This window comes from Pseudobacteriovorax antillogorgiicola, from assembly GCF_900177345.1.
In the GTDB taxonomy this organism is placed as follows: Bacteria; Bdellovibrionota_B; Oligoflexia; order Oligoflexales; family Oligoflexaceae; genus Pseudobacteriovorax; species Pseudobacteriovorax antillogorgiicola.
In genome coordinates this window covers 1-57,671 of record NZ_FWZT01000006.1, presented here as the reverse complement: position 1 = coordinate 57,671, position 57,671 = coordinate 1, and the positions used below count along the sequence as shown (strand labels likewise).

General features: G+C 44.8%; 56 protein-coding genes and 1 pseudogene (1 of these 57 running past the window's edge). 31 read left to right on the top strand and 26 right to left on the bottom strand.

Annotation, left to right across the window (positions count from 1 at the left end):
- Positions 1 to 1,475 carry the 5' end (the start) of an efflux RND transporter permease subunit gene (locus B9N89_RS09630; protein ID WP_132318024.1) on the bottom strand. The gene continues 1,609 nt to the left of window position 1, outside the view, so the window shows 1,475 of its 3,084 coding nt (coding positions 1–1,475); it begins with the start codon at positions 1,473 to 1,475; its stop codon lies beyond the left edge, outside the window.
- A complete protein-coding gene (locus tag B9N89_RS09625; protein ID WP_132318026.1) occupies positions 1,472 to 2,716 on the bottom strand; it encodes a TolC family protein in 1,245 nt (414 codons plus the stop codon). The genes B9N89_RS09630 and B9N89_RS09625 overlap by 4 nt, the downstream gene beginning before the upstream one ends.
- 377 nt (positions 2,717 to 3,093) lie before the next feature.
- Here B9N89_RS09625 and B9N89_RS09620 point away from each other — a divergent pair, with 377 nt between their 5' ends.
- Positions 3,094 to 3,510: a response regulator gene (locus B9N89_RS09620; RefSeq protein ID WP_132318028.1), complete on the top strand. Its 417-nt coding sequence runs from the start codon at positions 3,094 to 3,096 to the stop codon at positions 3,508 to 3,510.
- 46 nt (positions 3,511 to 3,556) lie between these two features.
- Here B9N89_RS09620 and B9N89_RS09615 read toward each other — a convergent pair whose 3' ends face one another.
- Positions 3,557 to 4,012 (bottom strand): response regulator, encoded by a 456-nt coding sequence (locus B9N89_RS09615; RefSeq protein WP_159455269.1) that lies wholly within the window; start codon positions 4,010 to 4,012, stop codon positions 3,557 to 3,559.
- Between the two features lie 466 nt (positions 4,013 to 4,478).
- On the opposite strand from B9N89_RS09615, the gene B9N89_RS09610 reads away from it, so the two are divergent.
- The 4 genes from B9N89_RS09610 to B9N89_RS09595 all read left to right on the top strand — a co-directional run bounded on the left by B9N89_RS09610 (position 4,479) and on the right by B9N89_RS09595 (position 8,687).
- On the top strand, positions 4,479 to 4,922 hold the full coding sequence (locus B9N89_RS09610; protein WP_132318032.1) for a DNA-binding transcriptional response regulator: 444 nt from the start codon (positions 4,479 to 4,481) through the stop codon (positions 4,920 to 4,922).
- A 595-nt stretch (positions 4,923 to 5,517) separates the two neighbouring features.
- Positions 5,518 to 6,768, top strand: a complete 1,251-nt coding sequence (locus B9N89_RS09605) for a CCA tRNA nucleotidyltransferase (RefSeq protein ID WP_132318034.1) — start codon at positions 5,518 to 5,520, stop codon at positions 6,766 to 6,768.
- On the top strand, positions 6,765 to 8,132 hold the full coding sequence (locus B9N89_RS09600; protein WP_132318036.1) for an FAD-binding oxidoreductase: 1,368 nt from the start codon (positions 6,765 to 6,767) through the stop codon (positions 8,130 to 8,132). The genes B9N89_RS09605 and B9N89_RS09600 overlap by 4 nt, the downstream gene beginning before the upstream one ends.
- A gap of 162 nt (positions 8,133 to 8,294) precedes the next feature.
- Positions 8,295 to 8,687, top strand: a complete 393-nt coding sequence (locus tag B9N89_RS09595) for an acyl-CoA thioesterase (RefSeq protein WP_132318038.1) — start codon at positions 8,295 to 8,297, stop codon at positions 8,685 to 8,687.
- 48 nt (positions 8,688 to 8,735) lie between these two features.
- Here the strand turns inward: B9N89_RS09595 and metE are convergent, their stop codons facing one another.
- Entirely contained in the window at positions 8,736 to 11,069 is a 2,334-nt protein-coding gene (metE, locus tag B9N89_RS09590) for a 5-methyltetrahydropteroyltriglutamate--homocysteine S-methyltransferase (protein WP_132318040.1), read from the bottom strand.
- A gap of 117 nt (positions 11,070 to 11,186) precedes the next feature.
- Here metE and B9N89_RS09585 point away from each other — a divergent pair, with 117 nt between their 5' ends.
- Entirely contained in the window at positions 11,187 to 12,080 is an 894-nt protein-coding gene (locus B9N89_RS09585) for a LysR family transcriptional regulator (RefSeq protein WP_132318144.1), read from the top strand.
- 35 nt (positions 12,081 to 12,115) lie between these two features.
- Here the strand turns inward: B9N89_RS09585 and B9N89_RS09580 are convergent, their stop codons facing one another.
- From B9N89_RS09580 to B9N89_RS09565, 4 genes are all read right to left on the bottom strand, one after another.
- Positions 12,116 to 13,111 carry an alkaline phosphatase D family protein gene (locus B9N89_RS09580; RefSeq protein ID WP_132318042.1) on the bottom strand — a complete coding sequence of 332 codons (996 nt, stop codon included), beginning with the start codon at positions 13,109 to 13,111 and terminating at the stop codon, positions 12,116 to 12,118.
- Positions 13,112 to 13,333: 222 nt separating this feature from the next.
- Positions 13,334 to 14,611, bottom strand: coding sequence for a DCC1-like thiol-disulfide oxidoreductase family protein (locus B9N89_RS09575; RefSeq protein WP_132318045.1), 1,278 nt, complete (start codon positions 14,609 to 14,611; stop codon positions 13,334 to 13,336).
- A complete protein-coding gene (locus B9N89_RS09570; protein ID WP_132318056.1) occupies positions 14,608 to 15,240 on the bottom strand; it encodes a DUF5819 family protein in 633 nt (210 codons plus the stop codon). The genes B9N89_RS09575 and B9N89_RS09570 overlap by 4 nt, the downstream gene beginning before the upstream one ends.
- Positions 15,241 to 15,299: 59 nt before the next feature.
- The gene (locus tag B9N89_RS09565; protein ID WP_132318058.1) at positions 15,300 to 15,689 is read right to left on the bottom strand and encodes a hypothetical protein; all 390 of its coding nucleotides are present in this window, start codon (positions 15,687 to 15,689) and stop codon (positions 15,300 to 15,302) included.
- 354 nt (positions 15,690 to 16,043) lie between these two features.
- Here B9N89_RS09565 and B9N89_RS09560 point away from each other — a divergent pair, with 354 nt between their 5' ends.
- Positions 16,044 to 16,961 carry a hypothetical protein gene (locus tag B9N89_RS09560; RefSeq protein ID WP_132318060.1) on the top strand — a complete coding sequence of 306 codons (918 nt, stop codon included), beginning with the start codon at positions 16,044 to 16,046 and terminating at the stop codon, positions 16,959 to 16,961.
- Between the two features lie 9 nt (positions 16,962 to 16,970).
- Here the strand turns inward: B9N89_RS09560 and B9N89_RS09555 are convergent, their stop codons facing one another.
- On the bottom strand, positions 16,971 to 17,198 hold the full coding sequence (locus B9N89_RS09555; RefSeq protein ID WP_132318062.1) for a hypothetical protein: 228 nt from the start codon (positions 17,196 to 17,198) through the stop codon (positions 16,971 to 16,973).
- A 249-nt stretch (positions 17,199 to 17,447) separates the two neighbouring features.
- On the opposite strand from B9N89_RS09555, the gene B9N89_RS09550 reads away from it, so the two are divergent.
- The 9 genes from B9N89_RS09550 to B9N89_RS09515 all read left to right on the top strand — a co-directional run bounded on the left by B9N89_RS09550 (position 17,448) and on the right by B9N89_RS09515 (position 26,966).
- A complete protein-coding gene (locus tag B9N89_RS09550) occupies positions 17,448 to 18,881 on the top strand; it encodes a TldD/PmbA family protein (RefSeq protein ID WP_132318064.1) in 1,434 nt (477 codons plus the stop codon).
- Entirely contained in the window at positions 18,881 to 20,203 is a 1,323-nt protein-coding gene (locus B9N89_RS09545; protein WP_132318066.1) for a metallopeptidase TldD-related protein, read from the top strand. Before B9N89_RS09550 ends, B9N89_RS09545 begins: the two co-directional genes overlap by 1 nt.
- Before the next feature lie 26 nt (positions 20,204 to 20,229).
- On the top strand, positions 20,230 to 20,391 hold the full coding sequence (locus tag B9N89_RS31305; RefSeq protein ID WP_159455268.1) for a hypothetical protein: 162 nt from the start codon (positions 20,230 to 20,232) through the stop codon (positions 20,389 to 20,391).
- A 625-nt stretch (positions 20,392 to 21,016) separates the two neighbouring features.
- Complete coding sequence (locus tag B9N89_RS09540; RefSeq protein WP_132318068.1) at positions 21,017 to 21,679, top strand: c-type cytochrome; 663 nt, start codon at positions 21,017 to 21,019, stop codon at positions 21,677 to 21,679.
- Entirely contained in the window at positions 21,676 to 23,541 is a 1,866-nt protein-coding gene (locus B9N89_RS09535; RefSeq protein WP_132318070.1) for a DUF1588 domain-containing protein, read from the top strand. The genes B9N89_RS09540 and B9N89_RS09535 overlap by 4 nt, the downstream gene beginning before the upstream one ends.
- 3 nt (positions 23,542 to 23,544) lie before the next feature.
- Positions 23,545 to 24,840, top strand: a complete 1,296-nt coding sequence (locus B9N89_RS09530; RefSeq protein ID WP_132318072.1) for a DUF1552 domain-containing protein — start codon at positions 23,545 to 23,547, stop codon at positions 24,838 to 24,840.
- Between the two features lie 148 nt (positions 24,841 to 24,988).
- Positions 24,989 to 25,771 carry a transporter substrate-binding domain-containing protein gene (locus tag B9N89_RS09525; RefSeq protein ID WP_159455267.1) on the top strand — a complete coding sequence of 261 codons (783 nt, stop codon included), beginning with the start codon at positions 24,989 to 24,991 and terminating at the stop codon, positions 25,769 to 25,771.
- 174 nt (positions 25,772 to 25,945) lie between these two features.
- Positions 25,946 to 26,269, top strand: a complete 324-nt coding sequence (locus tag B9N89_RS09520) for a hypothetical protein (RefSeq protein WP_132318076.1) — start codon at positions 25,946 to 25,948, stop codon at positions 26,267 to 26,269.
- 190 nt (positions 26,270 to 26,459) lie between these two features.
- A complete protein-coding gene (locus tag B9N89_RS09515) occupies positions 26,460 to 26,966 on the top strand; it encodes a mechanosensitive ion channel family protein (protein WP_132318078.1) in 507 nt (168 codons plus the stop codon).
- On the opposite strand, the gene B9N89_RS09510 is transcribed toward B9N89_RS09515, so the two are convergent.
- Positions 26,956 to 27,495: an acyl-CoA thioesterase gene (locus B9N89_RS09510; RefSeq protein ID WP_159455266.1), complete on the bottom strand. Its 540-nt coding sequence runs from the start codon at positions 27,493 to 27,495 to the stop codon at positions 26,956 to 26,958. The two genes, B9N89_RS09515 and B9N89_RS09510, sit on opposite strands and share 11 nt — an antisense overlap.
- Positions 27,496 to 27,836: 341 nt before the next feature.
- Here B9N89_RS09510 and B9N89_RS09505 point away from each other — a divergent pair, with 341 nt between their 5' ends.
- Positions 27,837 to 28,565, top strand: coding sequence for a response regulator (locus B9N89_RS09505; protein ID WP_132318082.1), 729 nt, complete (start codon positions 27,837 to 27,839; stop codon positions 28,563 to 28,565).
- A gap of 31 nt (positions 28,566 to 28,596) precedes the next feature.
- On the opposite strand, the gene B9N89_RS09500 is transcribed toward B9N89_RS09505, so the two are convergent.
- A complete protein-coding gene (locus B9N89_RS09500; protein ID WP_159455265.1) occupies positions 28,597 to 29,058 on the bottom strand; it encodes a response regulator in 462 nt (153 codons plus the stop codon).
- A 183-nt stretch (positions 29,059 to 29,241) separates the two neighbouring features.
- Between B9N89_RS09500 and B9N89_RS09495 the strand changes: the two genes are divergently transcribed.
- From B9N89_RS09495 to B9N89_RS09480, 4 genes are all read left to right on the top strand, one after another.
- On the top strand, positions 29,242 to 30,150 hold the full coding sequence (locus tag B9N89_RS09495; RefSeq protein WP_132318086.1) for a hypothetical protein: 909 nt from the start codon (positions 29,242 to 29,244) through the stop codon (positions 30,148 to 30,150).
- Between the two features lie 262 nt (positions 30,151 to 30,412).
- Positions 30,413 to 31,060 carry a hypothetical protein gene (locus B9N89_RS09490; protein WP_132318088.1) on the top strand — a complete coding sequence of 216 codons (648 nt, stop codon included), beginning with the start codon at positions 30,413 to 30,415 and terminating at the stop codon, positions 31,058 to 31,060.
- 303 nt (positions 31,061 to 31,363) lie between these two features.
- Positions 31,364 to 31,843, top strand: a complete 480-nt coding sequence (locus tag B9N89_RS09485) for a sterol desaturase family protein (protein ID WP_200820687.1) — start codon at positions 31,364 to 31,366, stop codon at positions 31,841 to 31,843.
- 115 nt (positions 31,844 to 31,958) lie between these two features.
- Positions 31,959 to 32,381 (top strand): CBS domain-containing protein, encoded by a 423-nt coding sequence (locus tag B9N89_RS09480; protein WP_159455263.1) that lies wholly within the window; start codon positions 31,959 to 31,961, stop codon positions 32,379 to 32,381.
- A gap of 73 nt (positions 32,382 to 32,454) precedes the next feature.
- On the opposite strand, the gene B9N89_RS09475 is transcribed toward B9N89_RS09480, so the two are convergent.
- Positions 32,455 to 32,646, bottom strand: coding sequence for a hypothetical protein (locus B9N89_RS09475; RefSeq protein WP_132318092.1), 192 nt, complete (start codon positions 32,644 to 32,646; stop codon positions 32,455 to 32,457).
- A gap of 244 nt (positions 32,647 to 32,890) precedes the next feature.
- On the opposite strand from B9N89_RS09475, the gene B9N89_RS09470 reads away from it, so the two are divergent.
- On the top strand, positions 32,891 to 34,237 hold the full coding sequence (locus tag B9N89_RS09470) for a hypothetical protein (RefSeq protein ID WP_132318094.1): 1,347 nt from the start codon (positions 32,891 to 32,893) through the stop codon (positions 34,235 to 34,237).
- A gap of 56 nt (positions 34,238 to 34,293) precedes the next feature.
- On the opposite strand, the gene B9N89_RS09465 is transcribed toward B9N89_RS09470, so the two are convergent.
- From B9N89_RS09465 to B9N89_RS09455, 3 genes are read right to left on the bottom strand one after another with little or no spacing between them, the layout of a single operon-like run.
- Positions 34,294 to 35,157, bottom strand: a complete 864-nt coding sequence (locus B9N89_RS09465) for an MBL fold metallo-hydrolase (RefSeq protein WP_132318096.1) — start codon at positions 35,155 to 35,157, stop codon at positions 34,294 to 34,296.
- The gene (locus B9N89_RS09460; RefSeq protein WP_132318098.1) at positions 35,154 to 35,585 is read right to left on the bottom strand and encodes a DUF6691 family protein; all 432 of its coding nucleotides are present in this window, start codon (positions 35,583 to 35,585) and stop codon (positions 35,154 to 35,156) included. The genes B9N89_RS09465 and B9N89_RS09460 overlap by 4 nt, the downstream gene beginning before the upstream one ends.
- 12 nt (positions 35,586 to 35,597) lie before the next feature.
- Positions 35,598 to 36,008 (bottom strand): YeeE/YedE family protein, encoded by a 411-nt coding sequence (locus B9N89_RS09455; RefSeq protein WP_132318100.1) that lies wholly within the window; start codon positions 36,006 to 36,008, stop codon positions 35,598 to 35,600.
- Positions 36,009 to 36,274: 266 nt separating this feature from the next.
- Between B9N89_RS09455 and B9N89_RS09450 the strand changes: the two genes are divergently transcribed.
- The 5 genes from B9N89_RS09450 to B9N89_RS09430 all read left to right on the top strand — a co-directional run bounded on the left by B9N89_RS09450 (position 36,275) and on the right by B9N89_RS09430 (position 41,410).
- A complete protein-coding gene (locus B9N89_RS09450; protein WP_132318102.1) occupies positions 36,275 to 37,069 on the top strand; it encodes a sulfite exporter TauE/SafE family protein in 795 nt (264 codons plus the stop codon).
- Positions 37,070 to 37,078: 9 nt separating this feature from the next.
- A complete protein-coding gene (locus B9N89_RS09445; RefSeq protein ID WP_132318104.1) occupies positions 37,079 to 37,435 on the top strand; it encodes a rhodanese-like domain-containing protein in 357 nt (118 codons plus the stop codon).
- Entirely contained in the window at positions 37,419 to 38,357 is a 939-nt protein-coding gene (locus tag B9N89_RS09440; protein ID WP_132318106.1) for a sigma-54 interaction domain-containing protein, read from the top strand. The genes B9N89_RS09445 and B9N89_RS09440 overlap by 17 nt, the downstream gene beginning before the upstream one ends.
- Before the next feature lie 99 nt (positions 38,358 to 38,456).
- Positions 38,457 to 39,254, top strand: coding sequence for a ChbG/HpnK family deacetylase (locus B9N89_RS09435; RefSeq protein ID WP_132318108.1), 798 nt, complete (start codon positions 38,457 to 38,459; stop codon positions 39,252 to 39,254).
- A 350-nt stretch (positions 39,255 to 39,604) separates the two neighbouring features.
- Positions 39,605 to 41,410 carry a hypothetical protein gene (locus B9N89_RS09430; protein WP_132318110.1) on the top strand — a complete coding sequence of 602 codons (1,806 nt, stop codon included), beginning with the start codon at positions 39,605 to 39,607 and terminating at the stop codon, positions 41,408 to 41,410.
- An 85-nt stretch (positions 41,411 to 41,495) separates the two neighbouring features.
- Here B9N89_RS09430 and B9N89_RS09425 read toward each other — a convergent pair whose 3' ends face one another.
- From B9N89_RS09425 to B9N89_RS09410, 4 genes are all read right to left on the bottom strand, one after another.
- Entirely contained in the window at positions 41,496 to 42,074 is a 579-nt protein-coding gene (locus B9N89_RS09425) for a hypothetical protein (RefSeq protein ID WP_132318112.1), read from the bottom strand.
- A complete protein-coding gene (locus B9N89_RS09420) occupies positions 42,071 to 42,583 on the bottom strand; it encodes an RNA polymerase sigma factor (RefSeq protein WP_132318114.1) in 513 nt (170 codons plus the stop codon). The genes B9N89_RS09425 and B9N89_RS09420 overlap by 4 nt, the downstream gene beginning before the upstream one ends.
- A 241-nt stretch (positions 42,584 to 42,824) precedes the next feature.
- Positions 42,825 to 43,370, bottom strand: a complete 546-nt coding sequence (locus tag B9N89_RS09415; protein ID WP_132318116.1) for a hypothetical protein — start codon at positions 43,368 to 43,370, stop codon at positions 42,825 to 42,827.
- Between the two features lie 87 nt (positions 43,371 to 43,457).
- Positions 43,458 to 45,098 (bottom strand): caspase family protein, encoded by a 1,641-nt coding sequence (locus B9N89_RS09410; RefSeq protein ID WP_132318118.1) that lies wholly within the window; start codon positions 45,096 to 45,098, stop codon positions 43,458 to 43,460.
- A 313-nt stretch (positions 45,099 to 45,411) separates the two neighbouring features.
- On the opposite strand from B9N89_RS09410, the gene B9N89_RS09405 reads away from it, so the two are divergent.
- Positions 45,412 to 48,429 carry a hypothetical protein gene (locus B9N89_RS09405; RefSeq protein WP_132318120.1) on the top strand — a complete coding sequence of 1,006 codons (3,018 nt, stop codon included), beginning with the start codon at positions 45,412 to 45,414 and terminating at the stop codon, positions 48,427 to 48,429.
- 18 nt (positions 48,430 to 48,447) lie between these two features.
- Here B9N89_RS09405 and B9N89_RS09400 read toward each other — a convergent pair whose 3' ends face one another.
- Genes B9N89_RS09400 through B9N89_RS09380 form a run of 5 tightly spaced genes read right to left on the bottom strand, consistent with a single transcriptional unit; the run spans position 48,448 to position 52,624 of the window.
- A complete protein-coding gene (locus B9N89_RS09400; RefSeq protein ID WP_132318122.1) occupies positions 48,448 to 49,194 on the bottom strand; it encodes a hypothetical protein in 747 nt (248 codons plus the stop codon).
- A 31-nt stretch (positions 49,195 to 49,225) separates the two neighbouring features.
- Positions 49,226 to 50,122 (bottom strand): hypothetical protein, encoded by an 897-nt coding sequence (locus B9N89_RS09395; protein WP_132318124.1) that lies wholly within the window; start codon positions 50,120 to 50,122, stop codon positions 49,226 to 49,228.
- On the bottom strand, positions 50,119 to 51,408 hold the full coding sequence (locus B9N89_RS09390; protein ID WP_132318126.1) for a hypothetical protein: 1,290 nt from the start codon (positions 51,406 to 51,408) through the stop codon (positions 50,119 to 50,121). Before B9N89_RS09390 ends, B9N89_RS09395 begins: the two co-directional genes overlap by 4 nt.
- On the bottom strand, positions 51,401 to 51,970 hold the full coding sequence (locus tag B9N89_RS09385; protein ID WP_132318128.1) for a hypothetical protein: 570 nt from the start codon (positions 51,968 to 51,970) through the stop codon (positions 51,401 to 51,403). The genes B9N89_RS09390 and B9N89_RS09385 overlap by 8 nt, the downstream gene beginning before the upstream one ends.
- Positions 51,971 to 52,021: 51 nt before the next feature.
- Positions 52,022 to 52,624, bottom strand: a complete 603-nt coding sequence (locus B9N89_RS09380; RefSeq protein ID WP_132318130.1) for a hypothetical protein — start codon at positions 52,622 to 52,624, stop codon at positions 52,022 to 52,024.
- On the opposite strand from B9N89_RS09380, the pseudogene B9N89_RS09375 reads away from it, so the two are divergent.
- Positions 52,623 to 53,138, top strand: a pseudogene (locus B9N89_RS09375) (integrase core domain-containing protein); the annotation flags it as partial. The gene B9N89_RS09380 and the pseudogene B9N89_RS09375 sit on opposite strands and share 2 nt — an antisense overlap.
- Before the next feature lie 80 nt (positions 53,139 to 53,218).
- On the opposite strand, the gene B9N89_RS09370 reads toward B9N89_RS09375, so the two are convergent.
- Positions 53,219 to 53,476, bottom strand: a complete 258-nt coding sequence (locus B9N89_RS09370; protein ID WP_132318132.1) for an IS200/IS605 family element transposase accessory protein TnpB — start codon at positions 53,474 to 53,476, stop codon at positions 53,219 to 53,221.
- A 610-nt stretch (positions 53,477 to 54,086) separates the two neighbouring features.
- Positions 54,087 to 54,626, bottom strand: coding sequence for a hypothetical protein (locus B9N89_RS09365; protein ID WP_132318134.1), 540 nt, complete (start codon positions 54,624 to 54,626; stop codon positions 54,087 to 54,089).
- A gap of 396 nt (positions 54,627 to 55,022) precedes the next feature.
- Between B9N89_RS09365 and B9N89_RS09360 the strand changes: the two genes are divergently transcribed.
- Both B9N89_RS09360 and B9N89_RS09355 read left to right on the top strand, forming a co-directional pair.
- The gene (locus B9N89_RS09360; RefSeq protein ID WP_132318136.1) at positions 55,023 to 56,219 is read left to right on the top strand and encodes a hypothetical protein; all 1,197 of its coding nucleotides are present in this window, start codon (positions 55,023 to 55,025) and stop codon (positions 56,217 to 56,219) included.
- The gene (locus B9N89_RS09355) at positions 56,212 to 56,982 is read left to right on the top strand and encodes a hypothetical protein (protein ID WP_132318138.1); all 771 of its coding nucleotides are present in this window, start codon (positions 56,212 to 56,214) and stop codon (positions 56,980 to 56,982) included. The genes B9N89_RS09360 and B9N89_RS09355 overlap by 8 nt, the downstream gene beginning before the upstream one ends.
- Positions 56,983 to 57,671: the final 689 nt, after the last annotated feature.

Sequence of the window (57,671 nt, the reverse complement as noted above, 5' to 3'; positions counted from 1 at the left end):
AACTGGGAGCATCGCATCGGCGCGAGTGTCAAGGCCTCTAGAGAGGATAAGGCAACAGCCACCGAGATAGTGACAGCAAACTCCCAAAAAAATCGCCCCTCGATACCATCCATGAATGTGATGGGAATAAATATCGCAATCAGAGCCAGGCTTGTGGCTATCACAGCGAAGGTAATTTCCCGGCTACCCTTGAAGGCAGCTTGCACGCGATCGTAGCCCATCTGCATATAGCGGCTAATATTCTCAAGCATGATGATGGCATCGTCAACGACCACCCCAATGGCCAAGGCTAAGCCCAAGAGCGAGAACGTGTTGAGGGTAAATCCCAGAAAATGGATAATTGTGAAGGTGCCAATGATCGATGTGGGGATGGCGAACAAGATATTACTCGTCGCGGACCAAGAGCCTAAAAATATCCAACACACCAGCGATGTAAGAACCGCAGACAGAATCAGGGTATAAACTAGCTCATCCACACTTTCGCGCACGAACTGAGTGCGATCAAAGTTCACCATCATACCAGCTTCAGGCTGAAGCTCTTGATTAATCTCAGCAATTCTCGCCATCACCTTATCAGACAAATCGACAGCGTTGACACCGCTCTGCCTTTGGATCGCCATACCCATCGCGTTCTTGCCATTGATCCGTGATAGACGCCTTAGGTTTTCGATACCTTCGTATACGTCGGCAACGTCTTTGAGGTGAAGGCGCGCGAAGTTTGGTTGGCCGCCGCGGCGAGATATAATCATATTGCGAAACTCATCCACTTGATTGGCTTCGCCCATGATGCGGATTAGAAACTCATCTTCCTTGAATTCAAACTTACCTGCAGGAAGCTCACTATGCTCTCGAAGAATGGAGTCGATGATATCCTGTGCAGTCAGCTGGTATTTGCGCAACTTCTCGGCATCTAAGTCAATCCTTAGGATGGGCTCATGATAGCCAAAAGCTCGAATCTCTGCGACTCCCTCCACGGTGCTCAAGCGATCCCGTACCCGGTCTCTAAAGAGGATCATCAGATCCCGTTGACTCAGAGATTCCGAGAACAGCGAAGCGTAAAGGATGGGCTCATCAGCTGCATTAGACTTGGTAACCACCGGCGACTCTAGGTTGTCTGGCAATCCACGCTGGGCACGACCTAGAACCGTTTGCACCTCCTGCAAGGCAAAGTCGATGTCCCGACTGAGCTCGAATTCAATGTCGATGTTGGCAACTCCCCGTTGAGCCGTGGAGCTAATATTTCGAATTCCTTGAATACTAACGAGATAGCTCTCGACCGTTTCAATGATGTCCTTTTCTACCACAGCTGGTGTGGCTCCCTCATAGGCGTAGCTAATTCTAACCGTCGGATAATCTACGTCCGGATTTTCATTAATACCCATCTGGAAAAACGAAAGCGTTCCGAAAAATATCAGACCAAACATCAAAACCCAGGCAAATACCGGCCTTTTAATACTGATACTCGAAAGTGTCATGGCAAGACTCCTACCTTAGCTTTGAGTTGATGAAACAAGAGCGCTTCGGAATATTGGCGGGTACTCAGGCTTCTCTGTAGAATTAGGTAGTCGTCAAAGACTCGGAGAACGTCAAGGATTGAAACTAAGCCAGCATCATATTCTTTCTGATGGAGGTCGTAGTTCTGCTTTGCAAGCCTCACTGCTTTCTTGAGGTTTTTCACCTCAATCCTAACAGCTCTAATTTGATCTGAGAGCTCTTGGAATTCGTTTTGAACAGCAAGCTTGGCATTTTCTAGCTGATGCTGGAGCTTCTGTGCTTCGATCGATTGGCTTGCCATTTGTGCCGACCGGACACCACCATCATAGAGCAGCCACGTGGCTGAGATTCCTACATCCCAATCGTTATAAGAGGAGCTTTCGGATTTAAGCGGGCTAACTTGTAGACTGGCATCGACCTGAGGCCAGAACCTTGAACGTAAAACATCTTCTTCGAGCCTGGCTTCTTCGAGGGCTTTCTCAAGCGCCGCCACTCGTGGCTGGCTCATGACGCGTTTGCTCCAGGCTTTCGGGATGGCTTCCGCGCGATAGCGGTAATATAGGGATTCGGGCCTGGTACGTTGACCCATCAAACTGGCTAATTGAAGCTGGGCTGCTGCCAATCGCCCTTGATTTTCAGAAAGCTGCGCTTGTACTCGGGCGAGCTGGGCTTGGGCAGCGATCAGGTCCGTGGCCTTACTTCGACCAATTTCTGTGCGAGTTTTAATCACTCGAATCCGTTTTTCTAACGCATCTTGTTGAGACTTGAGATGGTCCACTTCGCTTTCGAAGCTAAGAACAGTAAAGAAAAGCTGAGCTACATTCTGGTAGAGTTCAATCGCAGCCAGCTGGCGCTGTAACTTGGCCGACTCTACGACGCTATCAGCCAAATCGAAGCCGGCAGAAAGTAGGCCGCCTCGATACAGTGGTTGTGTTAAGCCTATAGAGGTTCGGTGCTGGTCTGTGGGCTCACCGTCATCAAAGTCGCCCCCAATTCCCGCATCTGAATTGATGCTAATTTGGGGATAGTATTCAACTCGCAGCAAACTTTTTTCCAAGTCTGCTTGGCGAATGTTTAAGTCAGCATTAAGAATCTCGGCTCGAAACTTGAGAGCAGCCCGGTAAGCTTCTTCAATCTGAAGGCCGTAGGCAGGGATGGGTCCAATTAAAGTTAAGAACAGGACAAAGAGCAGATAAATTCTCTGCAATTTTGAAACGATCACAGCAGCACCTTCGTCAAGTAGCGTGAGAATAGAGCGATTAAAGACCAGAGTTGGCCGAAAATACCTGATCCTACTTTGATTTCTCGAACCTCAGTCATTGCTCAGGGGACGTTCAGCCAGCCCATAGAATATCAGATTTTCATGGTTTCAGCTTTTCGGATCTAGGGCGCGTCTCTACATGGCAGCCGCACTTTTACCCTGAAAAGTCCAAAAAATAACCAGTAAAATCTATACATTTTAAACTGGCCCCTACCTAGCCACCAATTGAGGCATCCTAACGAAAATGCTCTGACTTATGAGTCTTCAAGAAGTTTTTATCTTTTCCTGCAGCTAACCGATATTCAAAGTGAGGAACAAGGGGCATTAAAGGAGGCGATATGAAGAAGAGTTTTCGTGTCATGGTTGTCGAGGATGACGACGATGTCCGTGATTTGATTGCCTTTATTTTAGAAGACGGGGCTCTCAGCGATTACCAATTAGAATTAGTTGTGGATCAAGCAGCTGATGGCTTGGAAGCTCTCAACAAAGCTCAAGAAGAAGACTACGACTTGATCACAGTGGATATGAATATGCCTCGGTTTGATGGACTTCATTTGGTTTCTGCTATTCGCGACCACAACGGCCCAAATCAGGCTACACCCTGCCTTATCATTAGCTCTGATACTCCCTATCATTCGTCACGATACGATGTCGAAACTTGGTCTCAAGTGTTCTGGCTTGAAAAGCCGATTGACCACAAGAAACTTGTGCATAAAGTCATGCTTTCACTGCTGCCCAACTTGAAGGCGAGTTAGTAACTGACTCAGAGCATATATTAGACGGTGCGATAAATAGAGATTTTTAGGAAACTGCGATAGCGTCACCATTTTCTCGGCACAACTCCAAGGAGTGCTCCACGATCTCTTCTGGATCTGACCATTTACTGAGAAAATCATCGAAGTGGGACTCGCTGCCATCCACTCGAATCACTGATTGGCTAGAGCTGATCAGTAGTGCAGGGATATTGGAGAACTCTCTCATACGATGGATGACATCCACACCAGTCGTTTCGTAGAGGTCATAATCAATCAGGCAGACATCGTAATTATTGAGCTTTACCATGGATAAGAAGGTTTCCACGCTGCAAGTTGTCTCTAGTTGCAGATTACCTTTGTCTTCAACGTCCTTTTTAAGAAGTTTGCAGAAGATACTATCGTCGTCTAAGAGGATGGCTTTTTTCATATCTTCCTTTGGTTTCACCTTCATTGGCTCGCTAGTAAGGTTTTTAAGAGCTGTTTTAATGTTATCGAGTTTCATATATATCCTCCATAATTCGTCTTCCACTAAAGACATCGACAGCCAGTAGCCCCGACCGGGAAAATATACGCAAGTAATTATTTATAGCCAAAGTTTTACGGGTTTATTACCACCCTCCAAATCACCGACCTCAGAAGGCTTGGAGGAATTTAGCCTTAGTTGCGTTGCTATCTACTAGACATCAATGGTCTATCGAAATTTATCTTCGGAAGAATCGATAAAATCGGGTTTTGCAAATAATCCAAATGAACTACTTTGTGAAACCTTACCAGACAGCAATCTCTAAAGCTGATTCCCTGAAATGATTGGCCAAGTCACGAAATGTGGTTGCAAGGTAGCTTGTCACTGATAAGCCTTACCCATATGAGGTGGGTATAAGCTCGCGTAATTGGCCATATTATGCCTTCTCTATCAAAGTCTTTGGACAAATGTGCGACTACAGGCTTGCACATAGGAGGAAACAGTTATGGAAACCAATCAAACTATCACAACAATGTATCAAACAGATACGAATCAGAATCGTAGACCAAAGATTATTCTTCTAGACGACGACAAGCTTTATTGCGTGTTGTTTAAAAAACAAGTTCAAGCTCATGCAGACTGCGACTTTGCAACCCGCGCCGACGGCTTTTTTCGCAAGCTTGACCAGCATGACTACGATTTTGCACTGGTGGATTTTAATCTTAGGGAGTCAAACTGCTTAAGTATTACGCAGGAGGCAGCCAAAAAATATAATATTCCTGTTATCGTTATCAGTTCGAGCTTTGCAAATTTGATGGGCTGTAGTTCCTTGGAGCCTTCTATCGATTCCATCCAAGGTTATCTGAGTAAATGGGAACAGCCTGATACGATTTTATTTCAATCTCTTCGACAATTAGAATTTGTGAATCCAGATCCAATTATGTCCTAGACTTTTTTGAGCTTCGTTTTTGTGATGTTTTTATAACCAGTAGCTTCTGACGGAGAGCTTGATGGCTTTCCGCTTTTTTTCTGTCTGTCCGAGCGGCTTAGTTTTTCTGTTTATTTTTTAGGCACAAACTCTCCAAGATCAATATGGCTTGATCACACCCTCTAAAACCCCCGCTAATCAAGGCTTTCGGGTGATCACTAAACCCCTAATATTGGCATAAGTACCCGTAATTATTAGGTTTAATCAGTATTCAAAAATCGACAAAAAACACCTGTTTAATGATCACCTAAATCGATCTTTTTGGCCAAAATATAGTCGGAAACGGTTGTTTCGTGCCATATTTAATTTAGCAACAGCAGCAGTATTGCTGTTTTATTGTTTTATGTATTCAGCAGCAACAATATTGCTACTGTTGCTAAATACAAAAAGGCTATTTTGCGTAATGTGACGAATATATATGCACAAAGGCTGGCAGTTCCTTCCTAGCCTCGAAAGAATTCAAAAATCTGTTATTCTATTATGAATTGTATTGAATCGACGCTCGCTGTAGCAGTAGCCAGATGATGCCTAATTATTAAGCAAAAAAGGACAGGAAGTGGAAAGTCAGTTGAAAAGTGATCGATTGTATCGTGAAGCTTGCACAATTCTAGAAACCTTAGAGCAACATGGCTTCGAAGCCAGATTTGCCGGAGGCTGCGTTCGCGATCGTATTCTGGGTCGCATTCCGAAAGACTATGATCTCGCGTGCACGGCGAAGCCAGATGAGGTCTGCACAATATTTAGACAAAAAAACATGAAAGTCGTTCCCACTGGAATTGATCATGGAACGGTCACCGTGGTCGCTAAGTTTGGCGCATACGAAGTCACAACCCTCCGCAAGGATGTCAGCACTGATGGCAGACATGCTCAGGTCGTTTTCGGAAACTCATTTGAGGAGGACGCTCTACGTCGCGACTTCACGATGAACGCCATGTTCGAAGATCGCCATGGCCAAGTATTTGACTACTTCCAAGGGCAAGAGCATCTTTCAAAAAAAGAACTGCACTTTGTCGGGGATGCGCGCCAACGGATTCGCGAAGACTTCCTCAGGATTCTACGCTTATTTCGCTTCTGGGCTCGCTATAACTGCTCACCAAATAAGCAAACTCTCCAAGCAGTGGAGGAACTCGCCGCAGGACTTGCACAAATCAGCCAGGAACGAATTACCCAAGAACTGATTGGCCTCCTTGAAGCAGGCGATATTGAACAGCCGCTAAGCCAGCTCTTTTCAAGCCAGATCATGGTCATGATTATGCCTGACGCGCAACCCTTAAGCAGAGAAGAAATTGCAGCCAGTGCCAAGGTCAAGATTGAGTTTCGTGCGGTTGTCAGGCTTAGCGTACTCTTGAGGCAAGTTACCGATCCGAGACAGCTGGAAGCACTGTGTCATAAGCTGAAGCTCAGTCGCAAACAGCATCGCATGCTGGAAGCCTGCAACATTTGGGGTCAGGCTGTTGCCCAAGTTCCAGCCACTCAAGCGAACTTTATGGCATTAGCAGATCAGTGCGAGGACATGGTAGAAGACTTCTTTCTGGATGGTTTACTACCGGCATGGAGCTGCCTGTATCCAGAACATCGATCAATCATCAACAAGGCCCGCATTACCGAAGAAACCAAGCGCTACCTTCGCAAAGCGCCACTACCCATCGATACCAAAGACATCATGGTAAAATTTAATATTGTTCCAGGCCCTCGCTTGGGAGCTGTCAAGGACCGGCTGATTGAAAGCTTTCGCAACGAGTCTTGGCATACCCGCGATGAAGGCTTAGCCTGGTTAGAAGAACATATTCAGGACATATCCGAATGATCAATTACGATGAGCTTCGCCAGTTTCTAAAAGAAGACCAGATCCGTCATGATGCTGAAAGTTGCCTTGTTTATGGTGAAGATTGGACCTCAATCCCTGGTCAGGCTGGGATTGTGGTGTTTCCTAAGACTACCGACGAAGTCAGTAGGATACTGAAGCACTGCCATAGCCACAACATTCCAATTGTGCCAAGCGGCGGTCGCACCGGCCTTGCCGGTGGCGCGGTTGCTAGCCAAGGGGAGCTAGTTCTAAGCTTAGAGAAAATGAACCAGATTCTTGACCTCGACCCTGTTTCAAGAACGATCACAGCTCAGGCTGGTGCTGTGCTTGCCAATCTTGAACAAGCTGCTGCGGAGCAAGGGCTTAAATACCCGATCCATCTCGGCTCGGCAGGTAGCTGTCAGCTCGGCGGCAACATTGCCACCAATGCGGGCGGTGTTCGTTTTGTAGCGTATGGAGGTACCCGCCAGCATGTTCTAGGCTTGGAAGTGGTGCTCGCAGATGGACAGATCTTAGATTTAGACTCCAAGCTCCGCAAGGACAATACAGGATTTGATCTTAAGCAATGTTTTATCGGCACCGAAGGCACGTTGGGAGTCATTACAAGGGCGACCATGCAGTTGCTTACAGCTCCCAAACCTAGCCAGGTGGCACTTTTTGCATTCGAGGACGTTAAGCAACTGAACCCTCTCATCACTGCCATATTTCGATCCCGAGAGCGGGCGCTAGGCCTTGAATTTTTCACTCAATCCTGTCTCACCAAAGTTCTTCAGCAGCACCAGAAACAAAGCCCTTTTAACGAAGAGTACCCTTACTACCTGCTCTTCGAATGGGAATCTTCAAACCTTAACGAGACCCCATGGCTCAACAGCTTATTCGATATGAAGCTCGTCGTGGACGGGGTGATCGCTCAATCTCAGAAGCAGCAACAGCAATTTTGGGCTTATCGGGAGCTGATCCCAGAAGCTCTACAAACTTCTGGCACTGTCTATAAAAATGACCTCTCCGTTCCGATTCAAGATCTAAGTAACTTCATCGAACAGATTGAATCCCTTTCCAAGTCACAAAACCAGTTTGATATCTTGTTATTCGGACATATCGGCGATGGCAACCTTCACATCAATTATGTAAGCCCCAAAACTACATCCTTTCCAGAGTTGGTCCAGCTCGCGCTTCCGATAAAGAACAAGATTTTCCAGAGAGTTCGGGAGCTGAAAGGCAGCATCAGTGCTGAGCATGGGATTGGCTTATTAAAGCGCCAAGACCTAAAGATGTTTCAAAGCCCCCTCCACCAGAAACTTAGTCTCGACCTGAAGGCTATGCTTGATCCCACAGGCATTTTAAATCCTGGCAAACTTCTCTAAATTTATTGCTTAATCTGCCCACCGTGCTATTCACTGAATGCACTTTTATGGCTTTGGATAAGTGAAACCCGGTGCGAATCCGGTGCTGTCCCGCAACTGTGAAGCCAAATGTTTGGTGAAGCCAGATCCTTGTCAAAGCAATCTACACCCGAGGAGGTATTTATGAAAGCAGAGCAGAATCTTAGAACCCTGACCATGTATGAGATGGTGTTTCCCTCACAAACAAACCATTATGGCACTTTGTTCGGTGGAGAAGCCTTATCTTTGATGGATAAAGCTGCCTTTATCGTCGCATCCCGCTATGCGCGACGGAACATTGTGACGGTTTCCTCCGATAAGACAGACTTTAAAAATCCAATCAAAAATGGCCAATTGGTCGAAATTGTAGCTCAAGTGCAAGATGTAGGAAACACGTCACTTAAAGTATCCGTAGATCTCATTGGTGAAGATTTAAGGACTGGCGATCGGGTGCTTTGTACTTCTGGTCACTTTTCAATGGTGGCACTGGATGATTTTGGCAAACCAACGGCTATTACCCGGCAGATAGAAGGTTAGCGGACTTTGGCACCCAAGCGCAGAGCTTAGGTGCCTTTACTCTGCCTGCTAATGAGTTTGAACTCGCTCAGCCTGTTTTAAAGGTTGGCCTTTGGCTTGGCTTGATAGAGCCTGCCGAAGTTCTCGTGCGGAACTCACCATGTTTGTCAATGCAGCTTTCACCTCATCCCAGTTCCGTGTTTTAAGACCACAATCAGGGTTCACCCAAACCTGCCGATGATCAAGATACTCAAGAGCCTTGCTGAGCAGCTTGGTCATTTCAGCCTGACTGGGAATCCGGGGACTGTGGATATCATAGACACCAGGACCAATCTGATTGGGGTACTGAAAACTGACGAATGCATCTAGTAGTTCCATCGCAGAACGAGAGGTTTCGATGGAGATCACATCGGCGTCCAGGCTGGCAATTGCGTCCATGATGTCATTGAACTCTGAATAACACATATGCGTATGGATCTGGGTAGTGCTCTTCACCCCTGAAGACGAGAGTCGGAAGCACTGGCTCGCCCAATCAAGGTAATCCTTGTGTTCTGCCTTACGTAGGGGCAGGCCCTCCCGAAAGGCCGGTTCATCGATTTGGATAACCTGAATGTGATTGTTCTCTAAATCTTTAACTTCATCGCGAATCGCTAAAGCGATTTGCTTACAAGTTTCCTTTCGCTCTTGATCGTTTCGAACAAAAGACCACTGCAGAATGGTCACAGGGCCTGTGAGCATGCCTTTTACTGGTTTTACCGTGAGGCCTTGGGCATAACTCGACCACCGAACTGTCATACTATGTGGCCTGGAGACATCACCATAAATGATGGGAGGCTTCACGCAGCGAGATCCGTAGCTTTGAACCCAGCCATTCTTTGTGAAGGCAAAACCATTGAGCTGCTCACCAAAATATTCCACCATATCATTGCGTTCAAACTCACCGTGGACTAAGACATCAATGCCAGCACTTTCTTGCCAACGAATCGCCTGCTTGGTTTCTTCAGCTAAGAATTCTTCATAGCGTTCCCTGCTGAGTTCGCCTTTTTTATAGCGAGCGCGCATCTGACGAATACTAGATGTCTGAGGAAACGAGCCGATGCTTGTTGTAGGTAAAAGCGGCAGAGACAAGGACTCTTCTTGTAAAACAACTCGCTCGCGGAAAGGGATGCGATGATAATCTAATTGTTGAACAGCATTTGCACGTTGCTTAACTTTTAAGTCATGAATCCGTGTCGAAGACTTTCTACTTTCACCGATCCTAGCAAACTCACTCAGAGCCCCCGCATACTGCTCCCTCCCATGATTAGCAATAGCAGCGACCAAAGAAAGCTCAGCAAGCTTCTGCTTGGCGAACGCGAGCCATGATCGGATCTCATGATCCAATTCAGGCTCACTATCTAAGTCCATTGGACAATGGAGCATGGAGCAGCTTGGAGCAACGACGACTTTCTCGGGACCGAATTTCTGCACAGCTTGTTGGACAATTGAAAGTACATCTTCAAGATCAGCCCGCCAAATATTCCTCCCATCGATCAACCCCAAAGACACAACTTTGCCATGAAATGGAGTATCTATAACGCTTTTCCAATCTTCGTAACCACGGATAAGATCAAAATGAAGGCCTGCTACTGGCAAGCTAAATACCTGACATAGGTTTTCTTTCAAAGGCGCGAAGTAGCTAGTCAGCATGATCTTGATCGAGCTATGAGCAGCGAGGTATTGTTGAGCCCGCGTGATGGCATCAATCTCTTCAGGCTCCAGGTCGAGCCCTAAGCAAGGCTCATCTAACTGCACCCATTCAGCACCCGCATCGGCTAGCATATCCAAAACAGATTTGTAGATCGGTAGCAATTTTTCGAGAAGATCTAACGGTGCATGATCATCATAGGCTTTTCCTAACATTAAAAACGAAGCTGGAGAAAGCAATACTGGCCTTGTTTTGATACCAAGGCTCAAGGCTTCCTTAAACTCTTCGACAACCTTCAACGACGAGAGTGAAAATGCTGTCGTTTTCTTAAATTCTGGAACAATATAGTGATAGTTGGTGTCGAACCATTTGGTCATTTCCATTGCAACCACATCAACTCCATCCTTTTGACTGCCACGAGCCATCGCAAAATAGAGTTCTAGCTTGTCGCCTTCAGCGAGGGAATGAAAGCGGTCGGGTATTGCGCCCACCATAGCGACAGTATCCAGAACGTGATCATAGAGAGAAAAATCATTGGAAGGGATCATATCGATGCCAGCTTCTTTTTGCAGCTGCCAATGTCGAGACCGGAGTTCACTTGCTTGGAGTAATAGGTCTTCTCGACTTATTTTACCTTTCCAGTATCTTTCAGTTGCCTTTTTCAATTCTCGATCTAAACCCATTCGGGGAAAGCCTAGGTTCGCTGTTTGAATCATAAGTTACCTCTTCAGAAATTTAATCGGTTCGAATCCTACGCAAACACTAAGCATTTATTTTCATGAGTAAAAGTGATATATAGTCATAGTTTTATGAATTCATTTCATAGGTTTAGAATGATAGAACGCACTCACCTTGAAATTATCCATAGCCTGAACCAGTTGGGTACCTTGACCCGCGTTGCGAGAGCCTTGAAACTTTCACAATCAGCCTTGAGTCACTCCATTGCCAAGCTCGAAGACCAGTTGGAGTGCTCCATTTGGAGAAAAAAGGGTCGCGGCCTTGTCTTAACGGATCAGGGGCAAATGATTCTCGGCATGGCGAAAAAGATCTTACCTATGCTCCAGAAGGCTGAAGCTGAACTTAAACAATCAGGAGATGGACGCATCAAGGGCTATCTACGCATTGGGATGGAGTGCTACCCCTGCTATCAATGGCTATCATCCCTTCTACCTCAGTTTTTGCGAGACTGGCCCACGGTGGACCTGGATATTCGCCAAAAGTTTAAGTTTGGAGCCGTAGGAGCGCTTATTGATCATGATATCGATATGATCATCACACCAGATCCGTATTTCAGAGAAGGCTTGAGTTATGAAGCTGTTTTTCCCTATGAGCTTGTGGCCGTCGTTGGGCACGATCACAGCCTTGATGAGAAGGCGTTTATTGAGCCTGAGGATCTCAGAGATGAAACTCTGATCACATACCCCATCCCGAAGGAGAGGCTCGATATTTTCACCAAATTCCTTTTACCCGCTGATATAAGCCCTGGAAGCTATAAGACCTTCGAGACCACAGAGATGATTGTCCAAATGGTATCTGCCGGGCGAGGTATCGCTGTGCTGCCTGATTGGTTGGTTCGAGAATACCAGAGCAAGGCCATGCTCCGTCCACTCAGAATTGGAAGGGATGGGATATACAAAACAAACCATATTGGCTTTCGCACTGATGATGAGAGCGTGGGATACATCAGAGACTTTATAAACCTTGCGAAACACATTTGGTCAAACTAAGACCTTCTTGAATCAGGTTTATAAAGCCGAGCGACCTAGCTCTGCAAACTAGACAAGCTAACTCTATGCTGCATCCGTCTTTGCCCCATGTGATCGATAATCTCAAATACTATTTGTGGATCTTCATCCCATTGGATGCGAATGCCTCCAAAATTGGGGGAGCCATACGCACTGCCCACCCGCTTACTATTTTTTGGTAGAGGCCAGGATTGATCTAACGAGCTAGCAGTGAAATCAAAACTAGGATAATCAAGTCGGTTGTTCACCCTGGTTAGCTCTGACCAATGTTGATCACCACTCACAAATATCACCCCCGACCGACCAGACCTACGAATTAAGCTGAACAGGCGCTCACGCTCCTTCGGAAACTCATACCATCCCTCATAGCCATGCTCATCTGCAAGAACTTGAATTCCCGAACAGATGATTGTGACGTCAGCAGTGACTTCGAGCGCGTCTGCCAACCAATCCCACTGGAGCTGGCCAAGCATGGTTCCCGTGGGGCTCCATTTAGTAGTCGATCGAAACGTTCGACCATCAAGAAGGATGATATGAACGCTTTGTCCCTCGTCACCCAGTAGGTAGGAGCCATAGATTCCAGGATGGGACCAACGAGGGTCATCGTCCGGAATATTCCAAAAATTCAAAAAGATCTCTCTGGAAGCCTTTTTTTTCGAATACTCCTGTCCCGCATTATTAGCGCCATAATCATGGTCATCCCAAATCGAGAGGTTCAGGCAGTGATCTCGAAGCTTCTGAAACCTAGGATTGTCGGCTAACCTTTGATACTTTCTTTGTAGCAGAGACATATTAGTAGTATCACCGTAGATGTTATCACCGAGCCATAGAAAAAGTTGCGGGTCGTAGGCCCGCACAACATCTAGAATAGCCCCGTCTTGAGAGTTATTGAGACAAGAGCCGAGCCCAATACAAAACTCTTTAGCAGAGTTTCCGAGTAACTGAGAGCCGGGCAAGCTTAAACTCGCAGACGTTATGCCAGCAACTCCTTTTATCAAGGTACGTCGATCCATAGAAGGTTCCTCGCCTATTTAGTAAGTGTTTTATCCAGGCATATCAGGGCAGTATGAAGATTTGATAAGCAAGTGTTGAACATCTGTAGAGCTACAGGAATCCACTACTTTTACAATTTATATGATGATTAATGGAATTTGCATGTTGCAAGGGACACAGAGCTCCATTAGCAAGATTAATGAAGCTCTGTGGTGATTCTTCTGAAGAAATGTGGTGGATATCTAGCTTTCAAGTTCACACGAATACTCAGAGCAGATCTCATGTTTCCTTTTGAAGAGGTTATACAAGATATCACCAAGGCCAAGGTAATACATAGCCCCTAGAATCGGCCAGAATATGGAAAGTGCAGGTATTTTTCGTGCTATCCTGACGATAGCTGGAAAGCCAGAATAATATTCTTGCTTGTAGTCGTCCCACGCAATCATTGCTGTCTTCCTATCGTGTAGAGATCGTTTTCGAAGAGCTTCATTAAACGGTGTATTGGCACTGTCATGAATCAGACGGCCTTTGGTATCTATAAGGCCTAGTATTCTTGAAAACCTAAGACACATTCTACAACTATCATCAAAACCTATGACAAGCTTGTGTTCCGTCTTCCAGCCTTCAAATAAACGCTGTAGAACTTCGTTTGGAATAAACAGAATATAGGATAAGCACATTATCATACCAAATGAAAAAAGCCCCATCCCAAATGCAATACCAAGGTGAAGAATCAATCCACACAAGATCACATATGGCCTTGTCTTGCGAAACCAAATCAAAAATGGAACTGAAACCTGAAAAAGAACAGCAAAATAGGTTCCCGCGACAGCAATATATTCGTAGCTCGTAAGTAAATCTCGATACCAGGGTCGGCTGTAATCATGATTTTGGAAAATATAGTAGAGTGACATTCCTGATTGCCATAGTTGTCCATTAAGCTTCAGCCAGCCGGCACATAGATAAACAAATACAAGTTGAACTCTTGCTAGAAAAAATGCGAAATTTGATAGCCCTACTTTTAGCTGGTGTAAGTGATTTCCTGCAGGATTTTCTTGTTGTTTTCCAGAGGTATTGATGAATAGAAGATAAAAGAGAAACAAGTGAGTTAAATTATTCCCACCATCAAGAAGGGGAAATGAATGTTCACTAATATTGATTGTGAGATACCAAATGACAACTGCTATCAACCTAGGCCAGAAGCCTAGAATTCCTAGAATTAGAAGTGCCAGTTGGCTGTATAGAAAGATGGGGTAATAGTTTTCAACCAGAGGCAGACGCATGATGCGATTCAGCCAGTCAAAGCCGCCGACAAAAGGAACTCTCCAAAAGGCTGAGTCTGGCCCCCAGATCTCGTTCATATAAGGCAATAAAACCGCAGTATGATAAAAAAGCCATGAGTATAGAGCAATTCGAAAGACTTTTTTGGTCAGAGCGTGGGATTCCACTGTCATGGTTCGATCGATGAAATCCATCAATTTTACCCTTGCCTTACCAAAATCTTGGAGAATAGGAATCATGATTCACCTTCAATATCTTGATAAATAATTGGAGATTCTAAAGAAAATACATCTCCAATCGGTTTGTGGAGGTCTCTCTCTGAGTACTTAGGAGGCGCAATTTTGAGAATCTTAAATTGGGCCTCAAACTGCTTAGCATGACGATTTTTATCGTGAGGGTAGCAAAGACTTAGAACCATATCTTCGGCCTTTTTATAGTCAGGAGTAGCTAATATTTGATCAAATGCCTCTTGAAAGCTAATCTCCTCTTTAGCTTCCTTCGATTGTTCGACAACAGATTCAATCAGTCTAAATAGGCTTTGTGGGATATATCTGTAAACATATAATAGCTTGGTTTCTCCAGACATAGGGTTTGTCTGGGCGAGTGTCCTTAGCTTCGCAAAAGGATCTTGCCAATCACTCCAATCTTCAGCCCCTCGACATCTTACCCAAAGGTTTACAGAGCGAATTCCGGGATTTGGAGAAAACAGATGCCAATTCTGAACGAAAAGTGGATTCATGTAAGCATCTACATGGGAGGCTAAAGCTTGTTTTACTAGGTTACTTGGCCCGAGAAACAATGCCGTCATCAGAAGATGATGTATTAGAAGGGTTGCTAGACCCGCAAATAGCAAGCGACGAATTTTCATCTATAGACTCCAAGGAGGGGCCATGCCCTCCACAATCAAAAAGTAGCAGTACCGATTTCTCAGTTAAAATCAAAGTCCTGGTCGGGGATCAATTCAGCTTGAAGAAATCGATCTTCCCGCATAATGCTCCGGCATGTACTTTGGGGGTGTGTTTCTACATGGCCATCCCGAACTCCCATTCCTTTTGCAACTGCAGCTTCTGTAAGAGCACCCAGTCCTGTTGCTAAGACTTCTGTTACAGCGGCGAGAGTTGGTGTCCACGCTACTTTATTGTTAAAGCTAGATTTTTTCTGCTCATCCGTCAGCTCATTCCAAGCCTGAATCGCTTCAGATGTTTGAAGTTCCAAGTGGGAAAACTGCTGTGAATTTAATTTATTTGAATCTGAGATCGTATATGTGGATAAGCCAATCATAACTACTGCACCAATTATCAATGTTCCCTTGATCATTTCAAAATGCTCCATGAAAAAGATGTTTAAATTTCTAACCCCATGTATGACGGCTAGATGCTTGAATGGGTAGGTCTAAAATAGGTTTCCATCCATCTTTTGTTCACCAGGAGAGAGCACTAAGAGTTTTGTCTCGAAACTTTTACAGAAGGGGAAAACTTAGAGTACAAAAACTAAAGGGTTAGGGGCAGCTTCAAAAGATGAATATCATCAACTGTAGTCTGCTAGCGATGAAACAAGCTACAAGGTTAATCCCTCTTATAAATAGCTAATATTATCTACTAAATAGGAAATTTAACGCTCGCCTTCGATTACAACCGATATAAAATTAAGAAGACCTAAACACGAGGAACTATGAGACTCATACTACTAGTCATGATTCTTTTGGGCTGCCAAGAATCAGCTATGGATAGTCAGATCGATCGCGATTCCGACTCGCAAACCGAGCAAGACTCGGCCGACGCTATCCCTGAAAGCATTCTGGTCAATCCGCCAGTGCCAGTCGCAGGTGCGTTCCTCTATTGTCAATCGGTTGCGGAATCTGAAGATAGCGAAACAGTCGCTTGTCGTTTGACTGATGAGTCTGATCGGCTACTAGATCCGATAGATTTTGACATAAAGGCTGCAAGACTGATTTACGAAGATGATGTTATTGTGGACTCCTCCCCATCTCTAGCAGCGCTAGATGGCTGGTCCTTCAGTCTCGTAGGAGAGCATACGGCTTCTAAAGTTGAGATTGATGTAGAGCTGGAAGGTCAAGTTCAAACAATGAGAGCCTTGATCCATCCAAACCCACTTGAACCGTTGAGATTTGACATAAACCTTCTTGGAGAAGACTTTGTGCACTTGGGTGACAACTCAAGTATCGGTGGCGACGACTGTGCCGCTGTCACCGGAGTTGAAGACTCAATTTCCTCAGGCACCTTCTTCAAAGGCAGGGCGGTAGAAACTAGAATCCTTGTAAAACAAGCGGGCTCCCTGATAATTACCTTAGTCGGAGCTTGTGATGTGAATACTGATGGGTTGGATTCAATTCGATTGTTCCAGGTTATCGAAGGCCAAAACTCTCAGATACTCGCTGAAACGATATTTAACTCAGATGGCAGCCACACTCTTTCCTTTGACCTGCAAGAGCCCGGGACCTTCGCTATAAGAGTTTCGTCTGAGGCCATACCAGATAGTGGCCGCCTCGATGAATTCATGTTTAAAAATATCACCTTGGAAAGCAATTATTCGATTATCCTCGATGCCCCACAATTCCTTGCTGAATGAGAATAAGCTTCAGGGGGCACCGGGAGTGCACCGAGCCCAAAAACAAGACGGGTTAACCTTCAGTGCCATGAGTCTATGGAATCGATCATCTTGGCTAGCAAGTTTTTCAATCTTTGTTCCATACTCAGCTACTCTCTCGTCGAGTCTGCATAGATCTTCGTAAAGTTGACTCAACTCACAGACTATGACTGGAGTTGGGCCTCCCCACTCTTGCATACTTACTGAAATATTTTTCATGGTGGATGTCTTTTTTAGAATCGCAATTCATAGAGATTGCCGTACGGACACGATTGATACCATATTGGCTTCCCCAAAAAGCTCCACAAGGCTCACGAGGGCCTAGATCGTCGGTATCGAAGACAAATCAACACGCCACATAGATGTGTTAAAATAAATTAGGTATTTACATGCAATATTTTCCTGATCTGGTTTCATACTGAAGTGGCTATTTAGCCATTCAATTACAAACGGAATCAGGTGGAACCTATGAATCAAGAGCAAATTAGGCACTGGGCCAAAGGCCTTCCAACCGCAGACTATTGGAGCCTCAGAGTCAAGACTAAGGAAGAAGAGCTACTAGAGCTTAGAAACAGTAAGCTTTCTCCCCCACAGTACAAAAGCGATACCGGTTATATGATCACCGTTTTTAGTCAGAGCGGCCAGGGATATGCTGCTAGCTCTGACATGAGCGAAGAAGGGCTCCACGCAGCCTTTAAACAAGCCAAGGAATGGGCTGAGCTTTCAGCAAAGCAAAGTATCTATAAGTTTGATGCGAGCATTTTTCCAGGAAAAAAGGGCAGCTATTCCAGCCCCGGCACTCATTCCATGCACGATTACCCACTAGACAATAAAATCGAACTGCTTCATGCAATCGACAACAACCTAGGACAACACCCTAAGACCATTAACAAGGAAATCGGGTTTTGGTTTACTAAGTCCCACACATTGAACCTATCGTCTAATGGCGATGAAATAGAAAAACGAGTTGAGCAGCTATGCCCAACCATGTCAGTGACAGTATTCGATAAGGGCGAAGTTCAAAACCGGAGTGTCGGTCGCCATTCCTACATTATCCAAGGGGGAGTCGACGAGTTTATGGGTTTCGACCTTGGAGACAAGGCGAGGCAAATCTCTCAGGAGGCTCTAGAACTTTTAAAAGCTCCCATATGCCCGAGCGAGTCCATGGATCTTTTGATCGACACTGATCTCATGGTACTGACCATTCACGAGTCTATAGGTCACCCTCTGGAACTCGATCGAATTCTTGGTGACGAAAGGAATTATGCTGGCACTAGCTTCGTTCGCCCAGAAATGTTTGGCAACTATCGATATGGTTCGGACCTACTCAATATTAGCTTCGATCCTACCATCGAAGGAGAGTCAGCTTCCTATAACTTTGATGATGATGGGACTCCTGCAGAAAAAGTCTATCTTATCAAAGAAGGTATCCTACAGGCTGGTATCGGAGGGCGATTATCTCAACTTAGATCTGGCCTTCCCGGAAGCGCAGCATCCCGTTCCAGTGACTGGAACCGACCAACCCTTGATCGTATGGCCAATATAAACCTTGAACCTGGCCAAAGCTCAATGGAACAGCTGGTGTCTCGCATTGAAAAAGGAATACTCATGCGAACAAACTGCTCCTGGTCCATCGATGATTCCCGAAACAAGTTTCAATTTGGAGCTGAGTATGGGCAACTCATTGAGGATGGGAAATTAACCACTTTAGTTCGTAAACCAAATTACCGTGGAATTTCTGCCCAGTTTTGGAGAAACCTTGCCGCAGTAGGCGACTCGTCGACATTCAAAGTTCACGGCTCACCTTACTGTGGCAAGGCCGAACCCAACCAATCGGTAAACGTTGGGCACGCTTCGCCCCCATGTGTCTTTTCTAATGTCGAAGTTTTTGGAGGTGACTGATGCAAGAATATTTTCAAGAATTAAAAAAATATTTGATTGAAAAACTGAAGCCACAGGAGGAGTTTTCCTGCTATCTATCTGGTGAAGAGAGTGATTTTTGTCGATTCAACCATGGAAAAATCAGGCAACCCGGGATCGTTAAGCAAAACTACCTAACCCTTCGCTTGATCAAAGGCAAAAAACAGTGTGAACAGCAGGTCGGGCTATCAGGACTAAGGAACAATGATCTAGAAATACTTCAAGCAGCCCTCGAAAAGCTTCGTCATAGCCTTATGTTTATCCCTGATGACCCACATTTCAATATCTATACGCAAGCTAAGCAAGATATAAGCACTACCGATGATGCCTTACCAACGCGAGAGCAGTTTCTAGACGACATTTTACCTGTAATCGACAAGCACGATTTTGTAGGCTATCTTGCTAGTGGTCGCAATTGGTATGGCTTAGAAAGTTCTTTCAATCAATCCCTCTGGAGTAGCGCCTCAAGTTTCAATCTAGATTGGTCTATCTACCTAAACACAGACAAAGCTGTAAAGCAAAACTATGCGGGTCTTGCATGGGATAAAAATGCCTTTGAAAGTAAGGTAGACAGCGCAAACGATCAGATTAAAATCTTGGCTAAGGCCCCCAAGACTATTCAACCTGGCTCTTACCGGGCCTATCTAGCGCCTGATGCCCTGGCCGAGATTATTTCCATCGTCGCCTACAGGGGGTTTGGGCAAAGGTTTGTAGAAACCAAGCAAACTTGCCTACACAAGGCCTATAGCGGTCAAGATCGTTTTCATAAGCATGTCCAAATCTTTGAAAACTACGAGAGTTCACTCACGCCACGATTTAACAACTTAGGATTTCCTCGATCTGGAAAAGTAAGCCTGATCAAAGACGGCCTTCCGGACCAACTTTTGGTATCACCAAGTTCCGCTCAAGAATACGGCAGCATCTGTACAGGATCTGATGCCTTTGAATATCCCGTTTCCTTAGAGATGGCTGCCGGAAGCCTCCAACAGAAAGACATTTTAACCAAGTTGCATACCGGGCTTTATATCAGTAACCTATGGTACACAAACTTCTCCGATCTGGTCGCCGGACGACTTACTGGTATGACAAGGTTTGCTTGTTTCTGGGTAGAAAACGGCGAGATAGTTGCGCCGATTAATGTCATGCGGTTTGACGACAGCATATTTAATATCTTTGGTCATCAACTGGAAGCTATCACCGAGGATCGCCAGGTGTTTCTGAGTACCGACACCTACCAGAGTCGGTCCCTTCGTTCGATGCATTTACCGGGATTGCTTGTCGAAGGGATTAACTTTACTCTGTAATTTTTTGACCCATGGGAAAGCACGAAGTGAAGCAAGTTGTTTTTTTCTTCTTGCTTGTCGCCTTGCCTGTAACTCTTGACTTTTTTCTCGAAGACTACGAATTGTCTGGTATAAGTCAGATCATCAACGGGGTATCGATGGTAACGCTAAACATACCATTGACCCCCGGAAACATCGAGATATTTTGATGTTGTTAAAGCTCAATTCTTTAATGAAAGTTGTTGGTCATCCCTTGGTCGATATCGGGCATATTGAACGCAATGCCGCGTTCAGGCATAAATTTCGTGAGGTCTAAGAGGCGTGTGTACTGCCTTCTAAACTATACGGTTAAAAACACACTCTAAACGGTAAGTTTCATCAATATTGCGGCTCTATATTTCAAATCTAGACGCCTCCCCCCTTGAAAAAGCCTAGAAGAGGTATTCATCTATCTGTATCTACTCATCAAATAAGAAACCGCTATACTGACACCTAGATCTTTAATAGGATCGCCTCGGTGTCCACGGATGTGGCACTAAGGAAACTGAACTTGAGCTGGTATATTCTGAACCTGAAATTGATGTTGTAGATTTGCGTCACATTTGAAAAGTAGCGATCTTCCTATAAATCAATCAAATCCCTTTACCTAACGTGGGTTTGCTTCGTTCAGATAAGAAATACTAAAAACAGTCCACTCTCAATAATTGCTCAATCAGTGCCTTCACTATTGTTTCAAACAATAATCAATGGAATTGATTTTAATAGAGGCCAATAACATCTCCCTTATTGGGACTGTTATTTATCTGATGTTGAAGAATTCATATTGAGGTGACCATGAAAAAGACTTTGTTGGTAATGTGTTTCTTACTGCCGACAGCTTGCGGCTTGAAACCAAGATCGAATGATGCTGCAACTGTTAAGATTCAACAACTACAGCAGCTCGATTACGATAAAATCCAGTTTACAGCAGTTAAAGGAGGTGAAACTAATCCTGTGATCAATCGATTGATCAATGGTAAAGCGAACTCTATTTCTGAATCTCTTGCTGTTGGCACTTACACATTCGACTTAATCTATTTGAAGGGTGCAGATGAAATTGCTGCCACAAAATTCTGCAGCGAAGACGATCAGAAAACACGAACTCATAACCTTCAAGCTGGAAGCAATGAAGTTCGCGTTGTTGTTTGTACAACAGCCGGTGAACCAATTTCCGCTGATGTTACCATCGAGCCGGTACTCAAAGATCCAAATGATGAAAACCCATCTGAGCCGGCTCAAGGAGCACAACTTTATAGCTCACAATGCGCAGGCTGTCACGGTGCTGATGGCAATGGTGGAGCTGTTGCCGGGCCGGTGAAAGGTGAACAATGTCGGGTATGTGATACAAAAGACAACTTAATTCAAAAAATTGAAGCTACGATGCCAATTCAAGATCCATCCTCTTGCGATCAAGAGTGTGCAGAATCTATTGCTGACTTTCTTTGGGGGCAATCATGATCAGACCAATATTATTTCTTGGTCTCATCGGGATGGCAGGCTGTAGCCTGTCTCCTGATGAGCCTGAAAACTCAGATCTAGCCCAAGTTACCCTTAATGGGCTACGAGGCATTGACTATGATAGTAGCGGAATTCTCGTCAAGCAGGATTCTCAGACAGTGTTCCAAAGGGACAATATTCCCAAGGAAGAGTCGGAGATAGACGTAACATTACAGCCAGGAAGCTACGCCTTCCAGCTAGACTTCAAAAAGGGCCAGGATTTAATTGCCAGTAGTACCTACTGCTCAGGGGAACAGCAAACCTTCGACCTTATGGCTGGCCAGAACGATATCCGTGTATTCGTCTGTACTGCCGACGGCAAAGGAGTTTTTACTCCTTCCTGCAACTCAGAAGAAGAATCTTTAGGGCGAAGGGTACTGAGGCGTTTGACAGCGAGAGAGATGCAAAAATCAGTTAATGGCATCATGGGCCGAAATTTTCCCATCCAGGATTTATTGCCGACAGAAAGCAAGGATCATGGCTTGGATAACTCAGTCACAAGCCTTGTCGTTACTGACGATCACGCCAAAGCCTATTTAGCAATGGCTAAAACCGTTGCGGAGGAGATGACCAAACAAAACAGTCGTTTTCTGAAATGTCAGGGTGGTGAGGCTTGTATGAATGAATTTCTCACGAACTGGGGGGAACTCATTTGGAGAAAGACTCTCAACTCCGAAGAGCGCAACAGCCTCCTCGAACTTTATCGCCAGCAAACAGTCGCCCAAGGCACCTGGGAAAAAGGTTTTGAAGCTATGGCGGCGGCTATGTTCTTCGCTCCTGAATTTCTCTATCGACCTGAAATCGGTGAAGAGTCGGATGGGATTGCCAAGCTTACGAACTTCGAGCTAGCAAGCGAACTTTCGTTTCTCATCTGGGGACGAGGTCCTGACAGGGAGCTTCTAGGCCTTGCTAAACAAGATAAACTAGACCAAGCGACACTTGTCACCCAAGCAGAACGTCTTTTGAAAAGCCCTGATGCTAAAAGTCAATTGGGTCATTTTGTTGCTACATGGCTAGAATCAGACATGGTTTTAAGCTCCAATAAAGACATGAATCGCTGGCCTAATTACAACTGGGAGATGCGTCGCGACCTCGATTTAGAGACCCGTGATTTCTTCAACCACGTTAGCTTTGAAACCGATGGAGATTTTGAAAGGCTATTTCTTTCACCCTACACAATTGCCACCGATCGCACGAATACCATTTATAAAGGTACCAAAGATGGGGAAAAAATTTATTACCCAGAAGGTGAGCGTCGCGGACTATTAGGGCATGGTTCAGTTTTAGCTGCCCACTCGACATTCGATGAAACAGGCCCGATCCATCGTGGTGTTTTCTTACTTGAAAAGATCCTTTGTGAAGAAATGCCATCTCCACCTGACTCTCTTGATATTCAACCCCCACCGCGCGATCCCAACGCGTCCACTCGGGAACGGTTTGCCGCTCATAGTGACAATCCAGCTTGTGCTGCCTGCCACGTGAAAATCGATGGTGCTGGTTTTGGCTTTGAGAACTTCGACGCCGTCGGCCAATTCCAAACCATAGACAATGGCAAGACAGTTGACAGCACTGGTGTGGTGAAGATCGATGCTGTTGATCATAACTATGACGGCTTATACGAGCTATCTGGCAAACTAGCCTCCAGCTTGCAAGCCAAGCTATGCTTTGCCAAAAAAGTGTATACCCAGAGTTATGGGGTCCATGAGGAAGAGCAAGACAAGTGTGCGGTAGAGACCCTACAGTCTAAGTTTCTTAAGCATGGCAATATTAAAAACGTATGGCTTGATCTCGTGTCGGATAAAGCCTTTAGGCATAGGAGGTAGACAATGATCAGCCGCCGTAAAATCATTAAAAATGTGAGTGCGAGTGCTTTATTATATCCCCTTGCTGGGGTTTTCAACGAAACCCAAGCCTTCGGCCAAGAAGGTCAGCAGAAGAGGGCCCTTTGTCTCTATTATCCTGATGGCTCCATTGCCAATAGTTTCTTTCCCCAGTCTATGGATAAATTTCCCGTGATAACGGCACCTTTACAGCCATTTGCGGCAGATATAAGCTTTATCAAAGGCTTGTCTTATCAGACCAGTGGTTCCCACGAAGGAGGTGCTCGGTTTTGCTTCACCGGAACCAATAATGCTGCCGAGCGATATTCACTAGACACGTTCCTGGGCGATCGTCTGGGTGGCAACCCGGCCGTGAAATGCCTTCGCCTTGGGGTCGCTAGTGGCTTCCAAAATGGGGTGGATAAGGGGATTAGCTACCTGCAATCGAGTGCTGGAGCTGTGATCGAAGATCACCCAAAGAAGGCATTCTATGGAATCTTCACCGGTGGTATGGACCCAGGAGATCAAGATAAGGCTACAAGTGCCGATCGAAGCATCCTTGATTTTTCACTAAGTCAACTAAAAAAGCTAAACACGCGACTAGGGAATATCGAAAAAGAAAAGCTAGATAATCACCTCACCGCTCTGCGAGAGCTTGAACGGCAGATTGATCAACAAGGCAACATTTCCTGCAGCCCCACATTCGATAGCAGGGGGATCGATTTTCCTGATAGGGAAACCAGCTGGCCACCGACGCATCAGATCAATGATCACTTTGGTAAGATTTCAGAGATGATGATTGATATTATGGTGGAAGCTCTTCATTGTGGTGTCACCAACTCGGGATTTTTGCAGTGGTCTCACCCAGTAAGCCCCACCCAGTTTAACTTTGCCGGCGGTCCCGACATCTCACGTGGGCATCACGATATGTCTCATTACGGAGGAGACGAAAACGGGGCCATCGCTGAACAGTTTAAAAAGGCCCAGCGCTGGCATAAGGAACAGATGGCCAAGCTGTTTACCAAGCTGAAAGCTCGCAAGGTGGGCGATAAGAGCCTATTTGACACTATAGCAATTCTCGCAACGACGGAGTTAGGTGACTCAAACCTCCATGACTTCAAGGATATCCCTTGCTTCATCGCAGGGGGAGCTGGCGGTGCCCTTCGTCAAGGCCAGTTGCTCCAAAAGCAAACGTCTTACAACCAGCTTCTGACAACCATGGTCCAAGCTATGGGCATCAACCAGGATCATTTTGGTGATCCACAATTGGGTCGAGGTGCTATCGAGGAGCTATTGGCTTAAAGGCTTGGATCAAAAGTGACCATGACGCACTCAATCGTTTACGCGTCGTGGTCACCTACCTACTCATAAGAGCTAAACAAATTGTGGGAACGTTTCGCTAAATGGGATACTGTCAAAGCACTGGATGTTGCCAAAGATAGGAACTCCCGTGTGTAAGATTGTAACGATACTTATGACGTTCATGTCGGGCTATGGTCTGCTTGGTCAAGAGCAGATCAAAACTATCGAGCTGAGCGCGCCTCTTAAGCCTCCTTATTACTTTAAGGGGCCGAACGGTGTCACAGGACTGATTGTCGACTTCACCCGCTGTCTGTTTGATGACTCTGGCTACCAAGCTCAAATTTCAATTTCTCCTGTAAGCCGCATCCTTGAAGATGTTCGGTCGAAGCCCGGATCCTGTTCCATCGGATGGTTCCAAACTCCAGAGAGGTCGCAGTTTGCAAAATTCTCTGAACCCATCTGGCATGAAAATCAATACTCCGTTATCGTTCACAGTAAAAAGAAGAATTCAATCCAGTCAAAGCACGAAAGCTTTGAGAGCCTACTTCGCGATCCACATTTTCGAATGATATTTCCGAAAGGTGTTTCTTATGGACCAGCCATCGATCGATGGATGACCCACCTAAAGAGTAAAGAAGTCGTCACAGGAAACTTCCGCCAAGTGATTGCCATGCTTAGCCTCGGTAGGGCGGATTACGCCCTAGTCAATCCCCCGGAGTGGGAGTTCTATCACAAGCAAGTCATGCAAGGGCGCCCCACAAAAACATTGGATTTCCTCTCTTTTCCAGATCTGAAACAAGCTACAAGCCGCCACATCATGTGTCACTCAGAAAGTTCGCAGCAAACTATTGCGACGATTAATACCTTGATCGACGCGCGAGCAGAAATCTGCAACACCATGGCTCGAAAGAATCAGGAAAGGCACTTTTGACGGCCTCCCGCCACTAAATCGCTTGCGCGTTTCTAGTGGGGGATTCCTGTAGCACTTCAGCCACAGCGATTCCCGCCCGAATCGGGAGCTGTTCAGCACAGGGCAACCAGCTCCTTAGACATACAGGCTTCACAGGCGTTGCCCTGATGTAATTTAACGACAAAAGGATCTGCTTTGAACAAACTTCTGATCGCCGTAACCGTAGCCTCCTTAATCTTTATCTGTAATTACTACCTTCTGGGTTACATTCAAATCTTAGCCCGCAAGAAAAACTACATCCGCGCAGGCTATTGGCTTCGCCTTTCGTTTATACCACCCACCGTAGCTATGATATTAGCAACCACAGCTCACTTTAGCTTTAGTGAGCTATTGAAGTCCTGGTTCAACTGGGTTGCATTTTATCGAGTCCTTGTGATCGCAGCTTGCGTCTGGTTTGCTTGGTCTTTCTTTCAGATTATTTTTCAGTCTATCTACCTAAGACTAGACGTAACAAAATAAGACAATCTAAAAAGTCGCAAGATTCACACCCAGATGCTGTTCGTGGAACGTATCATTGATATAGGGATCGGTTTTCTAGGATTTATTGCGGTGTTATTCACCTTCGACGAGTGGTACGAAATTGGACGTAGCTTGTTAACATCGGCCGGAATCTTATCAGTGATCATCGGTTTGGCAGCACAAAAGTACCTTGGAAAACCTAATCTCTGGATTCCAAATTGCGTTTACCCAGCCCATTCGTATCGACGATGCTGTGGTAGTCGAGAACGAATGGGGCTGGATTGAGGAGATCACACTCACCTACGTCGTTGTCAGAATATGGGATCTGAGGCGCCTGGTTTTGCCTATATCCTACTTCACTGATAAACCTTTTCAAAACTGGACGAGAAAGAATGCCGAGGTCATTGGAACGGTTAACCTAAAGGTGGACTTCAGTATCGATGTGGATGCAATTCGCCAGGAACTAGATCGTCTTTTGGAAAGCACAGATCTATGGAATAGAAACGTTAACGTTGTTCAAGTTACAGAAGCTGATGAGCGATCAGCCACGATTCGCATATTGGTTAGCTCGCAGAACTCACCTCGATGCTGGGATCTTCGTTGCCTGGTGCGAGAGCATATGATTCGCTTCATCAGCACTCAGCCGGAATATCAATCGCACCAGATATGGCGCGACCGGCAACCCCTTAGTCTTTAACTTGATTCAACTCGGCGAGAATCAAGTCTTCAGACTCAATCCAAAGCTTTACGTCAGCAGGCAAGGGATGGTTATCATAAGGTACCTGGCAAACATCATTGAGAACCTTGGGATCAACAAAACCATTCTTATAGAATGCTACCCTCAGATAGCCTTTGGCATGAATCCCCTTGTTAGACACGATTCGCTGCTCAAAATAGATAAAGCGATGGTCGTGGCCAAGGATCTTAGATTTGATGGTTACTTTCTGAAAAGGCTTGATTTCACGGCGATAGGTCACTTTCGCCCCAAGGACCAAAGGAGCGATTTTCTTACGCCGACAGTAGCTAAATAGCCCTGACCGGAGGCTGATATCAAACCTTGCAAGTTCCATATAGACGAAATAACGAGCCGTATTTACATGGATGTTACTATCACAGTCTGTGGGCCAGCTGTGAAGGGAAAGCTCGAACTCTTGATTAAAGCTCTCGATTTTTGAGCGATCCGAACGAAAGGCAACAAGTAAATGACGAAGAAAGTAGCTAATCACGACAGTAAGACCTCTAATTTGTTAGGATGGAGCCTCAATTAAACAATCGTTCAATTTGAATAAGGGCCCCATTATCACCCTTCCCTATCGGTAATTACTATCATTTTATTTAAACAAATGTCCGATTTTTTAATAAAACTATTCAATTTTGAGTACTGAAACTCTATCTAACTATATTAACTGATATTTATAGAGGCCAAGTAAAATATTAATACTACAAATTAGTAAACTAGACTGGCAGCAACTCACAAACCTCTCGATAGGAAAGTAAGCGGGGTAATTTGATTCGATGACTCGCCGATACGTATAATAGAAGTTTGAAGTGCTTAGGGAGATTAGAGATGAAGAAAATTCTAATCGCAGATGATAGCGAAGAAATGATCGATTACTACAAAGAATGCTTTGCAGGAATCGATGCTGAGTTTCAGTTGAAGACATTCAAGGACCCTACCCAGGCCTTGGAGTGCTTTAAAAAGGAAGTATTTTCACTTATTATTACAGATATTATGATGCCGGGCATGAACGGCTTTGAACTCCTGAAAAAGATCCGGGAGCTGGATAGTTTTACGACGGTGTTGGTTGTTACAGGATACCTTAATGCTATTGATGATGCTATCATTCTCGACCCTCATACCTTTGTTTCCGAAAAACCAGTAGCCATGGCTGAACTAAGAAGCCTTATCTCGTCTCTTATCACCATCGATAAGATATCCAATCGCCGTCGCGTTCTGATCGTTGATGATTCACGAGCTGCTTTATTCGTTCTTTCTAATGCACTTAAAAAACATGGTTTTGATGTCATAGAAGCCAATTGTCCATCAGATGCTCTGGAAAAGGCGCAACGTTTTTCAGAGATAAATTTGATTATTACTGACTACGAGATGCCCGAAATGAATGGTGTAGAACTTGCCGAGAGTTTCCTTTTTGAAAGGGGTAATCCTCCTGTTATCGTCCTTTCAGCTAAATTGAACGTGAAGGTTAAAGACCCGAAGAAGGCTAATATTAAAGCCTGGGTACCAAAGCCCTACAAGATAGAAGTGATTCTAGATACCATCGCTAAGGTAGCTTAGGCGACTCAAACGAAACTTTCTAGTTTTACGACTAGCTAGCTTTTTTATCTAGCTTAGACTTCTTTCGTTGATTCAAATCGGCGAAAGTTTTCCGCCAAGAGAAGAAATCCGATTCGACTTTTTCGACCGCCTCTCGGATAAGAGCGGTCTTCGGTGGTTTAACAAAGATATTTCTACAGCCTAAACGAAAGCAATTTAGCGCCAAAATAAAACCATCATCCCCCGTAAGTACAAAGGTTTGTACCCCAAGGTTGAGAGCATTGATCTGACGGACCACATCGTCACCCTTCATCTCTTCCATATGAACATCTGTAAACACCGCATAGTACCGGCCGGTGCAAATCGCTTCTAAAGCAATATTTGGATTGGTAAAATAGTCCACTTCGGTCTCATCGCTTGCGCAGCTCTTAACCAGAGCTTGAACAAATTGGGCTTGAATTTCCACATCATCGATCACAGCGATACGCAGCTGTCCTGAAATTACTTCGAGCATACGAACCTCCCTCATACTATGCCTTTATCGGCAGTAAGAATGAAGGGCTTCGCTAAACTATTTAAATCTTTCGTTTATATCATAATTGTTGAAAATATTTGCCAGAAAATTGATCGATTTGACAACACCTGTCTACAGCCTGGCCCAAGCTCTTGGTGATCAGAAACGGAATCCTAGTAACTTATGACTTGGCCTAAAGGCTGCAATGCTTCTGGCAACGACAAGGACCAAGTTGTTGATGTTGCTCAAGCTGTACTTACCCGATCTGATTTTGGAGTTGTTATGAAGTTATTGTACGTTGCTGCCCTATTGTCCGTTGTTTCCTGTGCTGGTGATAAAGATAAGAGAAGTGGCGCGGAAGCTCCCCAGGAAAATCCAGAATCCACAGATGTTCCTGTGACAAGCGATGTTGTCCAAGAACAAACTCCCGTTGAAAATACTGAAAGCAACGATGACTTTATAGAAGACGAGCAAGGTCCCTCGAAGGGGGATGATGGCGAAGATAAGGGCTCCTGTATAGAACACGTTATCAATTTCGATTATGATCCCAACGGCAATGCCCTAGCTGTTGGTGAACGTATTGAATCGCAGTACCAAGCTTGGGGTGTGCACTTCGAATATGATGTCTATAACCAAAGCAAAGACTGGGGCATCACGTTTGATTCAGCAAACCCAACCGGTGGTGACGATGACCTAGGGATCGACGTTGGCAAATCTGGAAAAGATGATTTCAACGGCAATATATTAATTCTTGCTGAAGACCCAGAGCTTCACGGTAGTGGTTTGGTGAAAGATCCAGATGACAATCGTGACGGTGGAAAATTTATAATCAAGTTCGACCAAGCTGTCGAAGTCAAGCGTTTCACGTTGATCGATAATGACAACAATAAGAACGAAGACCAAGGTAAGGCTATTCTATACTCATCTAGCTATATTAAAGGTGACGAGGATAGCGAAACTAAAATCAAACTTCCTCACACAGGCAACAAGGATATTGCCATTGTTGATGACTTCGCTGGAATGCGTGGCGAAAAACTTATCATCAAGTTTCCTGGCTCTGGAGCGATCGATGATCTTGTGATCTGTAAGTAAAATAGGATCTTTAAAATAGTTTCGTTCTCCTAGTTTTTGCTGGGGGAGCTTTTTTTATGACTATGTCTACGTTGCGTTGTAATCAACCGTGTCATGATAAACGATTCGAAATGATATCTATTGATTTGAAATTATGCGAACCTAAGCAATAATCTCCTTATATTTCCCATCTAAAATTAATAGTTGAGTTTGGCCAACTCAAATAATATAAGGCTTCTCGTTAATAGGAACCTTATAGCTTATTAAAGAAGGAGAGTTGATGATGAAACTTTTTAATTGCGCTTTAGTCATGGGGCTGGGTATTGCTGGTATCGGTAGCTACGCGAATGCTGACACTTGTTCCAGGTATGAAGGAACAACGGGAACCTACGTAGATTTCAACGATGCGGCTTTCAACAGTGCGTATCGCAGTCTATGGGTCAACGTGCAAGCTGACGAGCCAACTGCACTAGCTGGCGATGCCTCCCTTCTAAACGATATCAAGGCTTTTGTTGCCGATGAAGATCGTTTTGGAGACCTTAAGCTTGTTTTAGCTAAGGCGGACAAATCAGCTGATGGCGTATTAAACCACTTCAGCGGTAAAGTTGCTGACAGCATTCTAGATTGTTCAGTGGCGTATAAGCTGACTTACGCTATTCAGGCAGATCTGAACCTTAGATTTGCTGCTGATGGCTATTACCCAAGTCTGAGCCTGGAAGGCTCTGATGCTCTTGAGTCCTTTTTCAATTCCAACGATCGCGAGCAAGCAATTCAGGCTAAACTTGAAAATGCCCTAAATAATGGCTCTTTAAGAGCCATGGTATCGAACGCAGGTGGCGATTACGGGCTCTACTATTGGGCACAGACGAACCTCCTATTGGTCGACAACGCTGGTCATGTCGTAGTAATAAGCTATGAGACTGGTGATTAATTTCATGTCTAAGAGCTAGCCAGAAGCTAGCTCTTATTCAAGCAGCAGAGTTATAACCCTTAAGATCATTAGGGTTCAGCAACGATTCTATTCTATCGAGAATATTTGATCACGTATCTGAAGCTGCTCTTCAATAAAGCAAACTCCCGAATTTAAATGGGATTCGACTTTTTTCAAAAAGATAACGATACAGCATCTTACCTTGCAGCAACTGCTGCCACATCTTGACGTCGGAGCCTTTCTCCTATTGTATTCTCCTAATCGGGCTGATAGATTTTTCTAGTCTTGTTTAAGGGGGTTACAATGGAGTGGTGGATCAGTTTCTTATTTTGTTTCACAGCCATGGAATGGGTTGCTTGGTTTCTTCATAAGTATGTGATGCACGGATTTCTATGGAGCCTACACGAAGATCATCATGTACCACCGAAGGATCGAAAGATTCAAAAAAACGATTCGTTCGCCCTGTTTTTTGCCGTTCCGAGTTTCTTTGCGATCTTATTTGGAACCATTTATCAAATTGATTATCTTCAGGGTGCCGGCTACGGCGTGACCGCCTATGGCCTCGTCTATTTTATTATTCACGAAGTCGTGATTCATCGGCGCTGGAAATTTTTTAACATGTCTGGACCGTATATCGAAGCGATTCGATTAGCCCACCACCATCACCATCAGGTCCAAGGCAAATATGGCTCATTTAATTTTGGCATGCTTTTACCTCCATTCGTTTATTTCAGGTTGCCTCCAGATGAGCTAAAGCGAATGCAGCGGGACCGCATCCATTAGGCATGGGTACATTAATTTTCGGAAAAAATCCGTTACTTTACGTTGGTCTAGCTCTAAACACCATGTATGATACAATTGCATGAAGCAGCAGTATTATTCACAGCAGGAGTTATTCATGAAAATTAAAGTCTTCACAGTTAGCCCTTATGACAGTATTAGCCATGCCCATAACTTGATGAAGCAAAATAATTTTCGACACCTTCTTGTGACAGATGGTGGTAAGCTTCTAGGCGTCATATCGGATCGAGACATCATGCAGGTCGCCGATGTCGATGAGCACGGGGTACTCCATACGCCCCACAAAACCATTGATGATATCATGACAGCAAATCCTGTGACCATATCCACCAAAACGACTGTTGCTGAGATGTGCAAACTGATGATCGATAAGCATATCGACTGCCTACCAGTTGTCGAAGGCGACAAGATCAAGGGCTTAGTTACCTCCTATGACCTGTTGAGACTCTTGTCAAAAATTGAGGATAAACACTTCCAAAGCTTTCCATTCGGCTTCGAGATGCCGGACGACGACGACTAAACCACAGCAACACGTAAAAAAAGAGGAAACCTGAAAACAGGCTTCCCCTTCAAAAGCTTTTACTTATCCACTATCAGTCTTCTGTGTCCTCGCTGGAAGAGGACCGAAGAAGATCGATTATGTTCCGATTTTTTCGAATATAGGGAGAATCGACAGCATGACGTTCGTAGGGCTTGTCATTTTCTTTGGTCATATACGTCTGGAAACGAGAGGTTGAAAGCTTAACAGCTTGTGTTTTCAGAAGGTTATGATTTAGATTTTCCACAAATTCTCCTTTGCATGCCTTAATGGCTCGCTACTTATATCCCATAACGGCGCACATGGGAAGTATAAAATTAGGATATCAATCATTACTGAGCCTTATGGTGGCATATCAGTAAATTTTCAACGACGTACAAGAAATCTTTCCAATCTTTCATATTTTCACCTAAGTCTTTTTTCAAGTTTGCCCCTCAATGAATCGAAACCGTCCATGGAACGGAAACGATTCAAACTAGAGGATTTTTCTAATGACACGACTGATAGCCCTTTTCTTGGCCACCTGCTTTCTTACCCTGTCTTGCGGTGAGGAGGAGGAAGAGGAAGCCACAGGCTCAATTAAGATTTCGATGACGACTACTGGCACGCCCAGCAGTAGCTCTCTTAACTTGCTCAGTACAGCTGCTGACTTTCGGAACTCATCTATAGCCTCTGGTGCTCCCGATAGCATGACGATCTATATCCAAAAGATCGCTCTTCAGCAAGGAAGCACCGGATCTCCTTATACAGTTTTTTATGACGAAGCAGGCAAGGGTATTAAAGTTAGTTCTGGTAAGGTTGATATCAGTCAGCTGTTCACAGTTTATGAGTGTATTGGTAACGATGGTATCCCTGTAGAAGGTTTAGAGTGTCCCTGTGGTCTGGATGACGATGATGCTCCGGTCGAATATAACGAGGATGGGACCTGCCCAGGAGAGGGTACCGATGCCGTAGGTATCGCGCCAGCATCGGAGGGAACCTACGATTACATAGCGATCGACTACTACCAGCGAGCGAAAGTCACAGGATGTGTAACAGGAAACTTCTCTTCAACGAGCGACTCGGGAGGGGCCGATACCCAGGGGGAAAGAACTTACTGCACCCAGGAATCCCTTCATACCTTTCAAAGTACTCAAGGGGCAGCATCCGCGAGCGAGTTTGAGAACGTAACGGCACAGGAAATGAACCTACAAGTCTCTCTTGGTAGTGATTTAACTCAAGACGAAACCGAAACCATCTCCTATAAGTACCCACTCTCCGAATCAATCACGGTGTCTGCAGATAGTTCGCCAACAATGACGATGGTGATCGACACGAATCGTATGCTTCGCTTTTACAATCAGAATGTTACCCAATCGATTAACCCTGGTGTCCCCAGCGATCGCTCGTTCTTTTTCAACACCGTATTTGACTATTCGGTGTTTGCCTTCGTTGGATCTCCAGGAGATATTCGAGGCTTTCAATGGTGGACCGATGCTTGCTCAGGAACCGTCACTGCTGATCGACTCTGCGCAGACTCGGGCAATGTGCAAACGGTCGCTGGTTGGTTAACCGTCGTCAAAGACTCTTCTGGAACACCTCTGGTAGCTGGTTTTATGCCGGATGATGATAACTCTTGGACGATAATAAAAGGTAGCAACAAGTCGGCAGATGGGCTGGATGCAGACGCGTTTACAGCAGATGGAGCCAACTATAATATTGGCTTCAGCTTAGGCACTGACGGTGCAGGAACCATCTATGGAGCAAATCTAGATGCGGATCTCAATTCAACCCAGGAGATTACATTTGAAGGGCTGCAGTCATCCTATGGAAAGCTCTACTTGAATCGCCAGCTGTAGAGACTAGCAAAGGGAAAAAAAACGCTGGTGCGTGATAGCACCAGCGTTTTTTCATATTAACGCCGCACTGAAACAGGCAGATTTAAATAAGTTTTACCTTCATCTTGCTCAGGTATCTGGCCCGCATCAATGTTTACCTGGACACTCGGTAACAAGAGGCGAGGAGCCTTCAGAGTTTTATCTCGTTCCGTTCGCATAGTCACAAACTCATTTTCAGGAGTACTCGCTTTCAATTGAATGTTGTTAGCCTTCTCCTCACCAACTGTCGTCTTGAAAGCTAGATCTCGACCACCTGGTTGATAGTCATGACCGACATAGATTTCGATCTTATCGTCCAGAGTGTAGATCTTGTTATGTACTGAGTTATACAGATCTTTTGCAGATCCAGCTGGAAAATCACAGCGGCCAGTACCATAGTCTGGCATAAATAAAGCGTCGCCTGTGAATAGCGCCTTTTCTTCGAAAAGGTAGCTAGCACATGCTGGGGTGTGACCAGGAGTAAAGATAACTCGGAATTTCAGAGTACCCACTTCCACCAACTCATCGTCCTTGAGTAGGCGATCGAATTGCGATCCATCCACGGGAAAATCTACTGGCTTAGAGAAGATCGGCTTGAATGTTTTTTGCACCAGCTTGATATTTTCCCCGATAGCAACTACTGCCTGCGGATAGAACTCCTTAAGGTAGTGTGACGACGATAGATGGTCCGCATGAGCATGAGTCTCAAGCACCATCTTCACCTGCAAACTTTGTTTGTCGATGAACTTTCTCAAGATCTCCGTAGACTCAAAACTGACTACCCCTGAGGCTGGATCGAAGTCGAGGACTGGATCGATGATCACGGCATCCTTTGAATGTTCATCATAGACGACGTAAGTAAGAGTATAAGTTGCTTCATCATAGAATTCTTGAATTTTCATTTTTCAAACCTCCCAAGAATTGGTTTTGCAATGTAGTGAAACAAGGCCATTCCCACAAGCATAGAAACCACAAAAAGCAGAACAGAACTTCCCATAGATGGAATTGCGACAAGCGCTGGGCCCGGACAAAAGCCACCCAACCCCCAACCGACACCGAATATTATGGAACCAACGATTAGCCTAGAATCGATATCCTTCTTAGTTGGAACATAAAACTCACTGTCCAAAACCGGGCTGTCGCGACGCATGATGAGGCGATAACTGATTGTGTGAACAATAATCGCGCCCACCATGACCAGCATCAACGCGGGCTTCCAGTCACCGAAGATATCGAGAAAGCCGATAATGTTTTCTGGAAGTGTCATTCCAGAAACTCCTAAACCTAAGGCAAACAACACAGCAGATACAAAACCAACGAGCAGCTTCATGATCGTCCTCCTTTAGTTGGCAAGTGCCACAGTTACGATGCCAGCACCCATAAAACAGAGCGTTGCAATCAGTGAGCGAATCGAAAAGCGACTCATACCGCAAACCCCGTGGCCGCTCGTGCAACCACTGCCCAGTTGGGTTCCGAAGCCAACTAGGATACCAGCCAACCCTACCTTGGCCATCGTAGGGATTTGACTCGACTCGTTAGGCATTCTTTCTGGTAGAATAAAGCTGACCAGTACTCCCCCAGCGATCAAGCCCAGAATCACAACTGACTTCCATACGAAGTCATGCTTCTGGGGCGCAACCCAGGCCGCTAGGATGCCAGAAACTCCAAAAACACGTCCCTTAAATAGAAGAAACAGAGAGGCGGATAAGCCAATTAAGCCGCCTCCGAGTAGTGCCATTAGATATTCATTCATGCTCTTAACTCCTTCCAAATTCTCATCCACATTGCGAGTTATTTCACGTTTCGTTCCACCGAGTAGCGAAAATAAAACCTATTTTAATTCAATTACTTACAAAAGTGTCAGCCAATTTTATCCGAGCGAATGTTAATATCTGATATAATATTATTAATCTATTATGAAACATAATTGCTGTCTTAAAAATCCATTCCCAGTATTTTCAGCAGGTTAAGAGATGGCACTGATCTTGGAATATATCAGGCAGACGAAAGGAGGTGCCCATGGAAATCTTAGCTTATCTATCGTTATTACTAGTCGGAATGACTCTCTCTATCATTGGTGGTGGCGGTTCCATTTTAACAGTCCCCATATTTGTGTACTTATTTGGGCTCGCGGCAGACGTATCCACCAGCTACTCTCTATTTATTGTAGGACTATCAGCTGCTGTAGGAGCATTTCAATATTACAAGGAAGGGCTCATTAACTTCCGTGTGGGAGCAACATTTGCGGCCCCAGCATTTTTAGGAGTTTTTCTCGTCAGGCGGTTTGTAGTACCTGCGATTCCTGATTCCGTCGATCTCGCTATTATTGAATTGACCAAGGACCAACTGATACTCAGTGTCTTCGCGATTATTATGCTACTCGCCTCGGTATCCATGCTTCGAGGTCGAAAAGATCCAGGAATCCAACAAGGCGACAGTAAGCCTCCCCTCAACTACCCTCTCATTGTTGCTGAAGGACTTCTCGTCGGTGGGGTCACAGGCTTCGTTGGCGCAGGTGGTGGATTCTTAATCATCCCAGCCCTTGTGATCCTAGCCAAGCTACCCATGAAAGAGGCCGTAGCCACATCATTGATGATCATCACGATCAAATCACTGCTTGGATTCACTGGTGACCTAGGACAAATTCCTATTGATTGGACTTTTTTGCTGAGCAGTTCAGCTATCTCAGTGCTCGGTATCATCGTGGGCGGCCGTATTGCCAAACTTATTCCAGGAGAAAAGCTAAAAAAAGGTTTTGGAGTATTTGTGCTTATCATGGGTACTTTTATGATCTTACAACAACTTGCAAGTTAGGAGTTCCAAATGCCAATGAAAGAATGTGAAGTAAGCTACTTCCAAGAGCTCCAAGAAAAATCCGGAGTATTGATTCTTATCGACGTTCGTGAGTCCGATGAATTTGGTGAAGTATCGGCACCCTGTGCAAAGAACTATCCTCTCAGCACCTTGGATGTGCAAAAGGTACTCAGTGACTTAGGCCTCAACTCTGAATCCGACCAATCTCTTTACTTCATTTGCAGATCTGGTCGCAGATCGGCAAGTGCAGCCCAAAAGTTCATCGACGCAGGCTTTGAAAATACCTATAACCTATTAGGCGGTATGATGAAATGGCAAGAACTAGGACTCCCCACAAGGAGCACACCCCATGAGCAGATCTCTTGAGATCGTCAACTTCCATGGTATCATCACAGCATCAGCTAAAATGAAATCACTGTTCGAGACCCTCAAACGGGTCTCGCGTACAGATTCGTCGGTGCTTTTAAGAGGGGACTCTGGTACTGGTAAAGAATTGTTTGCCCAAGCCATCCACAACCTCAGCCGCCGCCGCGCAAAACCTTATAGGGCTTTGAATTGCGCGACCCTTTCAGAGCAACTGATGAGTTCAGAGCTTTTCGGTCATGTAAAAGGAGCCTTTACTGGGGCTACCCACCAGCATGACGGACTATTTCATGTGGTTAACGAGGGCTCAATTTTCCTAGATGAAATTGCAGAAATTCCCTTAAATCTCCAGGCGAAGTTGTTGCGAGTTTTTCAAGAGCGGGCCTTCAATCGAGTTGGTTCCACCAAAGTCGAGCATGTAAACGTCAGATTCATCTCTGCAACTCATACCTCCCTTCGTAATATGGTAGCCGACGGCACCTTTCGCGAGGATTTAATGTACCGCCTTCGTGTGATTCCCTTGTTTCTGCCAAAGCTTAGCGATCGCAATGAAGACATTCAGGTTTTGACCGAAAAATTCATCGAAGAGTTCAATCAGCTTGGCTATCGCACCATCGAGCAGGTTTCGAAAGATGCCTGGGACGCAATGATGAGCTACCCTTGGCCTGGCAATATTCGAGAACTTCGCAACAACATCGAACATGCATTCGCCATCGGACTTGGAGACACATTGCATCTTGAAGACCTAACCCCGGAGTTGCAGGGCAAGCAGCCCCCAGAAGAGACCGCTCTGGAGAATATTGAGAAGGAATTGCTTGTAAAAGCTCTCAGAGATAATCATGGTAATAAGGGCAAGGCGGCCGAACAATTGGGAATGAGTCGGCCTACCTTCTGGCGGAAGTGTAAGCTTCATAACGTTTATTAGAGTTAAAGTTCTTCCAGTATTTGCAATAAATATGATTTGGGATGATCTTTAGTCAAGTACTACTGAAAGTTCAATAGAAGGAAGGAAGACATTCACTAAATGTCGATAGATAGAAAAAGACTTATCATCAATGTCGACGATTTTGGCCCATCAGAGGAGGTTTCACTTAGAGCAATCGAGGCCTATCAAGCCAAAACTATTTCTAGCGTATCAGCCATAATAAACATTGATTGGAACCCTAAAATCACAGATTTTGCTCTAGATATAGGCATACCAATGGGAATTCACCTTAACTATACCTCTGGTAAGTCCACTCTCCTGCGTAACAGCAGTCTTGTTGATGATGATCATTTTTTTCTTAACAAGAATTTAACTAGCACATCCCACATCGCTGTTAGGGATCTTTACGAGGAGTTTGAAAACCAAATCCTTAGAATTAAAGATTTGGGGATTAACTTGACACATATTGATAATCACAAAGAGCAGATATATTTCTGCGACCGTCTTTTTGATGTGGTTTTTAGGCTGGCGTCTGAATATTCCCTTCCATTAAGAAACCCCTTCAGAGGACTGACAGCTGATGGAATGGCGGAGAATTGCCATCGATACAAAATCCCAGAAGATCTGATTTTACAGAATCGCAAAAAGGTTCGTAAAATAAGCGACATTTACCAAGTAAAATCTCCGCACAGATTTATAAACGACATCTGGGACAACTCGATTTACCCCAGCTACTTGAAACGACAGCTAGATGAAGCACCAGATCTTACGGAGTTATGCGTGCATATTGAAGGAGAGCTAGGAAAAAGCAAATTGGATTTTATCGCTTCTCAAGAGTTTAAGTCGCACCTTGATATCAATGGCTGGGTCGTTGTTGGGTATGATTGTCTTAGCTGAACTTTTCCAATTTTTAGCAGTCTGAATGATGGCTGTAACTCTTGGCTAGCAAAGGGTACCGGAATTTCCCTTCCACTACACCCCGCTCAGTTAACCGAGAAACCTAATTCTGCCCCCAAGTAAGAATCACCAAAACCTGTCATTCCAGTAATTGAGAAATTCAACAGATTCGAAAATCCACCTCTCACTCCCATATCATTCGATGGGTAGATTTTTCATTCCCACCGCAGACCTGGCAAACAAAGGTTTTGTCAGGATTAATTTTCATTATCATTAAATCGTCAAGAAATCAGGACCACAAGCGATACTCAGAACTAACACGGATGAACGAACTCATAGGACATAGACGCATGAGATTGAAACAACAGTCACTCGCCATACTAGCTGCAGCTGCGCTTATTCAGGGTTGCGGCAGCAGTGGTGGGGGCGATGATAGCAGCAGTTCTGACGACGAAACAGCCATCGATACCAACGACTTCACCCCGACAGCACTGGCGGTATCCCTGCCGACAACACTAACATCCTCAGAAGGCAGTAGCTTACGCCTTACCCAGGATAGCGAGCCCGGAACGAGTCAATCTCAAGGTTATTGGGAGCTAACTGACAAAGTTCAGCGGATTCAGTTGCAATTAGCCGAGCTGACTCTAAATAATGCGATTCTCGACAACGTCTATAGCAGCTCCTGTGGGGGAACCCTCGATTCTGGTTCTTGCACCACAACAGATGCTTGTGCGACGATTACTAAGCAAATTATTAATAATATCAAGGCAACCCTCGGAGAGGAACATTTTGCCACTGAAGGTGATGGCCTATCACATTTCGAAGGCTGGGTTGGCAGTGAGCATTGCTTCAGTTCAGTAACCCTTACGGCCCTCACAAGCAATGACGAAGGCTACAATTTTCAGGCAGAAATGGTATTGGACGATAATAACTCCATCACTCAGTACTGGAATGAGACCAAGGATAAGGTGAAGGTGGTTCATGCTTTCCGTGATGATTTTAGTATGGAAGGCGAAGCCTTTAGCCTCCAAGAGTCGTCAAGTTCGTACTATTCGGGGACATCAACCTTTGTTTTTGATTCCAATGCTGGCACCTTCAAAGCCCGAAACACCTTTTCCTACAGTTACGACAACACTGTTGAGCAGGGCGAAGAAGCCTTTACCATCCAAAGCTTAGACGACAAGCTGGATTTGAACGGAGTTGTTCTAAAAGGTACCATCAGTTCTGAATTTAACGGTAATAAATGGAGCCTAGGTATCGAAGGCAATGTTGATAACAACGGCGGATTTGTTCGAACACAATCAGGCTGGTCTACCTATGAAGTTTCAGCGATGACTTTATCTGCGGCATGTACTGAAGGCATCGACTATGGCCTCTATCCGTCTGGCACGACCGCAACTGAGCTTACTGGTGACAATATTTTCTTCGAGCAGATCGGCTCGTTCTGGTGCTATCCTGCAGCATCCAGCCTCACGGGTGACTCCGTGTATATCTTCAATCAACTTCCCAGTGATCCCACAGGTTTGGTGATCATGGAGATGGCCTGGCCTGAATACACTGAAACTTCGGGCGAAGCAGAGGCTGAGGCCTTTTACCCGACAGTCACGGCATCTGCACTCACCATGGCTAGCCTGACAGCAGCTCCGAGCACCCAATATCACTGTTACGAAGAGCAATTTTCAGCTGCGGGATCAATCGAAGCCTGGCGCGCTGCCGATGGCAAATGCGATTCTGGCAATCTAAACTGGATCAGTGGTGATGGTAGCTTCGGCGATGAGTACTTCTATGATGACAGTGTCGCAGGTGAGTTTCAGGAAATATCTGTCACAATTTCTGGGGTGACGGAGTCTGAAATTCAAGCCTTGTCTGGATTCTCTGATTTTCTTCCATACATGTACATCGCTGTATCTGGCTCGAACCTTTCGACATTGGAACAGTATTCCGACAGCTTTTACAAGCAGGTGATCGGTGGCGCATGGGCAACCTCTCCTGATGCCACGGCAGACACCTCAGGCATCAGCAACTATCAGGTCGATTTCTGGGGGTCTACCGATCAACTAAGCAATGCTGAACTTTTTGTCGAGTCTTTTAATTCGACGACAGGTGAAATGAGTGTTGTTCAAGTATCTGGCGCGAGTTTTACAGCCAGCGAATAGTCGTTACCTGAAAGACATAAATGCTCTTCAACGGAAGACTGTTTCCTTGAGGGGCTTTATGCTTGTTGCGTTTTGGATAAACGAGTTAGAGTTGTTCCAGCTGAAGCTGCACACAGGTGGCTTCTTTCTCTAACAAGCTAATCCGCTCAGAAAGCACCTGCAAAAGCTCTTGGTTTTTATCGAATTCAGCACAAAGACTCTCTGAATTTTCGGGTATGCTCAATGGAATCTGATGATGACCCGATTTTGTTTCGAGTAGCTCTAGAGCTTCAAAGCTGCCATCGGTCTTTTTTAAGTACAGCAAAACAAAGCCATCTTCCTTTGTATAGAAACTGACCTCACGGTTAGTTTCAGACCAAGTCATGGTCAGTCGGTGAGAAGATTCTGAACCTTCATAACCCTTCCAGATAGTCTCTGGCTGAGAGGAAAACATATAGCTTGTGATGAAGGGCAAGCCAAGACAAAGACCAGCGGCCAGTAGAAGCCACCGGTTGATATCAAATCTTTTTTCCTCGGGTTTCTGCGAATGCAGAGTATTTTCTAGAATTCGCTTTTTTCTCTCATCGTCGATCTTCGGACTTCGCTCCGAAGCGTACAGCGCTTCCATCGTATCGAGAAACACCTCGTCATCCAAAACATCGGTGGCAGGATCCTTTGTTGTCATAGGGATAACCTTTCCTCAAGTTCTTTACGGATAGCTCTTTGAAACCTCCGACGAAATCTGGAAATTTGGCTTCGCACGCTACCCTCAGGTTTGTTCAGTCTTCTTGCAATCTCACTAGTCGAGATCCCCTCACCATAAAATAGCCCAAATTCCTGACCACCTTTCTTCGACGAGTATTCAAGAACGAGATCAGAGATAATAGGAATTTCGGGGCGAATGGATGTTGCAGCACCGAACCTAGTTTCCGGAACGGAGTCCAAGGGGTCGGACTTTCGCTCCAATTTTTGACTAGCGGAGCGAAAGTGGTCGATAATTAAATTTCTCAAAGTTGTTACAAGAAACCCTCGAACCCTACTTGGATCGATCTCTTTTTTATAACTTAAAAGAAGAGTAAACGCTTCTTGAACGAACTCGTCGCTCACTTCGTCGGAAAGGCGGTGTTTTTTGGCTATGAAAACTAAAAAATCCACATTTTCAGCATAGTATTTTTGGAAATCCGAATGATCCATGGATTAAGTTTACCTGACTTGCTTGGGCAAGGTGTCGTATAAGCCAACATGGATTTGGCATCTAAATCCAGCCCAGTTAGAACAAAACAGAGCTCTTATAAAGTGCTCTACAGCTCTGTTAGCAAGACCAGCAGAAAAGTCAATACTTATCCATTCCCTTACAGCCGAACATATACTCATGCCATATTAGTATTGTCACGAGTCAGGACCCTAGTAGGAACTTGCAGTAACTTGAAACCCGCTAAAACTGTTCAGTGATCAGAATACTGAGGTCCAACTCGCCCTGCTGAACGTAGCTAATCAAATTGAGTTCTAATTCTTTACAATCACCACCTAAGTTGACAAGCTCGTTGATTACAAAACGGGATTTCTGCAGTACATCTTGCTTATGTAAGTTTGGCTGTGAGGTATGATCCCAGTCTCGCCCCACTCTCTCTCCAGAGCACTTTACCTCTAAGTTTCCGCCAAATCTTAAGTGATATAAGGGCTCAGATTGACAAAAGTTGCGACCATCAATCCAGATACAAGTTAAATCTAGCACCTCGCCATAACCTTCCAGAGTCCCGGCAATATCGAAGAACATATCCTGACCATAGTCCCCAGAAACGGGGATCTTAGCTTTGTAGGTTGTTCTCAGAATATTACCCCAGTAGAACGTCGATTTTTCGAAATCCGCCTCGGTCAGAGTATGCTTCACCCCGCTTACATAGATAGGCTCTTGAGCCAAACTAAGATTGGCAAACCAGAAAGGAGCTGATAGCAATAAATATCTCAATCTTCGGATCATATTAACCTCCTTGAATTGTAGCTTCACTAAGGAATACGATGAAAAGGCGGGATCGCTGCAAAAATCTTCTATCTTTTTTTGCGGGCTCTAAAAACTTTGCCCAATATAGAATTCAAATCCACCCCTGCGAGCTATGAACGGACCGTCACCTAAGTAATTCCTGACTATGTCAAGCTTCAAGCCTGCTCCGATGTTAAAGCCATAAAGAGGCAGTAAGATCTCTGTTTGAGCGTTCATCCCAAGGCCCCAGCTTATTTCTTGGTCGCTGATTTCAAATTTGGAATTATTGATGGCAGCATGTTCCAGAATAGGACCTGCTTCAAGGACGGCAGTGCCAACGGCTTTTGATTGAGTAAGAGATCCTAGCGAAAATTTACGATGGCTTCCCACCAAGACCTGCCCCCGAAAGGTGGATCTTTTCTGACTATAGTTCACAGACCCTGAATCATCTGCATAAGACTCCATAAGCGAGTCCCGAGCTTGGTCATAGCCGAACTTGAATCCCAGGTTCCAGGCACCCAAGACATGTTTTCTGCGGAGCTTGCCATAGACCCCAACGCTGTCACCGTAGCCAGGATCTACTGAAGACAGCCAGCGACTAAACTCTGTTCCGACCTGGAACTGCCATGAATAGTATTTTTGAAATAGCATGATGGCCGGATATTCTTTGTCCGGTGAGAAGTCGAAGTACTTATCAACTTCAGTTTTGCCCGTCTCAGTATTGATAACGCGAATGTGCGACCTACCTGGAGCTAACTTCGCTCCCTGGCTCAGCGCGCCCTTATCCACCCCGTTTACGAACAGCTTGAATTTACGATGACCCTTCCAAAAAGAATATATGGAAGCAAAAAGGCTTTTAGATGGCTTATGTCCTGTTACAAAAATTGGTTCGCTGCCCTCAATTCGGATTCGAAATGTTGGCGTTTGCTGGCCTTTTGTGAATTCATAAGTTTGCTTACGTGCGTAGTTATGCGCCTCAGCAAGGCTAACAGCACCATCGCCATTTAAATCTTGGCGAAAGCCTTCGATCAAGAAGTGAGTATAAACCCCGTTTTTCAAAACTGATGACTCCTGCGCGGGTTGGCTAGGTCCCGATGCAGTCAGAATGTATTCGCCCTCCACTGACTCATCATCGATCCCAGAAAAGTAATCTGATTTCAAAGTTGCCAGCTTCTTTAACATCGGCATGGTTAGCCTCGATTTGCCAACACCAGAGTAACAGAAATCAAGGATCAAAACCTTCTTTCGTGACTTCAAGCTTCTAAACCGATTGACAATCTCATCATAGCCGAGAGCTGTTTCCTGAAGGTTATTGGGGTCCGTATCGCTAGTCACTAGAAAGCGTTTGACTTTACCTGCATCATCCAAACCAACTGTTCCATGGGTGGATAGATAGATCATGACAATATCGGTCGATAGGCGGTTCTGCTCATCTAGTCGTTGAAAGGCTCTCAAAACTTCGTTGCGATTTACTTTCGCAGCATGGTCACCGCTAAGCTGCTCAATACGATCAAATTTTGGGCTGGCAGTATTCTCAAAGAAGCTAGAAATATCTCCGGCATCCTTTTTTGAATATCTTAAAGGATGAAACAGATCGCTTTCGAATGAACTGATTCCAACACTCAGCAGAAGGCGCTTGCTCTGGCTCTCAGCTCTGACTTGAATCGAAAAAAATAGAGAGAGGAGAAGATAGGGCATCCATGTCTTCAAATGCAGTAGATTGTTCATAACCCCTCCCTACTTTACTTATCCCATAACAGAATTTCAAAACTGAAGCTTCTCTAGCAGAAAATGGATGACTTGGCACTAATTTCCGCAAGCCCAGCCTGTAGTTCCAGTTTGTGCTTCCAACATATTGCTGATATGTTTCTGACAAAAGTCGCCATGATAGAAGTTCGATTTACGATCCTTCACACTTAAAAGCAAGCGACAGGTTTCATTCCATTATCCTGATTGCCCTGCCGCAATGTCCGGCAATGAGGAGTGTCTCATCCATGACTCAGCGGGCAAGGTATCCAGGGAGTTACGGCAAGGAAAATGTATGCTAAGAGAGCAAATAATCTTATGGTTTCTGGTTTTACTCAGTCTTGGGTGCCAGGGTGAACTCGATAGGCCAAGTCAAAAAGATATAAATCGCCACCTCTGTGGGCAAGATGCGTTCACCGAGCAGAGCTACCTGCGTGTGCTATTTGCTGACACTAGGCTGGGTGAAGGAGGTTGGATCAAAGCTTCGATTCTCGAAGATAACGAGGCCCATGATATTACCCTGACGAAAGATTTCTGTATTAGCCGAAACACACTTTCAAGCTTCAACAAAAGAAGTCAATTGATTGTCCGAGGTGAACGGGATGGTATCAAGCAAGGCTTTGTAAAAGCTCTTTATGAGCTTGAAACAAGGCACGAAATCATTCTTGAAGATTTTCAAGAAGCTAACTATCAACTATCCTGCCCAACTAACAAAATGAGTCCGTCACGAATAGAACTACCGCTAGTTGGAACAACAACTGAAAAATTACGAGACGGTATTTTCTATCGTCTTGAGGTAAAAGGTGCCGATGGCCTGCACGAGTCTCATAGTGGTCGATTGTGGCAGAATTCTTTACAGCTCGCAAATCCCAGCTTGTGGGGCGATGGTGAATACCAGTTTCACTTTCAGGTTTTTGACTACCTGAGATCGAATGAGGTCGTCGCCGAGATTAGTTGTAACTATACCCTGGACCAAACTCCTCCAATATTAAGCCTACAAGGATCAGTACCAAATAAGATACATGATACAACCCATGTCATCTGGGATTCCTCTGGTCTTTATCTTCAAGGCAGCGACGACACTCAGTCTGTGGAAGTCTGCTTTCAGCAGCTCGACGCTCCTCCGACTCCTGAGGATCATTCGGCCTTTATGGAATCTCTAAACGATTGCCCTAGTGTCGTAAGAACGGACCTACTGTCCCCCGTGATGTTTGACGAAGGCTTCTATCTAGTCAGTTACCGAGGCAAAGATGAACTTGGGAATCAGTCAGCCTGGGCTAGCTGGAAAGAGCTTTCCGTAAGCAATCAGTCCACCGTCGAAGCTATTAAGAGAGCGAGCCAAGACCATGGGCTCTTTGACTTAAGCGTTCCTTCCAACGGACTCACAGCATCGATCAATGCGCTAAGGCTTGGTAAGGCATATTTAGAGCTAAAAAATGATTATGATCGGGACGAGCTATTTTTTAAGGCCCTCAAAGCTACTCTAGAAGTCAACGACATGGCCATCCAGTTGATCGACTCCATTGAAGAAGGTGGTAGTGCTGCCCTAGCCATCGCTCCGGACCGTCAGCTTTTATTTAGAATGACAGAGAACACCCTTAATGTGCTACACGTCGTCACCAATGAGCGGCAAGAAATCCCACTACCCGAAGAGCTTCGCAATGTGTATTTAAAAGTATCCCAAAACAGCCGAAAACTGGTCATCGGGGGGATAAATATGTATGCGATCTACGATCTTGATCAAATCGATAGTCCTCCCCTACTGTACGAGAGCAAAGATTTTTTTCAAGGCTTCGAAATTTCACCTTCAGGTCGCTACTTGCTCCTGAGAAGCTACATGAAAGGCTTTAAATTGCTCGACCTTGAATTAGGGAATGTCATTGAGGTCCCCTCATCTGATGGTTTTACCTACAATACAGGGAGTTTTTTGGATGATGAAACTTTTGCTGTGAGTAGGCCAACACATCAAGCCAACATCGAAGTATGGAAGCTTTCTCCAACCCCCGTTCGACTAGCAGTCCATGGGATCGAAGATACACCTTATTCATTGGCCTGGCGGGATCGCAGGCTTTTTGTCGGTGGTAGCAGCGGGGTCATCTACCAGTTTGATGGCTTTGTAGAGAGTTCGGAAAAGAAACTCTTTTCATTTGTGGCAGATAGTGCCGATAAATTGGAATTCATCAACGATTTTCTCGTGGCTCATACGCTTACCAACGATATCATCTTGATCGATGAAGATGGAAAATCTCAAAAGATCGACCGTGCCGGCGCCTATGACTACGATGGATTTGCCGTAGACTCATCGGGGATTCTTTATACTATTGGCGAGCTGTCAATTAATGTTTGGGATCTAAGCTATAGAGAGTCCCAAACTCTCCCCCTTCAAGGGCAGGTTAAGGAGTACTTTGAAGAAAGTGGGATCATCATAACCTACGATAAGAATCTGGACTTGTTTTTTGCCTATCGACTGCACGACTATTCCAGAATATCGCTGGGTAGGGAATTCGTTTTTGGTGACTATGACTCATCGTGCTTTGTTAGCGTCAATAAAGAGTTTCAAAAGTTCTATTTCACCTTCCGCTCTGGAAGACTTGAGCGACTCGCGGCCCCAGATCCTCAAGGCTGCGTTTATCGAGAGTACGTTCAGCAGAAATTCTTGCGTTATACTGATAATGAAACCACAGAGATCTGGATGTTTGACGAATCGAATGCACCTGTTCAGCTTATATCGGTAAGCGGGTACTACACGAATATCTTTGGCACTCTACCCGTTCTTGTCGTCGAAGACTGGGAAACCTTGAGCTACAACTACTATCGGCTCAGTCACCCCTTACTTTGTCAGAACAAACTACCATGTAACGAAGTACCTGAAGAAGAAACTAAGCTCCTATTTAGCTCTGAGTCCGAGATCTTAGCAGATCCCTCAGGACTCTTTGGATTTACTGGATCTATCGGCCCTCATCTATCCGATGTTAGTGGTAAGGTGGTATTTTCATCTCCAATTAAATCGTGGGATTTTTCAATTCATGATGTTTTAGAACAGAGAAAGACTCTATTCTTTAGCTCTAGAGCAAGCCTCTTTCTCTGGCCTTGGGAAGAAGAATCTCTGATTATACGTTTGTCTGGAGATTCATCGGCAGTCGTCGATAGACTTGCCAATAGCTTTTTACTGGATGGTTCCACGGGAGCTAAGCTGATTAAACTTGATGTGGAATCGCAAGTTCGTGAGATTTGTCAGCGCCTCGAACGCTATTTACTGAGAAACTTTGAATCTTTTGAGCCTGAGGCCTCGTTCTGTTCACAATACTGGTAGGGCGCAAAGCGCCCTCAATCAGAAGCGCTCTGAAATTGTAACATCGAGATCAATCTTACTGATAGTCGTTCCCGATCTTCCCGAAATTTTGACTGTTAAGCTTTCGCAATCTCCCCCTGTATTGAGTTCGTTGTCAACAATAAGATTGATACTGCGGTGCCTATCTATAACAGAATCAAAAATATAGCGCCCCTGTGAGATCCAACGCTCCATGGTTTCTTTAATCTCACGAACCTCCTGGCTTGAAAGCAGGGAGTTTTTATCGTCGGATTCGTTACCAATAGGAATCCCGCTACATTTGACATCGATGTTGACTATAAACTTAAATTGGTTTCTAGGATTCACGGTCATCCGATGACAGTCAGGTGGATAGCCGCTACCAATCAAGACCATACCGCCAGGCTGCGGATAGTATTTATGGCATTCAAAACCGTCGTTATAGAAACCATTGCCTTCCACAGCAGCCTCAATATCGAATATGAGTTGATTCTCACCACTATCACCTGAAACTGGAATCGTAAGTTCATACTCACGACCCCAACGATTTACAAAATCTCGCTCATCAAAGCTATATTTGATACCTGCAATAAATATCGGATCTTTTCTAGCCTGCAGCGAGGCTGTGGATTCAAAGCGAGGGTCTTCCTCATTCCATGTTTTTTCTAGCTCTAGATCATTGCGTTCCGACAAGATCTTAGCTTCAACACTAGATGTCATAATTATCGTTGGTAAAAGTAGATAAGCAAATCGATATGCACGGTTCATTGTCTGATCTCCATTTTTATGCAGTAGAAAATTATTTAATACGATCTAAAGTCATCTCTAAACTTCCAATTTCGTTTTCTGCTATTTGTGAGGCATGGTCCTTTAGCCAATCAATCTGCCTGGCAAGAAAGTCTTTAAGCTCCGTCATAGCTGAATCGGCCTCCATTACTTTGCTTTGAATTAGATCTCGGGTCTCACGAATAGCTGCTGTGCGTAGGCTTACTTGACTCGAAGCTCCACAGTCTTGATTCAATACCTCCTTAGCACCGCCTAAATCGATTAAAGTTTGTGCAATTTGCATGGAAGTCAGTTCATCTGCTGAAAATTGCAGAAACTCAAGGAGCAAGCTAGCCTGATCAAGTACCTGTAGAGCCTCCGCGTAACTTTGGTCTGGAGTAGCCATAGCAAAAACCATCCCAAGAGTTCGATCCAGCTTTAGCAAGGATTCAGCCAAGAGTTGAAAGTATTTGGGTTCGGGTAGGCTTACTAAGCGATCGACCACTAGCTGGCAGGCTGGCTTGAAAGCTTGAAACCCTTGAGTTCCTTTTAGACCTGCGATTCTAAGGCCAGCCTGCCCATACTGATGCAAGAACGTGAGTCGGGTTGTAGCCCCATGGCTTGCCGCGAGGTGCCCTTCTCCAACGACCTCTTGGCCATCGTTTAGCGTATAATTTGCTGAAAACGGTCTCAAGGATTCACACGAAAAACTTAATTTAGCAATGGACTGAAAAGGGGCAGCCCGAAGATCTTCGGGAATTTGATCCATAAAGCTTGGCATCAGGCTTCTTGGCTCGAAATGACAAGGAGGGCGATACCTTTCAGGATTTGAGCTAGCCTTGATACAAGACTGACTAGCATCGAAAATGACATTACCATAGCTTTGGCTAGCGGTTAAAAGGGATATGCCGATCAGCAGAGATCGAATCATGGGACACCTCCTTCAGTTATAAATTGTGATTCTAAGATGTCTATTGCTCCTGTCAGGCGATCCAACTTTGCAACAACACGAATGTCATGTGATAGCTGCATCAATACATATAGGTCTTCGTGTCCTTTTAGAAACTCCCTCAGGTAGGGGTCAAAGCTCTTTATAATGGGTTGAAAACAACTGTTAGGGCCTAGGATGTCTTTCAACAAACAAGGGCTCACCGGCACCTCCGGTAAAGGTCTCCATAGCTGTCTCGGGCTCAAATGCGAGGCATCGAGAATGGCTGCAATCTGGTCCTCACTCAAATCTTCACTAAGAGCCAAGGGCTCTGTCAGAAAGGGAGCAGCTCGCTCGTAGCATTCGTTTCGAGGCTTAATAACCTGAATCGAACTATTCGTAAAGTTTTCAGAGTTGGAGACTTGAAGGGTGATTTCCTGGCAGTTCCCTGTAGAGATTGGCCTAGGGCTCACGCTCACACTACTTGGAACTCCTTCAACACTTAGGTTGACCGGGCTTTCAATGTGCCAGAACAGGCGGAATGAATTTTGATTGATCCCTGGACTTCCCCAATTGATCCCGTGATCATATCTTACACCACCTTTATAATGGCTTCCATAGGCTAAACCGTCACTTCCAAAGCAGAAGCTATTCTCTAAACATTCTTCTTGTCGCCCTTGGGTTTTTTGATCCCTCCAGCTTTGAAGCAACTTTGGAGTGCCAATTGAGATGTGGGAGCGTTCAAGTTCATAACTTTCGGGAGTCAAGCAGTAATCTGTCAGATTACTTTCGCCAAGGTCGTCTACTATACCAGCTTCCCAGGTGCTTCGATCGATTTCAAAGATTCCAAAACCTATTATTTGCTGTCCTTCTGACGGTAAAAAGCGGTAGCTGTCATCTATGATAAAATCGTTGTCTTTTAGGAGCTGAGCAAAGGCAATGTTTTCTAAAACTATGCCCTCTGATATGGTTCGCTTCACTTCAGAATCCAGATGATCCAGCAAGGTCTGGCACCGCGAAGTACTTGGCAGGTCACCGTCGGGAATCGAACCTAGCTCCTTTACTTGTAGGATCGTTACGAGCTCATGATCAGAGTCACAATCAGTTTCAGAATCACTAGAGCAATTTTCTTCATCGATCGGCTTACATGCTTCTTCAGTGGATGACGAGCATAGCTCAGTGGAGCCATTTCCACCAACTTTAGCACTATTGGCTTCCATAGCGCGACAGGACTGAAGAGGCATCAAACTAAGCGATGCAACGAATAAGCTTCTTTGAAAGTTAGCCACGATCATACCTTTCTTTGATAGTGTGAACTTCGTCTGCTATTTGCTGACTGATTTCTCTCGCTTCCCTTCCGAGTCGCTTTGCAGCAATCATCAACTCTTCTCTCAACTCATCAGCTCGCTCCTTTTTCACAGGAGACGGATCACCTTGACTTGCGATGATCTCTTCGTTAATAGCTTTCATTAGAGATTGGTATTCGTCTTGTCTAGGCTTCAAGGCTCTAACTTGGTTTTCATACTGTACAATTCGTTCTTGCAAATCTTTAGGAAAGTACTTTCTTATAGATTCGATGTCCTGCCTAATACGTTCAGGTTCGCCCTTTGGAATAACCTCATCCTGAACGAGTACATCAGATTTTTTCCCGTTTTTTTCCGCCGATCTGTCTTGTTCTTCGTCTTCAGCCTCTACCACCCTTTGATCAAGCTGAGATCCATCTTCGTTGGGAGCAGGCTCCGATTGTGTTGACTCAAATTTCGGTGTCGAGCTATTAGCAGCAACAAAATATATCGCTCCCAATGTAACGCCAAGAATAAGAAGTAGGGCCATGACCCATGTTCCTCTCATAATATGCCTCCAAAAGAAGTGCGGAACCATGGGTTCCGCATTTTTAAGAATCTAGAGTGTGCAGGTGGATTTATCGACACAAGCTCTCATTGCAACAGTTGTAGTTCCTTGCTGAACGATAAAGCTATCTTTCTTGAAGGACTTACGAATCTTACCATAATAGTTGTATTGAGCGCTTGTTGAGCCTTGAGCCTTACTACCGCCAAGTTCATCACGATGACTTAGCTCAAGGAACAACTCGTCACCCTGACGATTGTTCTGCATAAAGGCTATGTTGATGGCTGTTTCTAGGGTTTGGAGAGCATTGTTGCTCGGTTTGTTTAAGTAGGAAGCTAGCTTTCGTTCCAGTACACCGCGAAAGGAAGGACCCTTGCTGTTGGAAGGAGAAGGCCAGGGTTGATTGATATCAAGCTTATTAGCATAGCCTTCCGTATCATGGATGGCTCTTTGCAGTAGATGCTCAAATATGGTAAGGGACGGTTCTGCACCACCTAAAAAACTAGGAAAATCCTCTGACAATTCTTCAAGACACCGCCTAGAGCTATCATATGAGCATGCACTAACTGCCCCCATGCTATATTCATGCAAGGACTTGAGCTTTTGTTCGATCAGAGGAAGATCATCCTTTGCTACTTTGTCTTTGGCGTTATTCAAGGGAATTGGCCGAATTTATCAGCAAACATTTGTTGATACCTATTCGAAAGCAGCATGCTGCAAGCTCTACAATCAGAAAACCCCGATCACCGCAGCTGATCTTCTTAATGATAGAGTCTTACCACTTTTTGAGAATCATGGAATGGGTGTACTCAGGATTCTCACAGATCGTGGCACCGAATACTGCGGCAAGGTTGAGCAACATGACTTTCAGCTATATCTGGCTGTCAATGACATTGATCATACCAAAACAAAAGCTAGGCATCCGCAAACAAATGGTATCTGCGAGAGGTTCCATAAGACTATTTTGAACGAATTCTAACAAGTTACCTTCAGGAAAAACCTTTACAGAAGCATGGAAGAGCTTCAAAAGGACCTCGATGACTGGGTCGAAGACTATAATGTAAATCGAACACACCAAGGTAAAGTGTGCTGTGGACGGACTCCAATGCAGACTTTTCTTGACGGGAGACAGGAATGGAGGGTAAAGGTTGACGAGCTGAATCTGAACTAACAGACAATCAAATAGGAATGTCAAAACAGGGCTAGTGTCCGATCGGGTCTAAATTTTTACAAATTAGATCGTAGTGCTTGTTACCCATTGTATTTAGGATCACAGTATATGACCCTAGCTCCACGTTTTTTAGCTTGCCACTCAAGCTTTTTCTCGAAATCGTACCATCCTTCACGAAGAATAGCTCTATTTAAGCCCGATTTCTGCGCCACCATCTTACCTGGATTATCTATCGTTCCTTTAGAACTCCTACTCATATTGCGAATCTTAAGGTCTTCAATGGCTATTACAGCATGGTTTTTGCTGAGCCTAACCGCTTCTTTCCACAAAGAATCCATGTTTTTGAGTCACTTCCACAAGAAACCAATGTGAGTGTCATTAGAACTGTAATAATTAGCTTCATTTTGTTTCCTTCAATTTTGTCGGTTAATCACTTTATTTGCCTGTAACTGGACAAAAGTGTTAGCCGAAGCGTCGAGGGAGGCTCCAGCAGCCGCAATTGTTGCAATCGCGATAGATTTGTTTATAAATTTCATATTTTACAGCTCCACCTTTATTTAAAGGATCATTCTTGATTAAGGTTTGCACCTATCTATCCCTTTTTGGCGCAATGTCGATATTATGTATTCACGAGAGATATCCAATATCGCCAATTACATATATTCAGATGGCTTATTTCATGTAATATCGCATGAAAATGACCACGCTAAACAGTATGTTTATTTTTGAGAGCACGAAAAACGAATTTGGCCTTATCGAGCCTTTGTTCCATTCCAGTTGAGCATCCTATGATGGGTGGGCGATGATAGGCTCTTCGCAATTGACGCAGTGCTAATTGTTAGGATAAACGAAAAGGGTCAGACGTAAAGGCTGTCTGAAATAGCCCGAAGGTCACCTAAAGGTTGGCCCCCGCTATAATCTTTGAACTAGTGGGGGAGTAGGTCGGGATCAACTAGGGTCTGGTGTAGCACCACCACCGCAGCCAGGTATAAAAAGCAGGGCGTCACCACCATTATTACCTTCCCCTTGGACACACCAGAAGCCGTTGACCTTTATCAAGGTAACAGGGTTTCTATTAGCTGCTTCAGCGTCATGTTGAGAGCCTTTTGAACAAGTGGGAAGCCCTAGAATTTTGGCATTTTCTGGAACGTTGTCTGCAAGGATACACCAGTTTTGACTGCTATAGATCGCCGTGTATTGGTTACCTGAGGGGGGAATTTCCAGGCTTTCTCGTGGTTCTGGGCTTTCACTGGGCTCCTTTTCTGGGGTCTTATTTCTATCCTCGACAGCAAGCTCCTCATTTTGCTCACCCGGCTTAATTGCCTCTGTTGAGTCTCTTGTTTCAACAGGGGCTTTCTGCTTGTCTGTGTCTACTTCATAGACCTGTTTGTCTCCTATAGGAGCAGTTCGGTTTGAATTCTCACTTGTGTCTCCACAACCTTGGTTAACCACGAAAATCATGAGCAATAAAATCTCTAGGCTACGCATTATGTTCTCCTTCAGCGATTCGTTCAGTTTTCCATCTTCTTTCACTTTTTGGGCCAGTTAGGTTTACAAGGGTGGGTATATCTATGGTGAAGTAATTATTAAATTATATGAGGTTATATTAGACTTCGAGATTTCTGGGAGGGGGCTCGAGATGCGGCAGCCTAGAACACCCGATGTCTTGAAAGTTTTGTAGCTTGCTAGAATTGTTGGTTTAAAAGCTCGCTGACTGAACCGACGGTAGACTTGACGAGGTTGGAAGTGACATGGTCTTTTGTAAGTTTTTGATATTATCTGTTTTTCCATAGGTTTAAGAAGCTGCTGCTGTCGTGGGATTTGGGTGTTACCTCACCCCGATGCTATTCTTAAAGGGAAATCAGGATAGTTCTGAGGATATGTTTGGCAAAGAATAGAAAAAGCCGTACTTGGTCATCGGCCGAAATACGAGAACAAAAGCTAGCTGTCAAATCAGAGATAGAAGAGGCAAGCAAGGATGTTTCCCCTGATGAAAGGTTCCAATTTATCTTGGAGCGCCTCCAGAACTTTGGGGATTCCGTCCGAGGAAATGATATCTTAAAGGCCTTTATTTTTGGGATGTCAGCTCTTAATCATCACTTAAAGTATGGAAATCTTTCTCCTTCCGAAGTGAACGGTCTGTTTCAATTGGCAGAAAATCATCTAAAAGTAAGTGGGTTGAAACCTCAGGCTTCAAAGAATGCCTATCTTTACGGAGAACTGTATCTTCTTATGAGCCAGATCCACTTGTTGGAAGGAAGTCCCTGGGAATCACTCTGGGAACAACAATATGCGCTACTGGCTTCTGGCTCGTCCTATCCCGAAGGCAAGGGCCTTTTTTATCTATCCTTGGGTATCCGAGCCCTCAAATTTGGTAACGCCCAATCAGCCATTGCTGCCTTCGCAACTGCAGAGAAAGAGGGAGTATCAGGAAACACTCTTTTTAAGGTTAGGCTGGGATTGGCTCGAGCTCATAGGCTTAGTCACGATATGCAGTCGGCTCAAAAAGTAATTGAGTCAACCAGAAGCTTATCAAATATACCTGATTCTTTCCTAAGAGAGCTAGTATGGGAAGAGGCTTGTTGCCAAATCTTAGCAGGTAGTGATTTGCAGGCGCTTGTGGATCTGGTGATGAAAAAACGAAGCCACTTTTTGCCAAGTTATATATTTGAATGCTTTTTCTGGGCCTTATCGAGTTCTTCAACCAAGTGGATGCAAACCCTTCCCAAAATTCGACCATTATCAAGGCGAAAGGGTATTGATATTGATAGAACAAACCTTTTCTATCGATTTGCTTTTGAGTTTGAACGTGCATATGACTCAGAAGTTCCCTTTCTTGTTCGCCTGCGAAAGGTTTGTGCTATCTTGAAAAAAGTTAAGCAGCTTCGTAACATTGATAAGGAAATGTTGGTTTGGATGGCCGCTTGTAGGTGGTTTACAAGGAGGAATCAAAAATTCCTGGCTCATTCAGCTTTTTTTGAATACAAATCTTTAAGCCTACGCCTCAGTGGTGGTCGAGTGGGGGATACTCTTTCACTAGCAGAGGACTTGCTAAGTAAATCATGGGATCTTGATGCCTAAAAACTTACTATTTCTAGGGTTTTTTGTTCTGGCTTGCAGCTGCAAGCCACAGAGCAGTTTAGTGGGGAAAAGTGATCGACCATCAGAGGAAACCGAAGGAATGCCAAGCTATGCTATAGCCTGTTCGTTTCAAGAGAAGGCCACGGTTGCCAAACCAAAAGACGTCACTTTTTGCAAAATAGTTTCATCAACAGACCCCAAACAGACCGCTAAGTTAGGTACAGATATTAAAGATCTATCTTGGTCTTATGAAGTGTCTTTACAGGAAATCAATGTGCAGGTATCGGAATCTACTGAGGGAGCTACTTTTCAAGTCATGTATCAAATGTCAAACCCCACTGAGGAAGATATTCAAAATGCGAGGCCTCTAGTCAGCTTTATAGCATCATTTACCAATATACACCTAAATACTCGACAAGAGAAAAAGTTAGTTTTGTCAAAAGTAAATTCCCCGCTTGATCCTTTGCCTGAAAATGACCCAATGGCACCAGATTCGACTACTGTTGTTGCAAACCATGTTTTAGGGGTCTTTGATGGTCAATCATGGTGTATTCAGCAGCTCGATGGACAGGCTGGATTTGAGATACTGGACGTGCTGCCTTGTAGCGGTAACGTTCAACACAATCAAGCCGCAGCCAGTCGAGGGCCTGCAAACATTATTCGTGTGAACGGAAATTGGTGTGTACAGGGGGTTGGTAATAATGGAGGCGATGCTTTGCTTGCTATTCCGGGGTGCGGTGGTGGAGCAAGCCCTGATCCATAGTAAGAAGCGTATTCTCTGAGTTTGCTGCCTACTTACTGACCGCTTGCGCGGATTTTAGCAGCCTTCCATCAATCCCGCCCAAGGCAACAATTTAGGGCCGACAGCTAGCCATACCCCCTGATGCTAAAGGGCTTCGGCTATCCATCTAAATGCAAGAAGCAAAAAAAGTATATCTTATTGGAATTGGTAGATAAAATGGCCTAATTCTGCTCTAATCTCGTCGCCAAACCAAATCCAAGCAGAATATGAAAGGCCATAAAATGCTAAAGCATTTGCTCGGTATCATAAATGATTTTAATTGCGTTCCCAAGAGACTTCAGGGAATTATTTCCCAGTACATAATGTTTTTGATGCTTAAGTCAACTAGACATGATCTACGAAAGGCATCGCGCATTTTTGGAACCCATGAATCTAACTATAGCCGTATGCTGTCAGGTGCGAGAACTCGTCAAATTGCGAGGCTCTGCCTGAATCGAGCTATTCGGAGAAGGATTTCCAAGATCAAAATTGAAGATGATATCTTTCTTGCAATCGACGCGACTTTTACCAGTCGCAGCGGCAGGAAAATCCAGAATAGAAGGAAGTTCCGCCATGTGTCCTGTCCGAGCAAGGGTGTCACAAATCAAGACAAAAATTAAGATAGGCCCTGATATCACTCATGGGCAGTCTCTTTCCAAAAACTCCTTCTT

Coding starts and splice junctions, on each gene's coding strand:
- B9N89_RS09420 (WP_132318114.1), bottom strand. CDS start 42,583: ATGGATCATTCGGATTTCCAAAAATACTATGCTGAAAATGTGGATTTT.
- B9N89_RS09455 (WP_132318100.1), bottom strand. CDS start 36,008: ATGAATGAATATCTAATGGCACTACTCGGAGGCGGCTTAATTGGCTTA.
- B9N89_RS09615 (WP_159455269.1), bottom strand. CDS start 4,012: ATGAAACTCGATAACATTAAAACAGCTCTTAAAAACCTTACTAGCGAG.
- B9N89_RS09620 (WP_132318028.1), top strand. CDS start 3,094: ATGAAGAAGAGTTTTCGTGTCATGGTTGTCGAGGATGACGACGATGTC.
- B9N89_RS09495 (WP_132318086.1), top strand. CDS start 29,242: ATGACTTGGCCTAAAGGCTGCAATGCTTCTGGCAACGACAAGGACCAA.
- B9N89_RS09500 (WP_159455265.1), bottom strand. CDS start 29,058: ATGCTCGAAGTAATTTCAGGACAGCTGCGTATCGCTGTGATCGATGAT.
- B9N89_RS09355 (WP_132318138.1), top strand. CDS start 56,212: ATGCCTAAAAACTTACTATTTCTAGGGTTTTTTGTTCTGGCTTGCAGC.
- B9N89_RS09550 (WP_132318064.1), top strand. CDS start 17,448: ATGAATCAAGAGCAAATTAGGCACTGGGCCAAAGGCCTTCCAACCGCA.
- B9N89_RS09430 (WP_132318110.1), top strand. CDS start 39,605: ATGAGATTGAAACAACAGTCACTCGCCATACTAGCTGCAGCTGCGCTT.
- B9N89_RS09490 (WP_132318088.1), top strand. CDS start 30,413: ATGAAACTTTTTAATTGCGCTTTAGTCATGGGGCTGGGTATTGCTGGT.
- B9N89_RS09395 (WP_132318124.1), bottom strand. CDS start 50,122: ATGATTCGATCTCTGCTGATCGGCATATCCCTTTTAACCGCTAGCCAA.
- B9N89_RS09370 (WP_132318132.1), bottom strand. CDS start 53,476: ATGGATTCTTTGTGGAAAGAAGCGGTTAGGCTCAGCAAAAACCATGCT.
- B9N89_RS09595 (WP_132318038.1), top strand. CDS start 8,295: ATGAAAGCAGAGCAGAATCTTAGAACCCTGACCATGTATGAGATGGTG.
- B9N89_RS09440 (WP_132318106.1), top strand. CDS start 37,419: ATGAGCAGATCTCTTGAGATCGTCAACTTCCATGGTATCATCACAGCA.
- B9N89_RS09425 (WP_132318112.1), bottom strand. CDS start 42,074: ATGACAACAAAGGATCCTGCCACCGATGTTTTGGATGACGAGGTGTTT.
- B9N89_RS09575 (WP_132318045.1), bottom strand. CDS start 14,611: ATGATTCCTATTCTCCAAGATTTTGGTAAGGCAAGGGTAAAATTGATG.
- B9N89_RS09465 (WP_132318096.1), bottom strand. CDS start 35,157: ATGAAAATTCAAGAATTCTATGATGAAGCAACTTATACTCTTACTTAC.
- B9N89_RS09535 (WP_132318070.1), top strand. CDS start 21,676: ATGATCAGACCAATATTATTTCTTGGTCTCATCGGGATGGCAGGCTGT.
- B9N89_RS09460 (WP_132318098.1), bottom strand. CDS start 35,585: ATGAAGCTGCTCGTTGGTTTTGTATCTGCTGTGTTGTTTGCCTTAGGT.
- B9N89_RS09565 (WP_132318058.1), bottom strand. CDS start 15,689: ATGATCAAGGGAACATTGATAATTGGTGCAGTAGTTATGATTGGCTTA.
- B9N89_RS09570 (WP_132318056.1), bottom strand. CDS start 15,240: ATGAAAATTCGTCGCTTGCTATTTGCGGGTCTAGCAACCCTTCTAATA.
- B9N89_RS09505 (WP_132318082.1), top strand. CDS start 27,837: ATGAAGAAAATTCTAATCGCAGATGATAGCGAAGAAATGATCGATTAC.
- B9N89_RS09435 (WP_132318108.1), top strand. CDS start 38,457: ATGTCGATAGATAGAAAAAGACTTATCATCAATGTCGACGATTTTGGC.
- B9N89_RS09560 (WP_132318060.1), top strand. CDS start 16,044: ATGAGACTCATACTACTAGTCATGATTCTTTTGGGCTGCCAAGAATCA.
- B9N89_RS09415 (WP_132318116.1), bottom strand. CDS start 43,370: ATGATCCGAAGATTGAGATATTTATTGCTATCAGCTCCTTTCTGGTTT.
- B9N89_RS09385 (WP_132318128.1), bottom strand. CDS start 51,970: ATGAGAGGAACATGGGTCATGGCCCTACTTCTTATTCTTGGCGTTACA.
- B9N89_RS09585 (WP_132318144.1), top strand. CDS start 11,187: ATGATAGAACGCACTCACCTTGAAATTATCCATAGCCTGAACCAGTTG.
- B9N89_RS09405 (WP_132318120.1), top strand. CDS start 45,412: ATGCTAAGAGAGCAAATAATCTTATGGTTTCTGGTTTTACTCAGTCTT.
- B9N89_RS09485 (WP_200820687.1), top strand. CDS start 31,364: ATGGAGTGGTGGATCAGTTTCTTATTTTGTTTCACAGCCATGGAATGG.
- B9N89_RS09410 (WP_132318118.1), bottom strand. CDS start 45,098: ATGAACAATCTACTGCATTTGAAGACATGGATGCCCTATCTTCTCCTC.
- B9N89_RS09480 (WP_159455263.1), top strand. CDS start 31,959: ATGAAAATTAAAGTCTTCACAGTTAGCCCTTATGACAGTATTAGCCAT.
- B9N89_RS09470 (WP_132318094.1), top strand. CDS start 32,891: ATGACACGACTGATAGCCCTTTTCTTGGCCACCTGCTTTCTTACCCTG.
- B9N89_RS09445 (WP_132318104.1), top strand. CDS start 37,079: ATGCCAATGAAAGAATGTGAAGTAAGCTACTTCCAAGAGCTCCAAGAA.
- B9N89_RS09610 (WP_132318032.1), top strand. CDS start 4,479: ATGGAAACCAATCAAACTATCACAACAATGTATCAAACAGATACGAAT.
- B9N89_RS09555 (WP_132318062.1), bottom strand. CDS start 17,198: ATGAAAAATATTTCAGTAAGTATGCAAGAGTGGGGAGGCCCAACTCCA.
- B9N89_RS09545 (WP_132318066.1), top strand. CDS start 18,881: ATGCAAGAATATTTTCAAGAATTAAAAAAATATTTGATTGAAAAACTG.
- B9N89_RS09365 (WP_132318134.1), bottom strand. CDS start 54,626: ATGCGTAGCCTAGAGATTTTATTGCTCATGATTTTCGTGGTTAACCAA.
- B9N89_RS09580 (WP_132318042.1), bottom strand. CDS start 13,111: ATGGATCGACGTACCTTGATAAAAGGAGTTGCTGGCATAACGTCTGCG.
- B9N89_RS09530 (WP_132318072.1), top strand. CDS start 23,545: ATGATCAGCCGCCGTAAAATCATTAAAAATGTGAGTGCGAGTGCTTTA.
- B9N89_RS09450 (WP_132318102.1), top strand. CDS start 36,275: ATGGAAATCTTAGCTTATCTATCGTTATTACTAGTCGGAATGACTCTC.
- B9N89_RS09540 (WP_132318068.1), top strand. CDS start 21,017: ATGAAAAAGACTTTGTTGGTAATGTGTTTCTTACTGCCGACAGCTTGC.
- B9N89_RS09400 (WP_132318122.1), bottom strand. CDS start 49,194: ATGAACCGTGCATATCGATTTGCTTATCTACTTTTACCAACGATAATT.
- metE (WP_132318040.1), bottom strand. CDS start 11,069: ATGATTCAAACAGCGAACCTAGGCTTTCCCCGAATGGGTTTAGATCGA.
- B9N89_RS09600 (WP_132318036.1), top strand. CDS start 6,765: ATGATCAATTACGATGAGCTTCGCCAGTTTCTAAAAGAAGACCAGATC.